Annotated in this window: 46 protein-coding genes (1 of these 46 running past the window's edge); 24 read left to right on the top strand and 22 right to left on the bottom strand. The window is 42.4% G+C overall.

Annotation, left to right across the window (positions count from 1 at the left end; all coding sequences use genetic code 11):
* Together ACYQ2C_RS04660 and ACYQ2C_RS04655 are read right to left on the bottom strand one after the other, a co-directional pair.
* A protein-coding gene (locus tag ACYQ2C_RS04660) for an ATP-dependent DNA helicase (protein WP_460100224.1) crosses the window boundary here: on the bottom strand, positions 1-1080 show its start. The gene continues 1614 nt to the left of window position 1, outside the view; 1080 of the gene's 2694 nt are visible here — the first part of the coding sequence; it begins with the start codon at positions 1078-1080; the stop codon falls past the left edge of the window.
* The gene (locus ACYQ2C_RS04655; protein WP_460100221.1) at positions 1067-3175 is read right to left on the bottom strand and encodes a VRR-NUC domain-containing protein; all 2109 of its coding nucleotides are present in this window, start codon (positions 3173-3175) and stop codon (positions 1067-1069) included. Before ACYQ2C_RS04655 ends, ACYQ2C_RS04660 begins: the two co-directional genes overlap by 14 nt.
* A gap of 254 nt (positions 3176-3429) precedes the next feature.
* On the opposite strand from ACYQ2C_RS04655, the gene ACYQ2C_RS04650 reads away from it, so the two are divergent.
* Entirely contained in the window at positions 3430-4650 is a 1221-nt protein-coding gene (locus tag ACYQ2C_RS04650) for an extracellular catalytic domain type 1 short-chain-length polyhydroxyalkanoate depolymerase (RefSeq protein ID WP_460049644.1), read from the top strand.
* 630 nt (positions 4651-5280) lie between these two features.
* Here the strand turns inward: ACYQ2C_RS04650 and ACYQ2C_RS04645 are convergent.
* Complete coding sequence (locus ACYQ2C_RS04645; protein ID WP_460100217.1) at positions 5281-6159, bottom strand: DUF2971 domain-containing protein; 879 nt, start codon at positions 6157-6159, stop codon at positions 5281-5283.
* A gap of 278 nt (positions 6160-6437) precedes the next feature.
* On the opposite strand from ACYQ2C_RS04645, the gene ACYQ2C_RS04640 reads away from it, so the two are divergent.
* The 4 genes from ACYQ2C_RS04640 to ACYQ2C_RS04625 all read left to right on the top strand — a co-directional run bounded on the left by ACYQ2C_RS04640 (position 6438) and on the right by ACYQ2C_RS04625 (position 12975).
* Positions 6438-8744, top strand: a complete 2307-nt coding sequence (locus ACYQ2C_RS04640; protein ID WP_460049642.1) for an NADP-dependent malic enzyme — start codon at positions 6438-6440, stop codon at positions 8742-8744.
* Between the two features lie 586 nt (positions 8745-9330).
* A complete protein-coding gene (locus tag ACYQ2C_RS04635) occupies positions 9331-10317 on the top strand; it encodes a GlxA family transcriptional regulator (RefSeq protein WP_460100213.1) in 987 nt (328 codons plus the stop codon).
* Between the two features lie 315 nt (positions 10318-10632).
* Positions 10633-12120: an MORN repeat-containing protein gene (locus ACYQ2C_RS04630; protein WP_460100211.1), complete on the top strand. Its 1488-nt coding sequence runs from the start codon at positions 10633-10635 to the stop codon at positions 12118-12120.
* 84 nt (positions 12121-12204) lie between these two features.
* Positions 12205-12975 carry a 4'-phosphopantetheinyl transferase family protein gene (locus ACYQ2C_RS04625; RefSeq protein ID WP_460049639.1) on the top strand — a complete coding sequence of 257 codons (771 nt, stop codon included), beginning with the start codon at positions 12205-12207 and terminating at the stop codon, positions 12973-12975.
* A gap of 57 nt (positions 12976-13032) precedes the next feature.
* Here ACYQ2C_RS04625 and ACYQ2C_RS04620 read toward each other — a convergent pair whose 3' ends face one another.
* A complete protein-coding gene (locus ACYQ2C_RS04620) occupies positions 13033-13413 on the bottom strand; it encodes a VOC family protein (protein ID WP_460049638.1) in 381 nt (126 codons plus the stop codon).
* A gap of 218 nt (positions 13414-13631) precedes the next feature.
* Complete coding sequence (locus ACYQ2C_RS04615) at positions 13632-14420, bottom strand: ParA family protein (protein WP_460049637.1); 789 nt, start codon at positions 14418-14420, stop codon at positions 13632-13634.
* A 185-nt stretch (positions 14421-14605) separates the two neighbouring features.
* Here ACYQ2C_RS04615 and ACYQ2C_RS04610 point away from each other — a divergent pair, with 185 nt between their 5' ends.
* Positions 14606-15271, top strand: coding sequence for a cytochrome b/b6 domain-containing protein (locus tag ACYQ2C_RS04610; protein ID WP_460049636.1), 666 nt, complete (start codon positions 14606-14608; stop codon positions 15269-15271).
* Between the two features lie 137 nt (positions 15272-15408).
* On the opposite strand, the gene ACYQ2C_RS04605 is transcribed toward ACYQ2C_RS04610, so the two are convergent.
* The gene (locus ACYQ2C_RS04605) at positions 15409-16110 is read right to left on the bottom strand and encodes an SDR family NAD(P)-dependent oxidoreductase (RefSeq protein ID WP_460049635.1); all 702 of its coding nucleotides are present in this window, start codon (positions 16108-16110) and stop codon (positions 15409-15411) included.
* A 440-nt stretch (positions 16111-16550) separates the two neighbouring features.
* Here ACYQ2C_RS04605 and ACYQ2C_RS04600 point away from each other — a divergent pair, with 440 nt between their 5' ends.
* The gene (locus ACYQ2C_RS04600; RefSeq protein ID WP_460100206.1) at positions 16551-17378 is read left to right on the top strand and encodes a DUF5694 domain-containing protein; all 828 of its coding nucleotides are present in this window, start codon (positions 16551-16553) and stop codon (positions 17376-17378) included.
* 131 nt (positions 17379-17509) lie between these two features.
* On the opposite strand, the gene ACYQ2C_RS04595 is transcribed toward ACYQ2C_RS04600, so the two are convergent.
* The 3 genes from ACYQ2C_RS04595 to msrP form a co-directional block, all read right to left on the bottom strand.
* Positions 17510-17956: a c-type cytochrome gene (locus tag ACYQ2C_RS04595; RefSeq protein WP_460100203.1), complete on the bottom strand. Its 447-nt coding sequence runs from the start codon at positions 17954-17956 to the stop codon at positions 17510-17512.
* A 98-nt stretch (positions 17957-18054) separates the two neighbouring features.
* Positions 18055-18711, bottom strand: a complete 657-nt coding sequence (gene msrQ, locus ACYQ2C_RS04590) for a protein-methionine-sulfoxide reductase heme-binding subunit MsrQ (protein ID WP_460100200.1) — start codon at positions 18709-18711, stop codon at positions 18055-18057.
* Between the two features lie 410 nt (positions 18712-19121).
* Positions 19122-20132, bottom strand: a complete 1011-nt coding sequence (gene msrP / locus ACYQ2C_RS04585) for a protein-methionine-sulfoxide reductase catalytic subunit MsrP (protein ID WP_460049631.1) — start codon at positions 20130-20132, stop codon at positions 19122-19124.
* A gap of 284 nt (positions 20133-20416) precedes the next feature.
* Between msrP and ACYQ2C_RS04580 the strand changes: the two genes are divergently transcribed.
* Positions 20417-21838 (top strand): ATP-binding protein, encoded by a 1422-nt coding sequence (locus ACYQ2C_RS04580; protein WP_460100197.1) that lies wholly within the window; start codon positions 20417-20419, stop codon positions 21836-21838.
* Positions 21825-22979, top strand: coding sequence for a response regulator (locus ACYQ2C_RS04575; protein ID WP_460049629.1), 1155 nt, complete (start codon positions 21825-21827; stop codon positions 22977-22979). Before ACYQ2C_RS04580 ends, ACYQ2C_RS04575 begins: the two co-directional genes overlap by 14 nt.
* A 49-nt stretch (positions 22980-23028) precedes the next feature.
* On the opposite strand, the gene trxA is transcribed toward ACYQ2C_RS04575, so the two are convergent.
* Both trxA and ACYQ2C_RS04565 read right to left on the bottom strand, forming a co-directional pair.
* The gene (trxA, locus tag ACYQ2C_RS04570) at positions 23029-23349 is read right to left on the bottom strand and encodes a thioredoxin (protein ID WP_460049628.1); all 321 of its coding nucleotides are present in this window, start codon (positions 23347-23349) and stop codon (positions 23029-23031) included.
* 177 nt (positions 23350-23526) lie between these two features.
* Positions 23527-24141, bottom strand: a complete 615-nt coding sequence (locus ACYQ2C_RS04565; protein WP_460100194.1) for a carbonic anhydrase — start codon at positions 24139-24141, stop codon at positions 23527-23529.
* An 808-nt stretch (positions 24142-24949) separates the two neighbouring features.
* On the opposite strand from ACYQ2C_RS04565, the gene ACYQ2C_RS04560 reads away from it, so the two are divergent.
* The 3 genes from ACYQ2C_RS04560 (at position 24950) to ACYQ2C_RS04550 (ending at position 29881) form a co-directional block, all read left to right on the top strand.
* A complete protein-coding gene (locus tag ACYQ2C_RS04560) occupies positions 24950-26503 on the top strand; it encodes a Re/Si-specific NAD(P)(+) transhydrogenase subunit alpha (protein ID WP_460049626.1) in 1554 nt (517 codons plus the stop codon).
* 12 nt (positions 26504-26515) lie between these two features.
* On the top strand, positions 26516-27925 hold the full coding sequence (pntB, locus tag ACYQ2C_RS04555; protein ID WP_460049625.1) for a Re/Si-specific NAD(P)(+) transhydrogenase subunit beta: 1410 nt from the start codon (positions 26516-26518) through the stop codon (positions 27923-27925).
* Between the two features lie 636 nt (positions 27926-28561).
* A complete protein-coding gene (locus ACYQ2C_RS04550; RefSeq protein ID WP_460049624.1) occupies positions 28562-29881 on the top strand; it encodes a polyhydroxyalkanoate depolymerase in 1320 nt (439 codons plus the stop codon).
* 118 nt (positions 29882-29999) lie between these two features.
* Here ACYQ2C_RS04550 and ACYQ2C_RS04545 read toward each other — a convergent pair whose 3' ends face one another.
* Both ACYQ2C_RS04545 and dinB read right to left on the bottom strand, forming a co-directional pair.
* Positions 30000-30428: an ExbD/TolR family protein gene (locus ACYQ2C_RS04545; RefSeq protein WP_460049623.1), complete on the bottom strand. Its 429-nt coding sequence runs from the start codon at positions 30426-30428 to the stop codon at positions 30000-30002.
* A gap of 853 nt (positions 30429-31281) precedes the next feature.
* Positions 31282-32388 carry a DNA polymerase IV gene (dinB, locus tag ACYQ2C_RS04540; RefSeq protein ID WP_460100189.1) on the bottom strand — a complete coding sequence of 369 codons (1107 nt, stop codon included), beginning with the start codon at positions 32386-32388 and terminating at the stop codon, positions 31282-31284.
* A 1106-nt stretch (positions 32389-33494) separates the two neighbouring features.
* On the opposite strand from dinB, the gene ACYQ2C_RS04535 reads away from it, so the two are divergent.
* Complete coding sequence (locus tag ACYQ2C_RS04535; RefSeq protein WP_460100187.1) at positions 33495-34199, top strand: hypothetical protein; 705 nt, start codon at positions 33495-33497, stop codon at positions 34197-34199.
* A gap of 313 nt (positions 34200-34512) precedes the next feature.
* On the opposite strand, the gene ACYQ2C_RS04530 is transcribed toward ACYQ2C_RS04535, so the two are convergent.
* From ACYQ2C_RS04530 to ACYQ2C_RS04505, 6 genes are all read right to left on the bottom strand, one after another.
* Positions 34513-35175, bottom strand: coding sequence for a hypothetical protein (locus tag ACYQ2C_RS04530; protein ID WP_460100185.1), 663 nt, complete (start codon positions 35173-35175; stop codon positions 34513-34515).
* A 556-nt stretch (positions 35176-35731) separates the two neighbouring features.
* A complete protein-coding gene (locus ACYQ2C_RS04525) occupies positions 35732-36403 on the bottom strand; it encodes a cyclic nucleotide-binding domain-containing protein (protein WP_460049619.1) in 672 nt (223 codons plus the stop codon).
* Positions 36404-37832: 1429 nt separating this feature from the next.
* Entirely contained in the window at positions 37833-38615 is a 783-nt protein-coding gene (locus tag ACYQ2C_RS04520; protein WP_460049618.1) for a DUF748 domain-containing protein, read from the bottom strand.
* A gap of 413 nt (positions 38616-39028) precedes the next feature.
* Positions 39029-39775 carry a 2,3-diphosphoglycerate-dependent phosphoglycerate mutase gene (gene gpmA / locus ACYQ2C_RS04515; protein WP_460100181.1) on the bottom strand — a complete coding sequence of 249 codons (747 nt, stop codon included), beginning with the start codon at positions 39773-39775 and terminating at the stop codon, positions 39029-39031.
* A gap of 249 nt (positions 39776-40024) precedes the next feature.
* Positions 40025-41125 carry an AI-2E family transporter gene (locus ACYQ2C_RS04510; protein WP_460049616.1) on the bottom strand — a complete coding sequence of 367 codons (1101 nt, stop codon included), beginning with the start codon at positions 41123-41125 and terminating at the stop codon, positions 40025-40027.
* Positions 41126-41558: 433 nt separating this feature from the next.
* Positions 41559-41846 carry a hypothetical protein gene (locus tag ACYQ2C_RS04505; protein ID WP_460049615.1) on the bottom strand — a complete coding sequence of 96 codons (288 nt, stop codon included), beginning with the start codon at positions 41844-41846 and terminating at the stop codon, positions 41559-41561.
* A gap of 884 nt (positions 41847-42730) precedes the next feature.
* On the opposite strand from ACYQ2C_RS04505, the gene ACYQ2C_RS04500 reads away from it, so the two are divergent.
* The 3 genes from ACYQ2C_RS04500 (at position 42731) to ACYQ2C_RS04490 (ending at position 45790) form a co-directional block, all read left to right on the top strand.
* A complete protein-coding gene (locus ACYQ2C_RS04500) occupies positions 42731-44608 on the top strand; it encodes a DEAD/DEAH box helicase (RefSeq protein ID WP_460100177.1) in 1878 nt (625 codons plus the stop codon).
* A gap of 25 nt (positions 44609-44633) precedes the next feature.
* A complete protein-coding gene (locus tag ACYQ2C_RS04495; protein ID WP_460049613.1) occupies positions 44634-45116 on the top strand; it encodes a YaiI/YqxD family protein in 483 nt (160 codons plus the stop codon).
* Positions 45117-45307: 191 nt separating this feature from the next.
* Positions 45308-45790, top strand: a complete 483-nt coding sequence (locus tag ACYQ2C_RS04490; protein ID WP_460049612.1) for a flavin reductase family protein — start codon at positions 45308-45310, stop codon at positions 45788-45790.
* 38 nt (positions 45791-45828) lie between these two features.
* Here the strand turns inward: ACYQ2C_RS04490 and ACYQ2C_RS04485 are convergent, their stop codons facing one another.
* Positions 45829-46473: a LysE family translocator gene (locus ACYQ2C_RS04485; protein ID WP_460100173.1), complete on the bottom strand. Its 645-nt coding sequence runs from the start codon at positions 46471-46473 to the stop codon at positions 45829-45831.
* Between the two features lie 754 nt (positions 46474-47227).
* Between ACYQ2C_RS04485 and ACYQ2C_RS04480 the strand changes: the two genes are divergently transcribed.
* The 7 genes from ACYQ2C_RS04480 (at position 47228) to rimI (ending at position 54803) form a co-directional block, all read left to right on the top strand.
* Positions 47228-48793 carry a peptide ABC transporter substrate-binding protein gene (locus tag ACYQ2C_RS04480; RefSeq protein ID WP_460049610.1) on the top strand — a complete coding sequence of 522 codons (1566 nt, stop codon included), beginning with the start codon at positions 47228-47230 and terminating at the stop codon, positions 48791-48793.
* Positions 48794-48798: 5 nt separating this feature from the next.
* Positions 48799-49734: an ABC transporter permease gene (locus tag ACYQ2C_RS04475; protein WP_460100169.1), complete on the top strand. Its 936-nt coding sequence runs from the start codon at positions 48799-48801 to the stop codon at positions 49732-49734.
* Positions 49734-50627, top strand: coding sequence for an ABC transporter permease (locus tag ACYQ2C_RS04470; protein ID WP_460049608.1), 894 nt, complete (start codon positions 49734-49736; stop codon positions 50625-50627). The genes ACYQ2C_RS04475 and ACYQ2C_RS04470 overlap by 1 nt, the downstream gene beginning before the upstream one ends.
* A 10-nt stretch (positions 50628-50637) precedes the next feature.
* On the top strand, positions 50638-52215 hold the full coding sequence (locus ACYQ2C_RS04465) for an ABC transporter ATP-binding protein (RefSeq protein WP_460100165.1): 1578 nt from the start codon (positions 50638-50640) through the stop codon (positions 52213-52215).
* Positions 52216-53038: 823 nt separating this feature from the next.
* Positions 53039-53365 (top strand): heat shock protein HspQ, encoded by a 327-nt coding sequence (hspQ, locus tag ACYQ2C_RS04460; protein WP_460049606.1) that lies wholly within the window; start codon positions 53039-53041, stop codon positions 53363-53365.
* 60 nt (positions 53366-53425) lie between these two features.
* The gene (locus ACYQ2C_RS04455; RefSeq protein WP_460100161.1) at positions 53426-54322 is read left to right on the top strand and encodes a hypothetical protein; all 897 of its coding nucleotides are present in this window, start codon (positions 53426-53428) and stop codon (positions 54320-54322) included.
* Positions 54323-54335: 13 nt separating this feature from the next.
* Positions 54336-54803, top strand: a complete 468-nt coding sequence (gene rimI / locus ACYQ2C_RS04450; protein WP_460100158.1) for a ribosomal protein S18-alanine N-acetyltransferase — start codon at positions 54336-54338, stop codon at positions 54801-54803.
* Between the two features lie 79 nt (positions 54804-54882).
* On the opposite strand, the gene ACYQ2C_RS04445 is transcribed toward rimI, so the two are convergent.
* Together ACYQ2C_RS04445 and ACYQ2C_RS04440 are read right to left on the bottom strand one after the other, a co-directional pair.
* On the bottom strand, positions 54883-55029 hold the full coding sequence (locus ACYQ2C_RS04445; protein ID WP_460049603.1) for a hypothetical protein: 147 nt from the start codon (positions 55027-55029) through the stop codon (positions 54883-54885).
* A gap of 242 nt (positions 55030-55271) precedes the next feature.
* Complete coding sequence (locus ACYQ2C_RS04440; protein WP_460100154.1) at positions 55272-56957, bottom strand: NAD-dependent malic enzyme; 1686 nt, start codon at positions 56955-56957, stop codon at positions 55272-55274.
* Positions 56958-57238: 281 nt separating this feature from the next.
* Here ACYQ2C_RS04440 and hpf point away from each other — a divergent pair, with 281 nt between their 5' ends.
* Positions 57239-57547: a ribosome hibernation-promoting factor, HPF/YfiA family gene (gene hpf / locus ACYQ2C_RS04435; RefSeq protein WP_460049601.1), complete on the top strand. Its 309-nt coding sequence runs from the start codon at positions 57239-57241 to the stop codon at positions 57545-57547.
* Positions 57548-57671: the final 124 nt, after the last annotated feature.

Here is a 57671-nt window from a genome sequence, read left to right as displayed (position 1 = left end):
AATATAATTGATATCACCTACCACTATATCGACCCAGGGTTTTAACTCCAACGCCAATTCATGTGGGCACAAAGTAAACTGCTCCGCCAAAGCGCAAAGTGTGTTTGCGTCCAAGCATTCCAAACCTAAAGCTGCGTGCATGGCTGGGTATAACCGATCGTAAAAACCTTCTAATCGACAACAGCTTTCTTCATCACTATCGCCATTTAAACACGAGCACAGTTTTTCTCTGGCTTGAAGTTGCAATAAAGATGCTTTTAAACCCGAGTTAAGCCGTAGTGTGTTATAGGCATCGATCGCGGATTTTTGGCAGGAATTTCGAAAGGTTAAATAATAGATCTGGCAGACCTTTTCCACCGATGCATCGGTTAAAAATTTAATCGCAGGAAAGAGTACACTTTGGGTCTTGCCAATACCGGTTGGTGCTTCAACCAAGCATGATTGTTTGTTCCGGAAATTTTGATACACAAATCGAGAAAAATAACGCTGGTTATCTCGAAACTGTTCAAATGGAAATTTAAGATCCAGTATGGTTTTACGGGAATCTTCTCGATGCTCTTCAACCAGAGCAGACCATTTTAGATAGCGATCTAAAACGGTTTCAAAAAAAGTGCCAGCCTCGGACAGAGAGATTTCTTTCTCTATAATGGTACTACGTTGATCCGACATACTGTACAAATTCAACCGCAATATATAGCTGTCGCTTTGCCACTGTGAATCTTGACTAAGCAGATACGCGTAGATTTTTGCCTGCGCCCAAAACAGTGATAATTTAGCGTCGGATACGCTGTCGCTTTTCAGTTGCAGGGTTTTTATTTCTTCGATAATAATCGGACTGACCATGTCCGCTGGTTTCACTAAATCAATTCGTCCCTGAACAATAATTTTTCGGCAATTTTTGATAACTTGAGTCGTTACGGAAACTTCCGTATACCAAGATGGGTCGCGTTGTTTTTGTATAAATTGATGTATACGAATGCCGTCTTTGGCCTGTACACGCGGTTGAATTTGACCGCGAACAAGATTGCCGCTGCGAGCAAAGTCCAGCAGTTGCGAAACACTTAACCTAATCGTTTGCAACCCATTGCACCTGTATCAACTTATGAGGAATATTTTTTTGCGAAAAATATTTTAACCACCGTCGCTGATGATCTTGTAGCTTATCATTAGGTGCTTTAACTTCAATAAAACAATAGGTATTCTCAGGCGACTCTAACGTGGGAAAACAAATTAAGTCTGGCATACCGCGACGATGCTCGTTGAGATTCCCCCAAAGACGATTAAACAAACTTAACCAATCTTCAGTTTTGATTCTGGTTAACGCAAGCTCTAAACATCTATTATCTACAAACCGCAAATCAATCAACGGTTGCTTGAGTACTTGTACCGCAGAGTATTTTTCGAAGAAAGATGAGTAGTCAATAAACTCTGCTGTTAATAATTCATTTTCAATTGCCTGTTTAACAGCCCGTCTTCGACTGGTAAATTCAGCATCAAAAATATCGTGGGGTCGATGCTGAAATGGCTGTGTGAATGCACCGGGAATATTGGCGTATATTAAATCCCAATAAACGACCGAGAATACCGTTAACACTAAATAATTTTCGACAAAAAAGCAGCTACCAGCGCCGGAAAAATATTCAATAACACAGTCTTCGGCACCGGAATTAAAACGCGGCTGCTCGGGTTTTACGCAACTAATAATCTCCACGGGAGGCTCATAACGCTTGGGTTTTGGCCAATACAGATAACGTATTTTTTTCGTCAGCTTGTGCCCAAAACTCTCGGCAAATTCCAATTCAGATTCGTCGCTGCGAATATTATTAGCCACTGACACAGTAGCATCAAATTCACTGGCGTTGTTTTTAATCGATTGACAAATTGCCAACGCAAGTTGTGTTTGCTTTAAACGCTCGTGAATTCTTGCCCTTCGTTCTCTGGCATAGGCGGTATCAATTCCGGTGTATAGATCTAACGCTATTTGGAGAAAGTCTGCGCGTTCAAATTGATAAGCCAGTTTTTCGGTAATGGAAATTAATTGCCGATGAATTTTTGCCGCCGCCAAAGACTGCTCTATCGATAAGTCTTCGCGTATTTTGCGCTGCATAATTGAAACAATAATCGACAAGGTCAACCACAATAGGTGCGACAATGATTTTGATGGTCGTTGATCGCGTCCCGCCCGAGCAAGCAGTTCTAGTTGTTGGATAATCTCGGCACCGGCAAGCTCACGCCAACGCTTGAAAAACAGAAATATTTTCCAACAATTAAGATGAAGACTTAAATAATGCAAAAGACTGTCGAAGACAAATACTTCGTTATGCTCGAAATGCACCGAGAAAATTTCAAGATCTACATTTATTGCATTGATTATTGTTTTTATGTTGTGCAACTCAATGAATAGGTTGATGCTATTACTGTGTAAAAACAGACGATTTTCACGGTCAATAATGTAGGACTGAAATTCTTGCAGTTGTAAATCGCGCAATACGAACTGCGATAAATCTTGGCGTAAATTACCAAAATACATCACTCGTAAACGTGTAATCCAGTCGCCACAAATAAGCGTAATCGTTTCAAAAGGGAGTGGTGTTAAAAGTTCATCCGTTAAATGTGCTCGGGCGTATTCAAAAAATAATTGCCCTAACTGCGCTCGCTTGAGTTTTTTCAAAGAAAACTGCTCTGGTTGTGGATGCGCGGCAACCATTCCTAATTGACCTTGTGTCTCGGTCGCGAGCTCTTCACGCTGACGTGATTTTGAAATGACCGGAATCAACCCTTGAACCGAGACCAAGTCTGAAATTTTTTGAGCCTCAAGCCATGTTGCTAATTCTTCTTGTGAGAACAAAGGTTCAAGTTCTGTTGCTGCTCGTTCAGATTGATTGGCGACAAAACCATGGCAATGCAGATCAGCAAGAGCAGCATTTATGTCTGCGATTTCTGGGTATTGCAGTTTATCGATACGAAAAACTGTCGGCGCTCGCGACACCAAACGCACCAATAAACATTGTGCATCGAAACTGAGCTTACGAAAATGTTGATTAAAGGTTCTTTCTTGCGGTGTGAATAGATCGTCGTACTGACGCTCAACCAAATCCAGCAGTTCAAGAAAGTTTCGCCTGTAATAATCCGATGCCAAAGGCTGCGTTAATAAATTAGCTTGGGACGGACTCACTGAAACCCTTCTGAACAATATTTGAACGTTTTTGTGGCATTCGATGTTTATGGATATAATTTAAACACGTATGGTCTGATTAGTTTACCGCAAGAATAGAATATCTGGCATCTCTATGAATCACCCCGAAGCCTAGCGACCTTAGTTCTTCCGGTGATGGCCTCTTAACTTGAGGTTATGCTCGTTATCGCGAAAGTTCGATGAATCACTCAAAAGGTGCTTTCATTAGATACAACCACCGCAAGGAGCTCGGCTTGAAAATCAAAGACAAACTAGCAAACCTTTACACCATCCGCAGTGATGTGGATCTGAAAAAATCTCGCAGAAAACAATCAACACCATCGGATTCCAACACTATTCCCGGTTTTGACTTCTTTAAAAACTCTCTCAGCAAAAGCTTCAACTCAACCAGCACGTTTCTTAAAGACTGCTGCACATCGGCCAGCGAAAAAGCCAAAAGCTTGCAACGCGGCATAAGCCTTTCGAAAGTAAAGCGTAAAACAGAAGTACTGAAAGCCAACATTCAAGCATTCACCACCAGCGAACCGCAGATCTACGATCGACAATTTGAATCGCGCGCCTATCGAGGCTCACGCACGCGCGACTACCGCTTAGTTATTCCAAGTAAAGTATCGTCCAACCCAACCAAACCCGTACCTTTGGTGTTAGTGCTGCACGGCTGCAAACAAGATCATCTCGATATTGAACACATTTCTGAATTTTCAAAACTTGCTGAAAAAGAAGGTTTTATCGTTGTTTATCCATTTATTACTAGCTACGCCGGGTTGCGATTTCGCAATTGCTGGGGCTGGTGGATGCGCAGTCAACGTGAAGCAGGTTCTGGCGAAGTTGAAGATTTGCACCAGCTCATTCTGGAGCTTTGTGAAGAATTTCCCGTTGATCAAAACCGAATTCACGTAACGGGCTTATCGTCGGGCGCGGGCATGACCGTGGCATTGATGGTGACACGCAATTCATTGATCGCCTCCGGTGCTCCGGTCGCAGGTGTTTGTTACGGAGAAACCGCTCGGGCGATTAATTTGATGGGCAACTTTGTGCAGCCGGGTTTTCAATCGGTGGAGGAAAGTCGTTCGTCCATGACGGAAGCTCTAGAAGATCCACAACGCCCTATTCCAATTTTAATAACCCATTCCAAACAAGACGGCACGGTGCACTTTCAATCCGGTGAAAATCTGCGAGATACCTGGGCACAAGCTTATGGTATTGATACTCAACATCCTGCTGCGTCTAAATTTGGGCAAACCAAGGGCTGCCAATGGCACTTTGAGAGTTTCAATTACCCTAAATCCTATGGCAGTGAATCGGGTAAGTCGCGAACGTTAATCGAAACTCTTTGGTTAGATGGGCCCGATCACGGCTGGTATGGTGGCGAAAAAGGTGATTTTAGTTATCCAGATGCGCCAAATATCAGTGAACAAATTTGGTCTTTCTTTAAATCTCATCCCAAACAATAAACTTTTTTTGCCTGTGTGATTTAAGAGCACAGGCGCCTCGCAGCGCTCAACTCGTTCTTAAAAAAAAGCCGTCAATCAATATGCTGCAATGCAATATTACGTCTTCTAAAATTCCAATTTAAGTGATTAAAAAAGATTATAAAAAAAACGGTTTTTCATAAATTCACGAACACAAAAATTTTAATTCACAATATCATCAAATTCTTGATGGGTGGATTCATACACAAAATAATAGGGGCACAGGATAAAAGCATGCAGAAATTGTAACATTTTCACGTTCAGATCAAATGTATGGACACAATTACAATGCTATTTAACGCAGGAAATTTGATACATCTTTTAGAGAAATACACTTAAATGCGTAGGTGTGAGCAAATGATCAACCGTTGAAGTAAATACGGATTAAAACGCAAGAGCGTCAACAAGCTAAGCAATTTCTGTCAACAAAAAATCCAGCGCCTAAATATTTTTTGGCTTTGCGTAAATTTAAATTCGGTAAATGTTGTTTAAAACATCACTAAAATTGCCTTTTTTTGCAATAAAAGCCGATAAATTATTAAAGCTGCTATTTTAAATAACTAGAATAGAAGGTCACACAGAAAAACTGTCGACAATAATGAAAATTCACCCTTATTTTTGTCGATAAGGAATTCGACAATAGCTGATTTTCTCGGTTGGACTGCAACCTTGCCTTTGTAAGTACAGCGCCACGGACTTCATTGACAATTCGCTGTTACTGGTTGGGCCGACAAAAACATGTTGCAATTGCAGCGTATGCTCTGGGTTATTACGTGTAAAATCAAAGGCATAGTAAGGCACTAGCATCGATAAACTTTCGCGAAAATAAATGGGTGCTTGATTGCTCTGAGTAAATATTGGCGAAACCACACGCCATTCTTGCTCTTCCTCGAATGAGGGATGCTTTAAGATGGCTGCGATTTTTAACAGATCACCTTCAATAAATTCAAAGATTGGAGTGAAATCGGGTATTGCAGCTTGGACGTAGTCTGCGTGGTTACTTTTTGCCGTATTTTCCACGGAATTTACGATTTGGCGAGCGATTTGCTTTTGCTCTTCGGGATTGTAGATGCACTTACCAACCGAAAAATCGTGGTAGGCAGCGCAATCGAGTACGTATGTTGGATTAAACCCTAAACTAACGCCTTTGCCGTGCGTACTGTAACCACGCCATTGGCTTAACAAATTACCATTAGCGCGAAAGGAGGCACCAAATAACATAGGGCCATCAACAATTCGATGAGAAAGCCACTGCGAAAACTGGTTAAGTAATTGGGCAAAAGCGGAACCAGCGTTTAGACGAATATTTATTTCGTCCGATAATAAAACTAACAAATGTTTCAGCTCAGTTGAATCATTCATATAGCGAATATCGCTAGCGCGGAGCATTTTCGATTCGACGATACCCATTAGACCGGTCAAAGAGGTGTAGTGATACAGAGTATCTTCGGGAGTTTGTGCGTATAATTGCTGAGATATTTTCGTAATCATGAATTTTGCAGAACTGATTCTTGTCATGTGAATCAAGATAAACTAACTAAACAAAAAAAATAACACTGTTTTTGCTGCACCTGCAAAAAGAGTGTAGCCCGTGTTAATTTTTTGGCACAGTAAAAATCCTTATAATGTCGTGGACATACAATAATTTTCTTCTGCTAAATTAAAACTAGCTTCTCTAAGTTAATGTATATCTGTCTATCGTTTTACTGTATTTCCCATTAATATCACGACCCCCGGATCGACTCCAAAAAAAATCAAGGAGAGGGTGAATGTCCGACAAGACTCCAGAAGAAATTTTTAAAGAAGCATCGCTTGCGTATCACCGCTTACCAAGACCCGGTAAATTGGAAATTACGCCTACAACAACTCTAGAAACACAATCCGATCTTGCAAGAGCATACTCTCCCGGTGTGGCTTACGCATGTCAGCTTATCGAAGAAAATCCTGCGGCGGCGGCAGAAGTAACTGCGCGCGGTAATCTCGTGGGTGTTATTTCAAACGGTACCGCGGTACTTGGCCTTGGTAATATTGGTCCATTGGCCTCTAAGCCAGTAATGGAAGGCAAGGCCGTTCTATTTAAGAAATTCGCCAACATCGATGTATTTGATATTGAAGTCAACGAGCCGGATGTAGACCGTTTCGTTGATCTTGTATGCGCGCTTGAACCAACCTTCGGCGGCATTAACCTAGAAGATATTAAGGCACCTGAGTGTTTTGAGATTGAACGTCGATGCCGTGAGCGCATGGATATTCCAGTCTTCCACGATGACCAACACGGTACTGCAATTGTTGCCGCAGCAGCGGTTTACAACGGCTTAAAAATCATCGGTAAAAAAATTGAAGATGTCATCTTGGTTGCCTCTGGCGCCGGTGCGGCCAGTCTTGCCTGTGTAAACCTAATGGTGAGCATGGGTCTTCGCAAAGAAAATGTTTATATTTGTGACAGCCGCGGCTTGATCTACAGTGGTCGCCCAGACGGTATGAACAAGTATAAAGAAGAATATGCTCAGGTTACTGACAAGCGTACTCTTGAAGAATCACTTGATGGCGCTGATATTTTCTTGGGTCTTTCTGGTCCCGGTACATTAACGCCGGAAATGCTTAAGAGCATGGCACCAAACCCGTTAATCTTGGCAATGGCTAACCCAATTCCAGAAATTCTTCCTGAAATTGCTAAGGCAGCTCGTCCAGATTGCATCATGGCGACCGGTCGTTCGGATTATCCGAACCAAGTAAACAACGTATTGTGCTTCCCGTTCATTTTCCGTGGCGCGTTGGATTGCGGTGCAACCACCATTAACGAAGAAATGAAAATTGCTTGTGTGAAAGCCATTGCAGAATTGGCAATGCAAGAATCCACACACGAAGTGGCAAAAGCCTATGCCGGTGAAAAGCTGCGTTTTGGCCCTGATTACATCATTCCAAAACCGTTCGATTCTCGTTTGATTGCGACCATTCCACCGGCTGTTGTTAAAGCGGCTATGGAATCCGGCGTTGCAACTCGCCCCATCGAAGATCTGGACGCTTACCAAAAACAACTTAACGGTTACGTTGTTCGCTCAAGCATGTTTATGCAACCCATCGTTGCAGCGGCACAGCGCGGTGAAGAACAACTTGCTTACGCCGAAGGTGAAAACGAAATCGTTCTGCACGCAGTGCAAAAAGTCGTTGATGAGCGCGTTGCCACTCCTGTTCTGATCGGTCGCCCTCAAGTGATCGAAGAGCGAGTCAAACAACTCGGTTTACGCTTAAAAATTGGTGAAAACATCCAAGTTGTTAACCCAGAAGACGAGCAGTTGATCAACTCTTTGAGCGAGCGCTACCACGCAATTGTTGGTCGCAAGGGTAACTCTTTTGATGCTTGCGTAACCATGTTGCGTACCCACGCCACCGTTATGGCGGCGATGTTGGTTCGCGAAGGTACCGTCGATGGTATGTTGGCTGGTAAGGTGGGTCGTTACGATTACCACTTACGTCACGTCAGTGAGATCATCGGCCGCAATCCGCAACATCCTCAGTTGAGCACACTTTCTACCTTAATTATGAAAGACGGCCCACTGTTCTTGGCGGACTGTTTTGCGAACGTTGATCCAACGGCAGAAGAAATTGTTAGCATCACCGAATCTGCTATTAACCAAGTTAAACGCTTTGGTTTAGAGCCACGCGTATCGCTAATGTCGCACTCAAACTTCGGCACGTCTAACGCGCCGTCGGCGATTAAAATGCGTAAGGCCGCAGAGATTCTTCGCGTGAAATTTCCAGATGTTGAATTGGATGGCGAAATGCACTCCATGGCGGCACTGGATATCCCTTACCGCGAAAGTATCTTTAAGCACAGTCAACTTAAAGGCGTTGCTAACTTATTGATCTTCCCAAATATCGATGCAGCGCACATCACGCTTGGCTTGTTACGTCGCAAAGCCAATGGCTTGATGGTTGGGCCTTTCCTATCCGGCCTTGCCAGACCTGCTCATGTGATTGTGAACTCTGCGTCGCCACGCGCGATCTTCAACATGAGTGCTCTCGCCTCAGCGGATATTTTGTTGTACAAAGAGCAATTCGCAGAGAAATTCTAAGCGAAGCTACACTCGTACTAAACGGCACCTCGGTGCCGTTTTTTGTGGGTATCCGATGGCCAGAACAACGCCTTAGTAATGGCGAATCTCCCGCATGTCATAACCATTAGCCGAAAATCGTTTGCAACCTATTTAAGCACTGCCTGCACGTGTTGAGTGCAAAAATAGCGTCTTTATTTTGAATCTTTAATCACCTTAAGAACGGCTGAAAGTTTTTTTTGCGATTTATGGCGAAAACTTTAATGGCTATTCCAAAAAACTTTTCCAATATCTGACCGTCGTCGCAAATTTTCGATACAAAGGCACTAACTCGCAAAACCCTGAAATTACAGTGCTTTTACATAGAACCTTTATAAAACCTAACACGAAAGTTTGAAATTATTTGGTTTTCGAAACATTATCGATATATAACTTCGCTAAACTCTACGACCAAACCGAATAAGTAGCGATAAAATTTTTGAACCATGGCAAATATCTTGCTGCTTAACCGTTTAACTTTTCTTTGAATAAAAACAGTGCAGAGTTGGGCGAAGTATCTGACTCAAAATTTCGATACCGGGAACCAAACAAAAAGGTTGAGTGAAATATGATTCATTGGGACAAACAATCCAGTTGCAAACTTGGGATCTTATTAACACCGGGATTCTGCTCACTTCATTTAACATTAGTGATAGAAGCGCTAAAGCTGGCTAACGAAGCCATGGCCTGCGAAGAGTTCGAATGGCAAACCTATGCACTGAATGATCGGATGGTTCGCTCCGACTTGGGCGTCAATGTCATGGCCGATCAAACCTACAGTTCGAATAATCTGCCCGACGCCCATCTCAAACTGATTGTTCTGACCAGCACAATCGAAACCGATCTATCTGCCAACTCTTCTCAAATCCTCAACCAATTACGTCAGCAGCGTATTGATCACACCATTTTAAACACTCGCACACTCATTCCAAATGATACTCAAGCGGCAACCGACAGCTCGCAAGTACTAACCGCAAGCCGCAAACACAATGGTGTGTGCGATACTGTTAAGGTGATTTTGAATTTGGTCGGCCAGCAAGGTGGTCAAAAGGTCGCACTGTGTGTGCTTAACAAACTCAGCCATCATTTTGATTTGGGTTCGCTGCTACAAAGTTCTCGTGAAATCCAAAACCAAGTAGAAGGTGCCAGCGCCGAGTACGCTAAGCAACCTAAGCTAGCCGAAGCCATTGCCCTGATGGAAAACAATCTAGAAGAACCTTTACCACTGGATGACTTGGCGAACTACATTCATTTATCGCGCCGCCAATTAGAGCGGCTGTTTCAGCGACACCTGCAATGCTCACCGTCGCGTTATTATCTGAGGCTGCGCGTCGCTCGTGCGCAATCGATGTTGCGCGAAACTCAACAATCGATCGTATCTATTGCCAACAAATGTGGATTCGTATCAATGCCGCATTTCAGTAAGGTTTATCGCGAGCAAGTCGGTATGGCGCCAAGAGATGAACGCCGTTCAATTAATGTTAAACGTACCGACAAGCAACCCAAAAGCCCCGTCGTATTTCATGAACAATTGCGATACAGCTCGGCCAGCTAAAGAATACGGACTCACCTGATGATCTTTGTCGCCTCTGGCTACACGGATCAACTCTCTCGGCAAGGGATTGCCATCTTCTCCCACAGATATTGTCTTTTAAATTGCTTCTCACTGATCAACACGCTATTAATAAAGCAGTTTGTGTCATAGAGTCATTCGTGACTTCCCTATCCAGAAGAAAAGTTGCCAAAAATCCGTTAGTATTCCATCGAACCTTGTTACCGTCTTTGCAATCAGAGATTACATTGGCCATGTCATGACACGCGCTTAAGTGCGCTAAACTTAATACACACCAACATAAGTTATTTGGGAATTATGCAATCAAGCTCTAATAATGATTTATCGAGCGTAAATAACGGTTTCAAAATCACCCGCGCGGTGGCTTCAGCAGCTTTACTAAAGCTCGAAACCAATCAATTATTAGACATCGACATGGCGCCACTGGCTGAAGATTTCTCCTTAGCGATCTCGGCACCAGGCTCACAACACGAAAAAATCATCGCTCCGGCGTTGGTAGAAATAAAATCTTCGGGTGAACATCAGCCATCTTCTTTGTTATTGGTTTTAGACGAAGAATTACCAATTGTTAAAAATATCGAACTTCGCTACCACCCTAAGCAGGTTTTGATGTGGTCACAGACCACCGACGAGAGCATTGAACCTTTCAGCGCTCAAATTACGGTTAAATATTCCGATAAAGCTGCTGCAAAGTCGGCGAAGCTGCTTGAAGCCATTCGCAGTAAAACGCAAAAAAGTGATCAAGCATTGGCAATGACAAGCAGTCCACCAGAAATACTGAGCGTCAGCGAAGGCAATACGGTAACCATCGCGTTAAATAAAATCATTGCTACGCATCAAGGTGTATCTGTTGCGGATTTTAAAGCCGATACCGAAGGCAAATGGCTGGAAATAATCAACGCCGTAGTTAATCAGCCCGAAAACGGCGGCGCTCACCAGATTCAATTGCAACTCAAACAAAACCTTAAAATCGGCTCTGAAATTAACGTTGTATTTAAAGCCAAACGTCATCCCATTGTTGGTATGGACGGCACACAAATTTCAGGCTTTAAATGCACCGCAAAATATATCGACGAACAACGTGTAGAATCTCTCGAAAATACCAGTCAAACCACCGTCGTTAATAATGCTCGAAACCCGCAAGCGCAAAGTTTTTATTTAAAAGATTTAGAACATTCCGTACACGATACAGACAACACCACCGGCGCCATTAAAGGTTTTTTTAGCGCAGCATTTCTTGGCCTTTTACCAAAATCCGTTCGGCAAAAATTCTCAACCAATAATGAATTCGGCGAAAAAGACCAAACAGCATTCCGCTTAAACCTGTGGATGTTAATTCTTGGTGTAATGATTATCTTTGTGTTTGTAGGTTTCTCAGTTTCGAATCTAACAACCACTCCAGATACCCCCAACCAAATTACTGCCAACACCCACAATACAACATCTGATAACAAATGCTCGCTCACTTTTCAAAACGGTGGTTACTACAGTGGCGAATGCAAAAATAATTTACCGCACGGATTTGGCGTATTTGAGTGGTCGTCGGGCAGTCGTTACGAAGGTGAATTTAAAAACGGTATGCGCTGGGGTTTTGGCAAAATTGTATACGCGAACGGCTCAAAATACGACGGTGCTTGGAAAAACGATAAGAAAAACGGTATTGGCACCTACTGGAATGCCGGTGGTGATCGCTTTGAGGGTGAGCTCTCTGACGGGCTTATGACCGGGAACGGCACCTGTCATAAACGCGATGGCACTCAGGTACGCGGCGTTTGCCCACCTTAATTTAAAGCGAGATTTTTCTCTGGCAAAGTGAATAAACCAATAACTCAGTTTTAATACCTATTTAGGCTGCACTTTAAGAATTTTATGTTCAATCAACCATTCTGCCATCTTTATATTTGCCGTTATAGCGACTGGGATATAAACGCAATTACCCAACAATGGATGTATTTGTTAAACGATCAAGAACAAGATCGTTATCACCGCATTCGCCACCAAGACACTCAAACACAACATCTTATTGCACGAGTGTTATTACGAAAAAAACTCGCCGAAATAACCCAAATTGCACCCGAGAACGTATGCTTTAACCGCAACGAGTTTGGCCGCCCGTCACTGGTTAATTCTGATCGTAAAATTGATTTTAACGTTTCACACACACAAGGCATTGTAATTGCCGCGATAACCAACTGCGGTAAAGTTGGTGTTGATATTGAGATTAAAAAGCGTAAAAACCATTTTATCGACATTGCCGAACACTACTTTCACGCTAAAGAAGTGCTTGCATTGAAAGAAGCAGGCGCCGAGCAAATAGAATTATTTTTTAAGATTTGGACATTAAAAGAAGCTTACGTAAAAGCTTTAGGCGTAGGTTTACAAAAATCATTATCGAGTTTTTATTTTGAAATCAACAGGCAAAACAAGATACATTTAATCGATGAGCAAGAAACACCAGCATCAAAAAAACACAATATTACCGGGTTTAACGCCCCACTGTTTGAAGACTTCTATTTAAGCGTTCTGCAACAACTGCCACCAGAACAATCTTCTGTCGAGCCGAAAATGTATTTCTGTACCGAGAGTTTCGATACACATTTAACCGAAATTAACGACATTATTTCGGTATCCAAGCAATAACTGCAAAACCTTTAGAAAGCTCTGATCAACGCTACCGTGATTTAATCAGAGTTTCGTTTATACAAACTCTCTTAGGTGAAACACATTACCTTCAGAGTCAAACGCGTTTTTCACTGTAAATAACGGTGTTTGCCAAGTTTCCGATAATACGCCGCCGCCCATTTCGATAATTTTCTGTTCTGCTTCGATCATATTGTTGGTACTGAGAAAAAACTTCAACGTCGATACTTTTGGCTCGACGGATAAATTAACCTTATCGTTTGGCTGCAAATATTCGGGAACGTCATGAATAATTATCTGAATATCGTTTGATGACAACACGTGTAAATCATCGCTTTGATGCAAAACATGCATGGTGAAAACGGTGCAATAAAAATCAACCAAAAGCTTGCGATTTAACGCGTAAATTATTAACCCGGCTCTAGCTGGTCCTGACATGAAGTGTTCCCACATAAAAATAGAGACAATTGCCGATTAATTTAGCGTTACATTTAACTAAAGGAAACTCTGATTAACCTAGAGTTTCTCGCGACACAAGGATGTGTCGCCAATTTCAAGAACTGTAAGTGATTGAAATTGTGAAGAAATTGGAAATCACATTTTCAATTTCTGCCCTCTGATTAAATCAAGGATGAGTTAATCAGAGGTTCCTAAAATTAATCCGTCTGGTTTGTGCCTGAGCCCAATAGCTCGTCGGTGCCCTTTTCCAGCTTTTGTTTTGCTTGCTGCCGCGCCAGCATCGCCGCAGGCGTAGCATCCGACTGTCGTACCCATGCGATGGTATCACGCCAAGATTTTTCATCTTCTGGCGTAATTTTGGGTAGTTCGTTAATTCCCATACCAGCTTCAACCGCTTTTAAGTAATTTTGCGTATCGCGAATAGTTGCTACAACGGGAATATTTAAACTGGCTAAGAATTTTTCTAACTTCTGAAAACTCAGCGTGTTGCGTTTAACGCGATTCATAACCACGCCCAAACGCACGGGTCGCGCGCGAAATTGTGGATTCAGTAAAAGCGATTTTACGAACGCCGCCGTGGCGTGAATGTCTATTTGAGACGGGGCCACCGGAATGAGCAGAACATCGGTTTCTTTTAATAACTGATCAAGTTTTGGAGAACCAAGACCGGCGGGAGTATCACAGACAACGTAACGAACCTGCTGGCTCACTTTATGGGCCATCCATGTGCGCGTTACCTGGCCGCGATCGTACTCTTTAGAGTTTAAACAGATGATTTTAGGTTCACGCTCACCACGCAGTTGCAACCAAAAACGCGAACTGCCCTGAGGATCGAGATCGAGAATGCCAACCGGGCCGATAACACTCAAATGTGCGGCCAAATTGGTAGCCAAAGTTGTTTTACCAACACCGCCTTTTCCGTTGGCAATCATAATATTGGTGGCTTTTTCTCGGCTAATGACTCGTACTGATGATTTTTCAGGCATCCCCGTTTACTCATTCCTCTTCTGCTCGTCTAACAATAGACCTAGGCGCTACATTAACACAGGTTATCACTAAATAAATTGTGTAAATAAATTCATTGATCGAACACAAACAGGCATTATAAACAACAGTGCTATATTTCAGAGCCTTTGTTTTATTCAGCAGTTTTAAGGAGAGTTTTAATTTCATGAAGGTTGCGCAATCGAATCAAGTCCAAGTATGGGATGGCGCCACGCGCCTTTGGCACTGGTCTATCGTTCTGTTGATGATATTTTTATGGTACAGCGCTGAAATCTCCGATGATCTTATGGATTGGCATATGAGAGCCGGGCGTTTGTTACTGGGATTAATTGTCTTCAGAATTGTTTGGGGATTTATCGGCAGTGATACATCGCGATTCGCTAACTTCATCAAATCCCCGGCCGAGATTATTCACTATCTAAAAAATAAATCTCAACACAGTCATGCAGAGCAAATCGGCCATAATCCGGCGGGTGGCATTATGGTGTTGGTTTTAATAGCCGGATTGATTGTTCAAGCAACAACGGGTTTGTTTACGTCTGACGGGTATTTTTACGGTGGTCCATTTGCTGATTCGATCGACGCCGATCTCGGAGAGCTATTCACCAACATTCACCACATTGGCTTCAAACTTTTATTAGCTTTGGTTGCGATACATATTTTGGCGATAATCGCTTATCTGGTAAAACGCGATAACCTTGTTCGTCCAATGGTGACCGGCAAGAAAACGCTATCGATTCCAGCAGAAGTTGTGCCTAGGTTAAAATCACCCGTATTGGCTTTTGTTAGCGCCGTAATATGCGTTGGCGCCATTTGGTTTATAACGACTTAGCGTGTGATTTGGTCAGTGACGTGATTTTTATGAGCGAGTAACGATAAATCTGAATTTATACAAAAAATAACTTGTTAAATCAGATGCTTTTGATTCACAACGCTTTTCTAAAAAGAGGCCAAACGGCCTCTTTTTTATTACCAGCTTTCTGTATTTGCTCGAATATCAACTTCAAATGTCCAAGCGCTTTTGTTTTGTTGGCTCAAGGCATAATAGGTATCGGCAATATCATCCGGCTGCATAAAGAAATCGTCGGGTTTATCTGGGAACATCGCTCTGGTGCGCGGGATATCGATAATGCCATCAATAATCACCAAAGCCACGTGAATGCCACTGGGAGCAAGCGAGCGAGCCATGGATTGCGCAAGATTACGTTGTGCAGCCTTTGCCGAGCTAAATGCTGCAAACTTAGCACCACCTCGCAATGATGCGGTGGCGCCGGTTACCAAAAGCGTTCCTTTACCGCGCTCCAACATAGAAGGTACTACGGCTTGGGAAACCGACAACAAGCCTAGGGCGCTGAGTCGCCACGTAGATTCGAAATCTTCGATAGAGGTTTCAAGTGCAGTGCCAAAAACCCCAGAGCCAGCGTTATAAATCGTGACTTCAGGAGTACCCAGCGACTCGATAATTTGGTGAAATGTATTAGCCACCGCAACCGGGTCTGAAAGATCGCAAGCGAATGGAAAAACCTGTTCATCCATTTGCGCGTATTCGGTCATTCGCTCTAAGCTGCGCGCCACAATGGCGACCCTAAAACCTTCTTTGAGAAAGCGTTTACAAAATGCTAAACCGTTACCGGGTCCAACACCCGCCACAATACATAAGGGTTTGGTCATTAGAATTTGCCTTATTATCTATTTGCATGAATAAAATAAATGACTGTATTTTTGAGTAACTTATTTGAGCAACTTAATAGCGGTATAAAGAAATTTATCGAAGGGATTCTCGATAAAAGCTCTTAACAAACATCCAATTAGATCGCCTTAACGCTACAAAACAGCCATTGTTGATTGATTCAAACGATACCGAGGCAAACTCACAAAATCTATGAAAAATAAATTTGAAAAACGGTTCTCCAGATTCGTCAGCTGAAAAACTCAATGTCATCGACCTTGAGGTAAAAGTGCAAATTCTTACTAAAAGACCTAATCCTGAGCGGTAAACCCATTGGTCAAGTTACGCGTCTATAACCCGGTCGTTTTATCTCCCATAATCAGCCACTTTGTCTCGTTTTTTTCTCCGCGATTGTGTTAACGATCGTGTTAATTGGAGCGCCATGAACACACTTACACACCAACTTATCAGTAAGACTGCCCTAGTATTCGCTACACTATTCGGTGCCGTATCGGTGCAAGCAGAACCAATTGCCGATTTTTTATTTGTCGGCAGCTTCCACATGAATAATCCGGGGTTAGATCTGGTAAATGTAAAGGCAGACGATGTTTTATCCGATAAAAGACAAGCTGAAATACGAGATATTTCTCGTGCTTTAGAAAAGTTTCACCCCACCAAAATCATGGTTGAGATCGACGTAACCAAACAATCGGAAGTCGATAAAAATTATCAACAAACCTGCTTAGAGAACACAATCTCAAGGCGAAGCGAAAGCTATCAATTGGGTGCTCGAACTGCCTGTGCTCTTTCACTTAAGAACCTGTACGCGGTTGACACTGACGATTCCACGCCAGTGAAAGACATCGATTATCAATCTGCGGTGAAACGATATCACCAAGAAGATCGATTTAAAAAGCACATAGAATTCATCGAGTCCTACGCGTTTAAAAGCGATTTATTACTGAAACAAGGTACCGTTTTGGATGCAATCCGCCATTTAAACTCAGAAGAATATTTAAGCCAAGATGCCATCGCTTATTTTCATTTAACACAACTGGGTACCTTGGAAGATCCTGTGGGTACAAATTGGGTTCAATACTGGTTTGGACGAAATTTAAGAATTTTTAATAACATCGTCAGCCACACCGAAAAAGGCGACAGAGTATTGGTTGTGTACGGTGCAGGACACGGAAATTATCTGCGTCAACTTGCTAAAGAATCTGGCTTATATCGCGTGCAAAACACCAACGACTGGTTAATAACCGAGTGATTTTCGCTAAGTTCTCAAGCAGACGAAGCTCTGATTCAATAGAACCTAGGGTAGAATTAAAAGAAGAATTAGGTCGGGAAATTGATGTGTAAATGTGAGGCCCTTGGCGGGCCTCTGTACGACAATACAAATTAGTCTTTGTATTTGTTGTGACAGCTTTTACAGGTTTTAGTAACTGCTATAAAGTTACTTTTAAAGCCTGACTCAGTGCCGGCGTTTTCCGCTAATTTAGCACTGGTATCAATAAGCGCTTGAAGCTCATTATTAAAGTCGTCTTTATTTTTCCAAATGTCTGGTAGCGCATCAGAACCTTCAACGGCGCTTTCTAATACAAAACCTTCACCGGCTATTTTTGCTAAAGCGGCAACAACTTCGGCACTGGTAAGAATTGAATCTTTATCGTAATCGGCTTCGCCTTTCATTACCGCACCCATTTTACCAACGTGGTGGTTGATCAAACTAAAGGTAGAATGGCGATACTGAACTTGATTTTTGATGGGGTCTTTTGAACTGTGCGCGAATGTCGGCAGAGAAAATCCCAATATTAAACCTGCCGTAACGGCGACTAATTTTTTCATAGAAACGACTCCTAATGATTCTATTTATTTGGCTAAATCCGATCTGTAAGAAATTCTGGCTCGAGAAAACCTGTGTTATTCGAAGCGTCTAAAAAAACTTACGATGATACTGAACCTGTGGACGAAGCAGTTATTTTTCGCCAGTAACGCATTAATTTTTCCCATCTGAAAAACAACATTACGGCAAGTATTCCCATATACAACAGTGGTTCTGTAATGTCGGCTTTTACCGACCACAAAAAATGCACGCAAATCAAAATGGCTGCTAGATAAATAAGGTTGTGCAACGTTTTCCAACGCTTACCCATTTTTTTCATAATGCTCGGAATAGATGTAATCGCCAGAGCGGTTAAAATAATAAAGGCCACAAATCCCACGGTGATGTACGGTCTTTTAATAATTTCTTCAACCAATAAAGACCAATTAAAAATTAGGTCGTAAGCTAAATAAACGTATATGTGACAACAGGCATAAGCAAACGCATAAAGCCCCAAAAGCCTGCGCATTCGCATCAGTTGACCTTGACGGAGATAGCGCGTTAGCGGCGTTACGGCCAGGGTTATAAGCATTAAGATCAACCCGCCTAATCCCGTAAAATGCGTCAACGATTGCACGGGATCGCCACCAATCTGATCGGTGAACGCTAAATAAAATGCCTCAATTAACAAATACAAACACACAACATGGGTGGTTATTTTTAAACCAATAATATGAGGCGTTTTAAATGAATTAGGCCTCAACCAGCTTAACAACATAATTTTTATCCAATATTAGTAACTTATTAGGCAATTTCGGCACCAATAATCGTGCCCTGAGAATATAAATCCCTATTCATCAGGATAAAAGCTCGCAAATAGCGTTGGTCGAATTTAATTTGTAATTCATTCTCATTTCGAGCCAATTGCAACGCCTCAAATCACTTTCCTTTAGTCTCTATAATTTATTGCTAAATTCGCCAATAAATGTGGATAAAGTATGGATTTGTATTTCTTTGCGTGAACCTTAAAAATGGGCCTTTATTGTTTCTGAGACTGAATGCTTTGAGGCTAAAACCCAAACCGTCTTAGCTAGCCACTAATCTGAGAACAATAAATCATTATTCTGAAGAAAATCTGAAGAGAGCGGCAGAAAAACTGCCGCCTTAAGAAAATGAGCGAAAATACTCTTAATAGAATTTTTTAAGATCAAGGTTTGCGTAAAGGTGTGCAACCTCTTCGGCGTAACCATTAAACATTTCCGTTGGAATACGTTCGTCGGCGCCTAAACCACCCGTAGTAATTCTGCGCTCACTGGCCTGACTCCAACGAGGGTGATCAACCTGAGGATTCACGTTTGCGTAAAACCCATATTCGTGAGGCGCAGAAATATTCCAAGTTGTTGGTGGTTGTTGATCGGTTAAACGAATTCGCGTAATGGATTTAATACTTTTAAAGCCGTATTTCCAAGGCACCAGTAATCGCAAAGGTGCGCCATTCTGCGGAGGAAGGGCTTTTCCATACACACCAACAGCAATAAATGCCAAAGGATTCATGGCCTCATCTAGGCGTAAACCTTCAACATAAGGATATTTAATACCGCCGCCGAAGAAACGACTGCGTTGACCGGGCATCTGGTCTGGATTGTAGACGGTTTCGAATGCGACGTATTTCGCTTTGCTGGTTGGTGCCGCCTTCTCAAGGATTTTTGATAGCGAATAACCCACCCAAGGAATGACCATCGACCAAGCTTCTACACAACGGAGTCGATAAATGCGCTCTTCAAGACCAAATTTATAAAGATCGTCTAAATCTAAGGTGATAGGTTTTTCAACCTCACCAACAATTTCTACTTTCCACGGATCACTAACAAACTTCGCTGAATTTGCTTTCGGATCGGATTTGCTCAATCCAAATTCATAAAAATTATTGTAACTGGTAACTTTGTCTTCACTGGTCAGCTTTTGGTTAGATGCACTCGCTTTTTTAAAATCTAACGCTTTTAAGCCGGAGGTATCCTCTGCATTGCTTTGATCATCTGAGAGAAAATCAAAAACACCTGCATTACTGGAGCTGGCAAGCAAACTACCTGCACCTATAAAACCTAAATTACGTAACAACTGACGACGATTTTTAAAGACGGATTCATCGGTAACTTTTGCTTCAGATAAATCACTTTTACGGAAACTTTTTATCAACATAACTGAAATTCAACTTCAATGTTTTGATTAACTTTTATCACTGCGCGGGTGATCGTTGCGTCTGTTCATTGCGACTGAAGACTAACCTATTGGTTCCAACTTTGAACCTGCCTGAAAAGTCACTTTTTTGTGACGCAATGTTTCAGAATTAATTTGTTTAACAATTCCAAATATTCACTACCAGCGTGCTTTAGAGGTTTAACCTTCAGCAGCTTTTTCTTGTGCTAGAGTTGAATTAACCACCTAATTTACTTATTCAAATTTTCAGTTGGATTAGTTCAACAATGTATGTAACCGAAGATGAGCTTGCTAGGTTATTTCCTTTCTACTTCTGCTTGGCACCACAGGGACATATTGTCTCTACTGGGCCAAGCTTAAACCGCTATCTTGGCGAAAGTAACGGCGAAGAATCACTATTTCATCACTTTGATTTCGATACACCCGAAGTCAGCAATATTGAGCAGATGCATGACCATCTAGAAGAGGTGTTCATTTTACGACCTAAAAATCACCAAAAACTCATATTGCGGGGTCAGTTCATTGCGCTCAAAGAAGAAGGTATTCTTTTCTTTGCCGGTTGTCCGTGGGTTTCAGACTTTAAAACCTTAGAAGAAACTGGCCTAACCATGGAAGATTACGCACTTTATGAGCCCATCACCTACTTCTTGTTGCTTATGGAGGCGCAGCAAAACTCCCTCGAACAAAGTGAATCCAGCACCGAAGAATTGACTAAACTGAATGTTTTATTAGAAAAACGTGTAGAACGCCGAACGGAGCGCCTCACTGAAATCAACCAAGAATTAATTCTTTCGCGACAAAAATTACAAGAAGAAATGCAACAGCGCGAAGCTGTTGAAAAAGAACTAAGGTTCGCGCAAAAAATGGAAGCTCTGGGGCAAATTTCTGCGGGTATTGCTCACGAAATTAATACACCGATTCAGTTCGTGGGCGATAGCATTTTTTTCTTAAAAGAATCTATTTACGATCTACAACGTGGATTATCTGAGTACGAAAGCCTTATCGATAAAACCAATCCAGAAAATCAACGACGTATTGAAGAAATAAATCAAATATTAGACTTGGATTATTTAAACGAACGCGTTCCCGAAAGCTTAGAGCGAGCATCCCAAGGCATCCAGCGGGTAAGCGACATCATCAAGGCAATGAAGTCCTTTAGCCGCCAAGAAAACAAACAAAAAACCCTCGCCAGTATTAACGAAGCCATCGACAACACACTGCTCGTAGCTAGCAGCGAATATAAGTACAACGCTCAAGTTGATAAAGATTTGGGCGATATACGAAAAATATACTGCCATATTAGCGATATCAACCAGGTGCTTCTCAATATGATCGTTAATTCGGCCCACGCCATTGAAGAGCGTTTCGGCGACAAACCGGCCAAGATCATGGGCAAGATTGCGATAACAACGCGAGATATCGACGACTATATTGTGATTACTATTTGGGATAACGGCGCCGGAATCCCTAGAGAAATTATCGAAAGAGTATTTGATCCGTTCTTTACTACCAAACCGGTTGGTAAAGGCACCGGACAAGGACTATCGCTCTGTCATCGCATCATTCACGAAGGCCACAACGGCAGTATCAAAGTTTCAAGCGCACCTAACGAGGGGACACAATTTGAAATATTTATTCCAGTTGTCGAAACATTAGAAGTCGCGGAGAAGGGGAATGAATCGACATAAAGTCTTACTGGTTGACGACGAACCGAATGTCTTAAGCGGTTTAAAAGATATTCTACGTAAATATTTTAATATTTACACCGCCACAGGCGCCGCCGATGGTCTCAAAATTCTGAGCGCCGCCGGCCCGTTTGCTGTGGTGGTTAGCGACATGAGAATGCCCGAAATCGATGGCGCTCAATTCTTATCAGAGGTTAAAGAAAGATACAGCGATTCTGTGCGTATACTCCTGACTGGCCAAGCTGATACCGAATCTGCCAGCCGAGCCGTCAACGAAGGGGGTGTGTACCGATTTTTGACCAAACCCTGCCCGCCGGAAGAGCTGATCGATATCGTCAGCAAAGCAGCTGAAGAGTACCAGACACGCTCCATCGAGTCCGATCTACTCAAAACCACGCTGTTTAAATGTGTTGAAGTGATGAGTGAAGTGTTGAGCTTAGTGAATCCCGTGGCATTTAGCCGCGCGGGGCGCTTAAGCCGCACCATTTCAAAAATGTCGAAGAAGCTGGGTTTGAACAACGCATGGCAGTATGAAATTGCCGCGCTAATGTCACAGCTTGGCTGTGTAACTCTATCGCACGATCTGCTCGAAAAAGTGTATACCAGAACCAAGTTGACCGATGACGAGCTGGATTTGGTTAGAAATCACCCCGAAGTCACCTACCATCTGTTACACAAAATTCCACGTTTAGAAACTGTTGCCGAAATCGTGCGCTACCAAAATACCGCCGATAACCCTAACAACGAACTTAAGCAAGGTGAATCCAAACTCAGCGATGAAGTCGTGGTCGGTTCAAGGCTGCTATACCTCGCAGGCCTCTACGAAGATGTCATTATGGCGGGCGGCAGCCACAAACAAGCCATTGATAAACTTCGTAAACACTTTAAAGGTAAATACGGCATACAGATTGATGCCCTAGAAGCCACCGCCGACAAAGGCCGCGAAATGATGATTCCTAAGAACATCAGTCTTGCGGAGTTGGCGCCGGGTATGGTGTTTTCGGAAGATATCTACTCAAATACGGGCACCTTACTCATGGCCAAAGGCCAACGTGTATCGCAAACCGTAGTAGGTAGATTAATGGGATTTGACGAAAGAATTGGCGTGAAGCAACCCTTTAGAGTGCTGGTTGCCAAAAAATAAAGGCCCACAACTGTGAGCCTTTATTGCGATGTTTAAATCAAGCATAAACTTAGATATTTTGATCTAACCATTGCTTGATTTGGCTTTGCATCATAGCACCGGATTTCTTAGCGACTAATTCACCACCTTTGAAGATCATTAAGGTTGGTGTTGCGCGAATTTCTAGCTGCTCAGCGGTTTTTTCAAACTCTTCCATGTTGGCCATAACCAACTTGAAGCGATCGGTGTTCTCTGCATGAATGCGCTCAAGTGCTGGACCAACCATTTTACAAGGTCCACACCATGGCGCCCAAACGTCTACTAATACTGGACGATCAGCAGAAATCACTTCGTCTTGCCAGTTGGCATCTGTAGCATTTACATCAGCCATAAAAATCTCCTCGACAGTGTCAAAAATATACAAATAAGATCGATCAAAAGTTGGTTGTTCGACACGTAAAAAAGAAAAAGCTCTACTGATTTTTTCTATTCTAACGATAAGCTAAAGCAATAAAAGACAACCAAACTATAGCCTTAATACTATCAGCTTTAATACTATCGCAGAAAACTACTTGATCAAAGGCTCAAACTCTCCCGTTTGATCATTAAGTACCAATACGCCACCAGTTTCAATCTGATACAACCATCCGTGTAATTTTAACTGATTAGTTGCTAGCTTTGCAGCGACCTCAGGATGGGTGCGCAGATGCTGTAATTGCAGCTTGATATTCTCCCGCGTTAACTCTTCGGTGTGCTCCAAGCCAAGGCAACCACGCTTCTCTTTAACAACCGCAGCCGCCGCCCGACAATGACCCAGCCACTCTTTTACGTGCGGTAAGTCGGCGATGGTATCGGGCAACACGGCGCCCTTTATGGCACCACAGTCGGTATGCCCGCACACTATAATGTGACCGACCTTCAAAACCGCAACGGCGTACTCAATGGAAGCAGTCATGCCGCCTGTTTGGTTGGTATGAGGCGGAACCACATTACCAGCATTACGACAGATAAAAAGCTGCCCTGGTACGGTTTGGGTTAGCAAACAAGGGTCGATACGTGAGTCCGAGCAGGTGATAAACAGCACTTCTGGCGCCTGGCCAGACGCCAGTTCAACGAACTCATTTTTACGCGCAGGGAAAATCTCACGCTGAAACTTTTCAACACCCTTGATAATGTCTTGCATGAATATTCCTCAAAAATATCGATACGCCTATAACACTCAGAACGTTAGGCGCAATACACCGCCAATATACCACTCAACACCTGAGTCAGTCCGTTGAAAAAAGACCCAATATTGAAAGAAGTGTTTCCACTTAGCACTCAATCTCCAAAATCACCAACCAGAAAGTACGACTGAAATAACAATCGGGTTCGAATTCAATAGATTTTTTTCAACTGAACCGATTGACAAAAAAGTATTTTCTATTAAATTTGGCTTTTTACGACAAATACATCTACAAAAAAGATAGGAGTTAAGCAGTTAGAGTGTAAACCGAAAGGGGTTTTTCCACCCAAAGAACGAAAATTCATAATTTTGTTTATTTCTTTACTTCATTAGCAAAACAATTTTTACGACAAATACAACAAACAACGATTCAAAATAAAAATTAATTTGATTTAACACATTAAAACAGCGGTTTCTTAAATTAGTTTTTCCATAAAATATTGCCAATAAAATAATTAAGGCTATTTTCGGCACTGTATTTGATAACGAATAGCCAATTTAGACCTTAAGCATGATTTACATGATCACGAAAAACACATCAAATAGCCCGTTTGGAGACATTCCTTTTTATTAACGCAATTTAAATTCTCTAGTTCTTCTTATTTTTTTCATCACTATTATATTTATTTCAAATTTTATTCAGCGTTCTAATTTTTTATTAGCAACGCAAATAAAGTGCAAGCTACGTTTTGTGCGCAGAGAATTACTTAAATTAAAAACAAAAACCGGTGCAACTGGTTAGGTGATCACAGTTGGGGAAATACAAATGAAGATCGCAATACCTAAAGAAATAAAAGCGGGAGAGAAACGCGTAGCGACTACGCCTGAAGCCGCACAGCATCTCATTAAACTGGGCTATACAGTGCAAATTGAAAGCTCAGCTGGCAATCACGCCAAATATCGAGATGAAGATTATCAAGCCGTTGGTGTAGAAGTTATTACCGACACTCGTGAGCTTTGGAGCAATGCCGACATTATTTTGAAGGTTCGCGCGCCGGAATTTAATGAATCTCTTGGCATCAACGAAGTTGATCTTTTAAAAGAGGGTCAAACGCTAATTTGCTTTATTTGGCCTGCACAAAATGCGGAATTACTAGAAACACTTGCGGCAAAAAAAGTAAACACACTTGCCATGGACATGGTGCCCCGAATTTCACGCGCTCAAAAAATGGATGCGTTAAGTTCGATGTCGAACATTGCTGGCTATCGCGCAGTGGTCGAAGCATCCCAACATTTTGGTCGATTTTTTACCGGTCAAATCACCGCGGCAGGAAAAATTAATCCCGCTAAAGTATTAGTAATTGGGGCGGGTGTTGCCGGTTTATCGGCAATTGGATCGGCAAAAGCTATGGGCGCAATTGTGCGCGCATTCGATACTCGACCTGAAGTAAAAGAACAAGTTGAGTCGATGGATGCCGAATTTTTAATGCTCGACTTTAAAGAAGACGGCAGCGGCACTGGCGGTTATGCCAAAACCATGTCGAAAGAATTTATCGAAGCCGAAATGGCATTGTTCGCCGAGCAAGCGAAAGACGTTGATATTATTATCACTACCGCACTAATTCCTGGCCGGCCAGCGCCCGAATTAATTACCGAAGACATGGTTAAATCCATGAAAGAAGGTAGCGTAATTGTCGATTTGGCGGCGGAACAAGGTGGTAACTGTAAATTAATCGAACGCAATGAAGTGGTTGTTAAACATGGCGTTACCTTAATTGGTTACACCGATATGCCAAGTCGATTGGCCAGTCAGGCGAGTCAATTATACGCAACCAACCTACGTCATTTATTAACCGACATGACGCCTGAAAAAAATGGCGAACTTGTTATTAATTTCGACGATGAGGTCGTGCGTGGCGCAACCGCTGTGCTTGGCAGCGAAATCACCTTCCCACCACCACCGCCAAAATTGTCAGCCAAACCTGCTGAGAAAAAAGAAGAGCCAAAACCTGCTGTAGAAGCAACCGAAGCAAAGCCCGCCAAGAATTACACCTGGATTTGGGTGCTGCTTGGTGCACTTGCCTTGCTGGGTATCGGTGCCGGCGCGCCTGCATCGTTTATGTCCCATTTTACAGTGTTTGTTTTATCGTGCTTTGTTGGTTATATGGTTATCTGGAACGTATCCCCTGCCCTGCACACGCCATTAATGAGCGTTACCAACGCCATTAGTAGCATCATTGTAATTGGTGCATTAATTCAAATTTCGTCACCCAGCACTTGGGTAATTGTTCTTGCAGCAGTCGCAATTTTGATCACCAGTATTAATATTTTTGGTGGTTTCGCGGTTACACAGCGCATGCTGGCTATGTTTAGAAAGTAAGGGGCACTGAATATGACTCAAGGTATGATTAATGTTGCTTACATCGGTGCCACTATTCTTTTTATTCTGGCATTAGGTGGATTAAGTAAACAAGAAACAGCTCAACGCGGTAATTATTTTGGCATCGTCGGTATGGCGATCGCGTTAATCGTCACTTTTATTGGCTCTGTTACCGATAATTACGCGCTGTTATTGGCTGCTTTAGCTGGCGGTGCAATTATTGGCTTCGTCTTGGCCAAAAAAGTCGCTATGACTCAAATGCCAGAATTAGTGGCCATTCTTCACTCGGGCGTTGGTTTGGCGGCTGTTTTAGTCGGCTACGCAAACTTCCTAGAACACGATCCTAATTTAATCGGTGTCGAAAAAAGCATTCATGATGTCGAGACTTATATTGGCATTTTAATTGGTGCAATGACTTTCTCAGGATCAATCATCGCGTTCTTAAAACTCAGCGGCAAAATCGGCGGCAGACCACTGCTGCTTCCGGGACGCCATTACTTAAATCTCATTTTGCTGTTGGCGGCAATTTGGTTAGGTTTCAGTTTTGTCGACCAATCAGCCCAAGGTTTAGGCTTAACTCCGCTCGTTATCATGACGATCATCGCACTGATATTTGGTGTACACATGGTAATGGCCATCGGTGGTGCCGATATGCCCGTCGTTGTTTCGATGCTCAACAGCTACTCCGGCTGGGCCGCGGCCGCCACCGGCTTTATGCTCGCCAACGATTTGTTAATCGTTACTGGTGCGCTTGTTGGCTCTTCGGGAGCAATCTTAAGTTACATTATGTGTAAAGCTATGAACCGTAAATTTATCAATGTTATTGCTGGCGGATTTGGTACCCCTAAAAAATCATCGAGCGGCGCTCAAGCCGGACCTGCAGGTAACGCTGAAGATATTAAATCTGTAGACGCCGAGGAAGCAGCAAACATGCTGACTTCTGCAAAAGAAGTAATGATTATCCCCGGCTACGGAATGGCGGTTGCTCAAGCACAGCACACGGTTTATCAAATCACCAAGAGCTTGCGCGAAAAAGGTGTCAATGTTCGCTTCGGGATTCATCCGGTTGCTGGTCGTATGCCGGGGCACATGAACGTACTTCTCGCTGAAGCAAAAGTCCCTTACGACATTGTGTTTGAGATGGAAGAAATTAACGAAGACTTCCCCAAGGTCGATGTTTCAATCGTCATTGGAGCTAACGACATTGTTAACCCGGCAGCTCAAGAAGTACCGGATAGCCCAATTGCCGGCATGCCTGTATTGGAGCCTTGGAATGGCAAAACAACCATCGTTCTCAAGCGCGGTATGAGTACCGGTTACGCAGGTGTTGATAATCCTTTGTTCTATAAAGAGAACACTCGAATGCTATTTGGTGATGCTAACGACTCTTTAGAATCTGTCTATAAACACATCAACGCTTAACAGCTCCTCAAAGCCCGCACCCGCGGGCTTTTTTATACTCAGTCAATTTGGCATCGAGAGTCAAAGTCAGTTCAGGCTCTACAAATGCTTCCAAAACTTGAACTAACAGTCAAAAAATACTGTCATCTTTGGCGCGAAAGTTTCTTTAAGTAACAAGAAAAGAGTGTTTAAAGGCAACATCTCTCATTTTTTTGTGTTTTTTATAAGAAAATATTTTTATTCAATTGCGCGTTTGAAACTTTTTTTTGAATATGAGGACTTTGTGAAGTTAGGACGCAAATCCGCAGCCTTGCGCCAACCTATTCAAAATAGATGACGTATTTCAACCATAACAAAGGTCATCGCTGCTCTGTTTAGCACCATTAGCTATTTACTTTTCAGCACTAGATACAAATTCACATATCGAGCGCAAAAATTTGCCAACTGAACGGTGTAGAGTATAAACTTTGCTGCATTGCAGCATGCTGCAATTAGACTACTTGATTACCGCTGTTTATAGAGAGCTAATTAATAAAGTAAGAATCTTTGCGCCATAATTGTAGAAATGTTAATCACAATCTATAAATCTTACCTGTGACGGATGAATAGAATGACGCTACCAATTAGGCATTATGGGCGCGTCCGTTGGAGATACCGATGTTATATTACTTATACGAACTCAATCATGCGGCCTTAAAACCCTTCCGTGACGCCGCAGGCCTTGGCAAAAAAGTCTTTGATTCTAAGCTCAACCCTTTGGCCTATACCTATCCCGGTAAAATCATTGGGGCAACCTGCGATCTGTTCGAATCGATGACTCGACGCTACGGCAAACCCGAATTTGGTCTAAACCAAACCAAAATTAACGGCCAGCCTGTCGCAATCGAAGAAGAAGTCGTCTGGTCTAAGCCCTTTGCCAACCTTGTTCACTTCAAACGTAAAGAAGAAGACATGCTCAAAGCTTATGGAAAAGAGCATGTAGATCCACGATTAGTAATTGTTGCGCCACTTTCTGGGCACTACGCGACCCTTTTACGCGGCACCGTAGAAGCATTTTTACCAGAACACGAGGTTTACATTACCGACTGGACTGACGCCCGTGACGTACCACTTTACAAGGGTGATTTTAACCTTAATGACTACGTCGATTATGTTATTGAGATTTTAGAACACGTAGGACCCGACGCTCACATCTTAGCCATTTGCCAACCAGGACCTCCAGTATTGGCCGCGGTCTCATTGATGTCGCAAAACAACAACCCCTGCTTGCCGTCTTCAATGACTATTATGGGTTCACCCATTGATACCCGTCGCTCGCCAACGGTACCGAATGATCTGGCCAAAAAACGCCCCTTATCTTGGTTTGAGAACAACGTGATCTACTCGGTGCCAATGCCTCATTCGGGCGCCTTTAGACGTGTTTACCCAGGCTTTTTGCAACTCAGTGGTTTTATCTCCATGAACAGTGAATTGCATTTGGATGCCCACCAGAAATACTTCAATCACCTCGTCGAAGGCGATTGCGATAGCGTTGCAAAACATCGCCAGTTTTATGATGAGTACTTGTCGGTGCTCGATCTCACTCAAGAGTTTTATTTACAAACCATCGATGAAGTATTCCAAAAACACAGCCTAGCGGTGGGTAAATTTTACCATCATGGGCAGCGAGTCGATCCGGCAGCAATTACGAAAGTTGCTCTCATGACGGTCGAAGGTGAAAACGACGATATATCGGGTATTGGTCAAACTCAGGCGGCTCACGACTTGTGTATCAACATTCCACAAGATAAGCAGTTTGACTACATCCAACCCGGCGTAGGCCACTATGGCGTGTTCAACGGTAAGCGCTTTAGAACTGAAATCCAGCCGAGACTTCGTGATTTTATTCGCTCAAACTTCGATGTTAAAAAGGAGTTGGATTTTCAAAAAATGCAAAAGGAAGAACTTGAGAAGAGTCGATCTAAATCCGCCGCTTGAAACCATAGAACGGTGGAGTGAAAGCTCTACCTTCTTAGCGACACTTCTCTAAGATAAACTCAAGACGTAAAAAAGCCCGCTTATGCGGGCTTTTTTACGATAGCGAGAACGCCAGAAATTATCTCTTTGGCTTCTCGGGAATCAGAGAAACTTGCGCATTTGGATTAGCAGAAATAGCCGCATCAGCGATCGCCACATAAGTACCCGCTTCTGATTTTGGATCAGCACGAATAATCACCAAAGCTTTAGGGTTCTCAGCAAACTGACGCTCAATAACAGAACGCACCGCGCGTACGTCGACACGACGGTTATCCATTATCACTTCGTTCGCAGCATTCACCTGAACCAAAATGTTTTTCGGTTCATCCGGATCTGGTGGTGGTGGATTCTCAGGCACCTCTGGAATGTTAACGTTCAAGCCCGCTTCTTTAATGAAGGATGCTGTAACGATAAAAAAGATTAACATGATAAATACAACGTCCAACATCGGTGTTAAGTCGATGTCTGCTTTATCTTCGGCCTCGCCGCGCCGTCTTCTTCGGCTCACTACTGCCCCCTTCTTAACTTGGCAAAATAATTTCTTACATTCAAAGGCCGGATTTTAGCCCCAAAAGCTTACAAACATATTATCAGCTTCTGCCCAAATGTCCCTAAATTTTTCTAAGTGATCAGAAGACGGATTAGACACTAAGTACCACCAACTTTAAACACCGAAAAAGTTCTGAAATGATTTCAACCAATCGGTGAAATCCGCTCGCACAACCCCAACAGTAAATCAAAACCCATTGCAAATTTGACCAGAAATTCCAAAATAGCCGGGCCAATAACTGACGCCATCAACAATCATCGAGATCGGAATTCTGCTTACATCAAAAAGAGTTTTCCCCCGAGCTTGCAGCGACTGTAATTCTCGACCGCTACTTAAGACACCCACAATCCGGGCTCACCGACATTTTTGTACTGATTTTTTACAATAAAGAAGTATTGATCAAAAATACAACCAGCAAATTACACTCTCACTATGCCCTATTGGTTCTTGATTGCGCAATTGCAGGATACCAAGCACAAAATTACCGAATGCATTAATTCTGAAAAATTAACCTACCGATTTTCGATCTATAAAAACGCAAGAAAACAAAGCCTTTGACCGAACTTTATAGAGGTTTAGCTTAAATATCCAAACACTCGGTGGTAGAAAATTCAGAAATTTACTACAAATATGCAGTAAATTAGAAGTCAGCTTGAGCATTGAATCTTAATAGAGCCCCAAGGCAGCAATTTAGACATAGAAAAGGCCCCATCAAACAACCACTCTCATCGCAGTAATCAGCCAACAGGACTGAACACATCGGTTAATCACCAAGATTATTTGGGATTTATGAGCGGACATTTTTAATAGATTACATAAATAAATCCGTCTGATTCATTTGTTTTTGATCACCTTGATGTACTGAAAAACCCAGACCCAGTAAACGTATGGAGGCTTTTTTTACGGAAAGAGCCGAGGTCAATAAAGTTTTTGCCGTGCTGGTCAATTGCAGCTGTTGTTGAGGCGAAAAATGCTCGCCGGAATGAATGTAACCAGAAAAAGCTGATTCTCGGGTCGTAAGAGAAAAATCGGAATATTTAATTTTAACAAAAAGCGATTTTGCCAAATATCCTGACTTCAGGCGCAACCAACGTTCATCTAATAAACCAACTAACGAATTCAATGCGGCACTGATCTCGTCGTCACGAACCAAGTCGTTCGAAAACGTTCGCTCGACACTGATGGATTTCCGAATCCAAGTATTTTTTACTGTTCGCAAATCACGACCGCGGCATCGATCAAAAAGTAATTGACCATGCACACCGAAATGTTGCGTTAAGAAATCTAGACTTTGTTGTTGTAAATCCCGACAGGTCACAATTCCAAGTTTCGCTAGCTTCTCTTTTGTTTTACCACCAACACTTGGAATTTTACCGACCGCCAACTGCGACATCACCTGAGCGACATCTTCGTCACGAATAATTTTAAACCCAGCGGGTTTATTCCACTCGCTGGCTAACTTTGCCAAAAATTTATTGCGCGATAATCCGGCTGAAACCGTGATGGCAAGAATGCTTTCGATTTGTCGCTGAATATCTTTGGCAATCTCTGCACAGATATTCCAATCATCGGAATCTAACTCTAAATAGGCTTCATCCAGCGCAATAGGTTCGATACAACGACTGTAGTTGGAAAAAATTCCGTGCATTTCTTCAGAAACTTGCCGATACAAAGAAAAACGTGGCGCCAAAACAATAAGATTTGGACAAAGTTTTTCTGCCATTGCTGTAGACATTGCAGATCGAACACCAAACTTGCGCGCAATATAGTTGCACGTCGCAATAACGCCTCTATCTGTAGCTCGACCACCAACCGCAACCGGTAAATTTTTTAGCTGTGGGCGATCACGTAATTCAATTGCGGCAAAAAAACTGTCCGCGTCGCAATGTAAAACCAATCGTTGATTATTGAATGACAATTTTCTACTTCCAACTCATTTAATACCGAGCGATTTCTCTAATATCAAGGTGTCCTACTAAACAACAACGGCAATTATATTACTCAAGGCGATAAATCCAGAGATCTAATTGCAGATTTCAACGTTTCACCGTTGTGTTAATCAATATAACGATCAATCGAGAATTTTTTTAGAACCGAATACCGAGTAAATAGAGCCAACGCGCCCTATAAGAACATAAGATTCTGACCGATAATGGATTTCAAGACAGATCGTTATCTATTTTTTTAAACAGTATGATCTCTAAATTGATTCACACAGACACAGTTGACGATGGGATAAACAAAAAGATTTTCAATTAAGATCGGCAAATTTGCCTTAATATCGAAAAGTCAATTCAGATATTCCTTAGTTTTCCCCTACTTTCGACCAAGCTAAGCCAAATTTTTTAACGTCTGCGCATTATCATTGTCAAAAGGCCAAGACAAGGACGCTCAATAATCCTATTTAGTACTATGAGACAACTTAGTACCAAGAGACAACTTAGTACCAAGAGACAACAAAAAGATCGGAACTCACTCGCGAATAAGTTAGCAAAGAATCTCAAGTGGAATGTTTCTGGACAAAAATGCCCATCAGAAAGCTGAGAGCACATCATTAAAAAGGGCGATAACGGATTCAATCTCAAAATTCAGGTCGTTATGGCATATTGTTGAATCGTTTTACCTAAGGTTTGTAAAAAATAATCAAACCTTATCGAATACCCATACTGATTATTTGTTTCGAAATGCTCTGATCGGGAGATTTTGACTATCAACTAAAAACGCCTTAAAGATTTTCTTTCAAGGCAGTCAAAAAGTGAGAATCAAGAAAATTTTTTAAGTTCAGGAAAAATTTTCAGCCCTTCAGAAAATAAAACTGAGCCGATATTTTTTCTCAAATGAGGTTTTTTTTACTCATGAATCAAAAAAAATTCCAAAAAAGATGAAAATTTATTCCCATTTTTAAAAAAATGGACTATTTTTTTACCAAAGAGCTTGAAATTTTTTTTCAAATGCTTATTTTATGTCGCATATTTATATCTAATATTTTCGCCCGCATTATTAATACATTAAAGGAAAGCAAATATGGCTGCACGCAAAGCGAAGGCAAAGGCTGTTGATCCTGTCCAGCAGCTAGAACAGGAACTTGCGGCTCTGAAAGCAAAACTTGCAGAAGCTAGAGCAAAACAAGAAGCTGATCTCGCCAAAGAAGTTGCAAAACTTGCCGTGGCAACTAAAAAAGCAACCGACAACAAAACTAAAGCTCAAGCTAAACTAAAAGCATCTGCTGGTAAGAAAACTCCAGCTGCTGCCAAGGCCGTTGCTAAAGCTAAAGCTGATCTTGCTGCTGCTGCTGAAGCAATCGCTGCAGCGAAAGCCGCAGAAGTTACTGCTAAAAACGAATTGAAAGATTTGAAAGCAGCTAACAAAGCAGCTAACGCTTTAGAAAAAGCCGAGAGCCGTGAATTGGCTAAAATTGCTAAAGCAAAAGCCGCTGAAGCAAAAGCCGCCGCTAAAAAAGAAGCTGTTAAAGCCAAAAAAGCTGCAACTGCGACCAAGAAAAAAACCAAAGCCAAAAAAGCTCCAGCTAAAGCAGTTAAAACTGTAGCGAAGAAAAAGGTAGCTACCGCTAAACCTGCAGCAGCAGCGACTCCTGCAGCTACCGGTGCCGCTCCAAAGCGTCGCGGTCGTCCTAAGAAAGCCGCAGTAGCTGCACCTAAAGCAGCGCCAGCAGCAGAAGGCACTCCAGCTAAAAAACGTCGTGGACGTCCACCAAAAGCAACTGCTTAAGTAGACTCCCAAAAAGGCCGACTCTGTCGGCCTTTTTTATTTTCGCTCTACAACTACAAATTTAGCTCTCAAGCACGGCAAAAATTGATAAATATTGTCGTTAGGCTCAATGCGTATTCTTAAGATGTTTCTGATCAGGCGTTAAGTTCTTAGCGATATTTTAAACAAAAATTCCAAATCAAAGGACACGAAGGTAAAACAAGGGCGCCAACTTGTCGAAAGAATGGATCTCGTAGCTCGTCATCACCGCAGGCAGAATAAATGACGAATCGTCTTATTAACGCGGATAGACGTTTCTTTTAGTGTATTTTGATTAAGAATCTGCTTTAGGACGTCCTTTCAGCTCAACCGAGAAATTTTTCAGGCTTTGAAATTCGCAATAACCCCGATACAGCAAGGGTTGCCCACCAAAACCTTTCGCATCAATATCGATTTCAAAATTTACGTGATCGTCAGAAATTGAAACCGGATCGACGAATCCACCTTCAGGCCATCGTACACCCGTCATTTTATCGGTCTTTTTTTCAATCTCTTTCCGACAAATTTGCCAGTATTGGTGCAAATGCCGTTGATGTTGCTGCGCTCTGGTTTCGCCCTTAACGTTGATAAATTCAAAATTATCGCCATCGATTAATAACGCAAAGGTTTGTTGAGAAGTATTTTTGCAGATAATTCTAAATATTGGTTTAGATTTATCCGGTTTGATGCTTTTTAATTCACCTTTCACAAAAGACACGCATTCTGTTGATGCAGACGCTATCTCTGCCGCCTGAACAAGTCGAGGCTTTAAAAAATCTAAACTGCTGGGTAACAACAGCTTGTTGGGATCAATATTGGAATCGGTGTGCATCATATGCTGTTCGATTTCTTGCGTATGGATCGACTCAGCCTGATCCGATGACGCAAAAGCCGAGCTGCATGCACATAAAACAAATAACGTTTTCTGACAGAGTAATCGATGTTTATTTAGGTCCATAACATCACCCGCACTTGTGATGTATTCAGTGTAGCAGCTTGGGTCAGACGAGAACCAAGACGAATCTTGTCGGTTGATTGAACGTAGAAACAGCGTCAGGAATTAACGTTCTTAAACAATTCCCAGACTCTTACAGAGTGATAGAGCCTGTATAAATGACGCCGTTTTTAACAAATTAAGCTTCATTGGAATAGACCAATCACGCGTAATTATAGAAACAGTTGATTTACGAGATTCAAGTAATAGTAAAAAGGTTGTGACGGTAGAGGAAACTCTGAATAACCTAGAGTTTCCAGCGACACAAGGAGGTGTCGTCAATTTCAAAAACGGTGCGTGATTGAAATTGAGAAATTGGAAATCGCATTTTCAATTTTTGTCCTCTGATTAAATCAGGAGATGGGCTAATCAGAGGCTCCTAAAATTAAAGGAGAAATAAACGCTCTAGAGGAATCTTCAAATCGCTCACCTCTAAATCATTGAGAACTCTGAATTAATCAGAGTTCCGAACGTCAATTTAGGAGAGTCTATTCCTTAAGTTGAGCCAATAAAGGATTCTCTATTGGGGCTTCTTCAGTAAGGCACTGTTGCCAAACTGACAGAACGACTGATTCCAAGTTACGAGCAGTGTAGCCAATGCAACAGCCTGCTCATGCAACGACTGTAGCTCCTCTAAAGTACCGTCTTGAGGATGGTGTATTTTCAGTTTTCGGTGTTCGCCTGCCAAGGAATGATCGGGATGTTGATTGCGATACATTTCTAGCTTCCATCGCAAGCTGTGCACGGCATTACGGTAGAAGACCAACTTGGTGTGCAAAGTCACCAATGAGAAATCGTTCAGGTAACCAAAAATATTGCAATCTAGACCAAACACCAGTGCTTGCTTGCAATTGGGTGCAACCGTAATTGATGCGCTTCTGGGGCGTCCAAGCAACATGGCTAAATCACCAAACACTTCGCCAGAATGAATGCTATTGAGGTTTAGAAGTCGATCATTGGTATCTCGCAGCTGCACGTTGAGTTCACCGCGTACCAAGAAAAATAACCAACGATCGTCAGATCCCATAGAGAATATCTCTTCTCCCGTGGAAAGCTGAGCAACTTTCGAAAACGCCATTAAAACATGAAATTGCTGCGGTTCTTTGTTTTTCACCTGCCTGAAAAAAGGAATAAACTCCAAGAGTCGTTCGACTTCATTCTGGTTGGCGTCTCTGGCTAATGAATTTTGCATATTTTCTCACACGAACAGGTACTGAAAATTTTCGCAGCGAGCTTATAACAAGCTATAGCTTAAGGACAATTTGAAAAGAAATTCAGTTTTAAAAATCAGTAACTGTCCAAAGTTTTTAACAAATTGTCCAATTTTAAAAAAATAACAGCTGATTTTAATATTTCGATTCAGAAAAATCTGGTAACCGCTGCGTCTTTGGAGCCAAATCATTCCATCAACTGTTATACCCAGTCTAGCGCTTTTCAACGGATGTATTTTCTCACAGAGGGTGCAGTAGAGGACAAGATGAACATAATGATTATTTATTCACATTTCACCGACAATAATCACAGGTTTACTTGTTAGCGAATCGAATTCGCCATCTTTTGATGTACCACAAGCATTTTCAAACGATAAACCGATTAATTTTGCAGCATAACTCACGACCACAGCGGTGTAGCTTGCCGGATTCGTAAATCATTCTTATCACTTTAGAAAGAATAAAGAACACATCAAATAACCCTGAGTTTCTAGCGATATAAGACAGCATTGTTAATCGTAATAACGATAAGCAATCGAAACACGCAAAATTTTACTAATTCTACGGTCAGAGACTGTCATTGAAATACCTCTAAGATGGGTCACAATCAGAGCTTCTCAAAATAGGTATTCAAAAAGCACTCCAAAGCCGTTAAGAGCGATTTATGCAGATATTCTCAGAAGGTAGATCACTCCTAAAAAATATAACTGCGCAAGCCGATCACAATTTGACTTTTTGCGTCACTATCTAACGAGATTTAACAACAACCGATTTTTAGCTAATTGAAATCTGGTTATTATTATTTTTTCATAAAATTAAGATTGAATTCTGCCGATCTGAAATTCGGCCGGATCCATTCGCGTTACCTATAAAAAAGAATAAATTTCACAGAAAGCGTCGCTGATAAGGCATTTAGGGATGAATTTTTTAAACGCTTAACCAGACGTGTCACTTAGTGACATTGATACAACAAACGGTCGAGTTAATTCGTAAAATCCCGAAACATCGTATTTTTAAACGCCATTAGATATTCAGTACTCAGGTGAGCTCAATTTTCACATACGGTTTATCTACTATCGTATTGTTCGAGTTACTAATGATAGGATCGGTGGTTCTGACGAACGTATCTAGGGTTTATTCAGCGAAAAAATTTGACAAGGTGGCTTTCAATTTCTCTACGACTTCAATCACCTACAGTTCTTGAAATTGGCGGATACACGGTTGTGCTATTAGAAACACTAGCTTAAGCAGAGTTTCCGAATGTAATTTTCGGTTGTGAAAAATATTTGTACTGCCGAGATAAGATGAAAGAGAATTTATGGAGATTGACTGGGAATTAGCCTAACAGAGGATAGAATTAGCAGCGGATGTTTAGCAGGCCCACCATAGCAGTGCGCCTGCTCAAGAGCATTAGCCCTTATCGAAGAGTGATTTTAATCCTTTCAATTTATCAAGATCTTCTTGATCAACTTTTTCTTTTAATTTGTCTTCGATTTTAGATTTTAATTCGTCTTCGGCTTTATCTTTAATGGTCTTCTCAACCTGATCTTGCGCTTTCTTTAACAACGGTTTTAAGGCCGCCTCAGCAAGCTGTTTGGGCGTTAATCCATTGCTGGCTGAACCTAGGTTATTCACTTCAAAGCTAGGCACCGTTAGGTCAAAACTTCCCAATTGATCCGATGAAAGACTGAGCTTGGAATTGCTGAAAACCAGTTTTTTCACGGCTAATAAAACTTCTTTACCAGGCTCACCCGAACTACCAGAACTCTCCGAGGAAGAACCACCAGCCCCTTGAGTTAGGTTTTTAAGCATGGCTTCGATGTTAGTTTCGGTAAGATTTTTATGTTCAGCACGAACATTAACGCCATCGATAGTAACTTCGTCAATAACAATGACATCTTTAGTAATCGATGTTGGCTCTATATCTACAACAATCTTGTTAAAGCTAAAAAGCTTTTCCGAACTAAAACCTTGAGGATTGGCAATACTTAAACCGCCCAATTCACCGCGTCCGGCGCGAATATCGATATCAGCCGAAGACAAAAGTACTTCGGTACGCGTCGCCTCGGTGCCACCTTCTTCAACGGCGTATTTAACAATGTCGTTTAAGTTTTTAAAAACAAAATAAACCCCAATACCAACAACAATAAGTACCACCAAAATAATGGCCGCGAGTATTTTTACAATCTTCATAATAAACCTATGTGTTTTTGATGAACTAAAGGAATCTCTAATTAACCTCAAAATTACTCAACGTGATCTGAAGCTCGCAATTGCAAGGCGACATTTACACTTAATAATCGTGACCCTAAACAAAAACTGTAATGCAGCAAATATGCTGAGTAAAGCGCCGCCCCATTGAACCCTACTCGTTTTTTCTTGCTGTAGTGTTTGCTTTTTCGATTTAAGTCGTTAGGGCCTGAAAGCACGCCTTAATAGAAAATAAAAAAACTTGCTGACCTGAATGACCTTGAGGTTAATCAGAATTCCCTAAAGACATACTACTGAGATAAAGACCAAGGCAGTGTAAAAAGTTCTTAAAATTTAAAAGACGAGAAAACAAAAGCCCCGGAGACCGGGGCTTCTTTAGGCGATGTACCTGCTAATTATTGCTTTTTACCTTGGTTAGCAACCGCGTGCATGGCAGCTTGAAGGGCTTCTTCATCGGCAAGGTAATAGTTTTTAATTGGTTTTAGATTTTCATCCAACTCATACACTAAAGGCGTTGCTGTTGGAATGTTGATTTTCATGATCTCATCTTCGCTCATGTTATCAAGATATTTAACCAGAGCACGAATGGAGTTGCCGTGCGCAGCAACCAACAAACGCTTACCGGCTTTAATTTCAGGAACGATCACTTGTTCATAATAAGGGACAACACGAGCAACGGTATCGGCTAGGCACTCGGTCAGCGGAATATCGGATTCATCCAAGTCTTTATAACGTGGATCATTACCAGGGTAGCGCTCGTCGGATTTTTCCAGTGCTGGCGGCGGCGTATTGTAGCTGCGACGCCAAACCAACACTTGTTCTTCACCATGTGCTTCGGCGGTTTCTGCTTTGTTCAACCCCTGTAAACCACCGTAGTGACGCTCGTTCAATTTCCAGCTGTTAATGACGGGTAAATAGCAAGCATCTAGTTCAGCCATGATCGACCAAGCGGTTTTGATCGCGCGAGTTAAAACAGAGGTATAAACTTTGTCGAACTCATAGCCTTCTGCCTTCAAGCGCTTACCGGCATCGATTGCTTCCTGCTTACCTTTTTCAGAAAGATCGACGTCTTTCCAACCAGTAAAGCGGTTTTCCTTATTCCACAAACTTTCGCCATGTCGCACGAGCACCAGCTTATACATTGTTGTTCCTCAATTTCTCGGTTGAATACAGTGCACCGATTATAACAGCTCTGTTGTTCTGAGAAACCTATCGGAATCTTCGCCTAAGTCATCTGCGCCTGAATTGCTGTATTGAAATTGGAAATACGATTTCCAGGTTTTTACTCGATTTTGGCAATTTATCATTATCGAAAAATCGACTGTAGATCGCAGACTCATGGACGCAGCAAGTTAATCGGTGCACCGAGCATCATTATTGAGCTTAATGGACTACTTGTCTTTATCTTGAGAGATACGATGGTTAATATCGGCCGCTGGCTCCATTTTTATCTCTGAAAGATTTACGGGCATCTTTCCTGACCCCAAAATTACCCCAAGCCAGCGCGTATCATCAAAACTTTCCAAGGCTATTTTTATGGTCATCGTCAGCGGAACTGACAGAAGCATTCCCACAGAGCCTAATACCCAACCCCAAAAAACCAATGATAGAAAGACCACCAATGTAGATAAATCAAGGCCTTTCCCCATAGTTTTGGGCTCAATACCATTGCCAATAATACCGTTGACCAGAATAAAACCTAACGCGGTAATAGCAGCATCGGTAACACCCAATTGCACCAGCGATAAAAGCGTTGCCGGTATCGCCGCCAAAATGGAACCCAACGTAGGCACAAAATTCAGTAAAAAGGCTAAGAGTCCCCAAAGCACCGCGTAATCAACACCTTGCACCAACAACCAAATGGTAATAATCACGCCGGTCATAACACTCATTAAAGTCTTAATGGCCATGTAGCGATTTATGCTTGAAGTAAATCGGCCTAAAGCCTCTAGAGCGTTTTTGTTTTTCGATGTTGCCATCATGTATTTATCACTAAAACGCACTTCTTCCGCCAAAATAAACACAACGGTCAGCAAAATTAAAAAAGCGTTGGTCATGACATTGCCGAGCGAGGCAAGAGTATTTCCGACAAAACCTAAAGCAGCACTCGGATCAAAACTCTCTCGAATTTGCGCAGCATCGAGCTCAATGCCGTAACTGTTCAAGAATTTTATACCGCCGGAGGTGAGCGCTCTTAAGCGCTCTTGATATTCAGGTAAATCGGATCGAAAACTGTTGATCGACGAACCAACCACGGCGCCAACAACAATCCCCAAAATCATGATGACAACAATAATAATTAAAATCGCCAAACCACTGGGTAGGCCCAACCGTTTTAAAGCCGCTAATGGCGGCGAGCACAATACCGCAATAAATAGCGATAAAAAAAACGGGACTAATATAGCTTCTGCTGATTTCATCCCGGCAACCACTACTACGATTGCCGCAGAAATCACCAAAAAACGTGTTACGGGAGAAACTTCAAAATTCATAGCATTCCTTAGCATTTTTTAATGCTGCGTTGCTGAGTCTTAGAAAGTAGCAATGTACAAGCTTTGTAACGCAACGCCAATCATTGGTTAATGGCGACGTTAATTGCAGCACTGTGGTTATAGTTTAGGTTGTAAGTTCTGGTGGTAGTTGTGGTAGCAGTTCTTGTAGTAACAGAGCACAGGTGGCTTAACAGCAAACTTCAAATTAGAAAGCGAGAAGCATCTCAGCTGAAATTCCAACCGAACAATGACCTAAAACGACACAGTCACGGCGAAAAGTACTCGTTCGGAGATTAATAATATGGATGGGTCGCACTGGCTCAAACAAAAAGAGCAAAGTAATAATGATCGTAGATGGATGTTGCGATTATTAAGATAAAATGAAAGTTATGTATCTTACCGCTCGACACAGATATTTTTAGCAAATTAAGAATCAGCTATCGCGAGACTCTTCATTAAGTGTTGCATTCAACTCCGAAAGTAGCTCGCGAATTTCACCAAGACCCTTCGATGTAAACAAATATTGATTAGTACCATTGTCTCGGAATTCAGATAAGTCGATTTCAATGCAGCGTTGGCGAATGCTGTCGAGATAGTCATTGTCTCGAATCTCAAATGCTAGAAACAAATTCCAATCATTACTGGATGCTTGCCCACATAAAATCATCTCTAACAAGTTTTTTATTTGATACGCCTGAACACGATATCGCGGAGTTTTCACTTTTAACAGTACCCACAGTACTAAAGCAAATACACAAAACGACATAATTAGTGAGACAAAAATTACCATAAAAGCTATCTATTCATATACTTTACAAAACTTAGTGCGACTCTTTTATCATGCATGAAGTTATCTTTTATTACAAAAATCGATGTCGTATCGAAAGATGTCGTACCTAAAATTGAGGCGATACCTGAAAATCGAAGCCATAACATGAAAAAAGCATGAATAATGATGAAAAATCATGAATAGCAGCGAATGATCTCTTAAGAATCAGCAACCAAGCTCTCTTCAATCAACGGGTAATCTTTAATCATTACCGATCAAGTTGTGTTTCACAGTGTTATTCCATGTGTTGTCTCAACTGACATTTTCTAGTCAATTCAAAACACTGACTATGTCGATACGCTATTCGTGTACACACTAAAAATGCTTTTAATTACAGAAGCTTGACGTTAAAAAGAAAGACTTGAATTGTTACGGTATTTTTCACCAACGTCTCTCAATGCAAACACTTACCCGCCGCCAGATAAGGAATTACTGATACATCTAACAGCCCGCGCGACAATTTCATAGCGGTTTCTAACAAATGGGCATTCAAAACGACATAAAAAGGCGATTTTTCTGAATAACACCCAAACACCTTTAACGGTTTATTCGATGGTTATTGCAGCAATTTTTAAAGTGTTTTATCAGCTTTATAAAAAAAGCGTTTTGTTTATACGCGAGCTGGCCTATAATTAGCTTTCTTCACTGGCCCTGCCAAGCAATATGTCCAAGAGTTTCTCTCTTGTGTGTTGGTAATGTTGAGACAACACTCGTGTGTAGTAACACCCATTATTGGTAAGGGTCCGCAATCGTTTCGTTTTAACAGGCACCCTTACATGTCGAATGATTTTTCCGGCGATTTTGCATCGCTTGGCCTTCCTGAAAATTTATGTGAATCTCTTAAAGCCATTGGCTACGAACTTCCATCTCCTATTCAAGCGCAAAGTATCCCAGTTCTTTTAACTGGCCGAGACTTATTAGGTTTAGCGCAAACAGGTACTGGAAAAACCGCAGCCTTTGCTTTACCGATTCTTGCCAATATTGATCTGAACATTAACAAACCTCAGGCGTTAATTTTGGCACCTACGCGCGAACTGGCGATTCAAGTCGCAGAAGCTTTCCAAAGCTACGCGAAAAATACTCCCGGATTCCACATTGCGCCAATTTATGGCGGACAAGACATGCGTGCGCAGTTGCGTCAATTGCAGCGCGGCGTGCATGTTGTGGTAGGTACACCCGGTCGAGTTATGGATCATTTACGCCGCAACAGCTTGGATTTATCGCGTTTAAAAACCGTTGTTCTTGATGAAGCAGACGAAATGCTTCGCATGGGTTTCATTGACGATGTCGAGTGGATTTTGGAGCACACGCCTGCAAATCGTCAGGTCGCTTTGTTCAGTGCCACCATGCCTGCTGCCATCAAAAAAATTACGACGAACTATTTGAATGACCCTGAGCGAATTCAAATTGAATCTAAGACTAAAACCGTTGATCGTATCGAACAAAACTACGTTATGGTCAGCCCGAGTCGCAAAATCGATGCGCTTACGCGTATTTTAGAAGTTGAAGATTTCGATGGCTTAATTATGTTCGTGCGTACCAAAACCGCGACCGTAGATTTAGCACAAAGATTAGAAGCCCGTGGTTATGCAAGCGCTGCGTTGAATGGTGACATTAATCAGAAACAGCGTGAAATTACCATTGAGCAATTAAAGAAAGGCAAAATCGACATTGTGATTGCAACCGATGTTGCCGCTCGTGGTATTGACGTACCGCGCATTACTCACGTAGTAAACTACGATATTCCTTACGATAACGAAGCTTACGTACACCGCATCGGCCGTACCGGTCGCGCGGGTCGCTCTGGTAAAGCCATTCTACTGGTTACGCCACGCGAGAAGCATTTACTGCGCTCAATCGAACGCAGTACCGGTCAAGCTATCACAGAAACACGTTTACCAACTTCTGAAGAATTAACCACTCGCCGAGTTTCGCAGTTCCGCGAAAGCATTTTGGAAACCCTTGATGCGCAAGATTTAGGTGAATTTAAAGATCTAGTTGCAGAAGTACAAAGCGAAGCAAACGTGAGTGCTGACGAGGTTGCCGCTGCATTAGCGTATTTAGCTCAGTCGGATAAACCGTTATTCGTTGCAAAAGACAAAATGCTCGACGAACCACTAGTAGCAGAACGTCGCGAAGGTCGAGACAGTCGTCGTGACGAGCGTGGCGATAGAGGTTCACGTGGTGACAGAGGTGATCGCGGCGACCGAGGAGATCGCGGTGAGCGTCGCGGTTCCAACAGTTTCAATAGCATCCCAATGGATTGTTATCGAGTAGAAGTAGGTCGCAACGATGGCTTACGCCCAGGTGACTTGGTTGGCGCTATTGCTAACGAAGCCAACATGCGCAGCAACAACATCGGTCAAATTGCGATTAACGATACTCACAGCTTTGTACAGTTGCCACAGAATTTATCGAGTGAGGTTAACCAAATCCTCAAGCGTATTTATGTTCGCAACAAGCCATTGAATCTTCATAAGGTAGATTCTTCTGACTTCCCGGCCAAGCAACGACGTGAGCGTAGCGGCGGTGGCGGCGGCAAAAGCGATCGTGGTAGTAACAGTGGCGGCAGAGGTGATCGCGGTAGTAACGGCGGTGGTAGAAGTGAACGCAACTTTAAACCACGTGAACGCTTCCAAGCTCGCGAACATTAATAACTGCCATTAATTCTCGACAGCAATGACCGCAACATCCGATGAGCAAGTGCGTAAACCCCAAATTTGGGTAGACGCAGATGCCTGTCCTGTTGCCGTCAAAGAAGTCATCTACAAAGCCGCCGGTAGAGCCAAAATACTGGCGGTATTTGTTGCTAACCAGCCTCTCAGCTTACCAAACTCTCCTTATTTAAAATCACAACAAGTCTTTCAAGGCTTCGATAAAGCCGACGATTACATTTGCGAAGGTGTTGTATCGGGGGACTTAGTCATTACCCAAGATATTCCTTTAGCCGCAGATATTTTAGAAAAGAACGCTTTTGCACTTCATCCAAGAGGCGATCAGTACTCGAAGGAAACTATTAGAGCAAAGCTAAAAATGCGCGATTTCAACGAAACGTTAAGAGCCAGTGGCATTCATTCACGAGGCCCAAAAAGTTTTACGGCTCAAGATAAGCAACAATTCGCGAACAGTTTAGATCGCTGGCTAGCAAAATATTGTCGTTAACCTAACAATCCAAAACCGCATTAAATACTTCTAAATCAGCAATTCGTTAATTAACGCAAGTTTCCACACAAATACGCACAGCTGATTGCTAATGCCATTGAGAAATCAATCACTATTCACGTAAACTCCTGATCGAGTAGAGGACAATAAAACCGTACTGGTTCAGTGCGCAAAACTAACGGAGACATTTTGTGGGAAAACAAAGTAGCGGAATCGATACGGTAGAATTTCGAAATACACTTGGAAAATTTGCTACCGGAATTTGTGTTGTCACCACAGATACGGCCGATGGCCCAATTGGAATGACCATCAATTCATTTTCGTCGGTATCTCTCGAACCCGCACTTATATTATGGAACATCCAAAAAAGTTCTGAATGCTTTCAAGCTTTTGATACTGCCAACGGCTACGCCATTAGCATTTTAAGTGATCAACAAATGGATATTTCCAATCAGTTTGCACAACGCGGCTCGCATTTACTGAATAAAGACCAATACATTTTAGGTGAATCTGGCCAGGCAATTTTAAAAGACGCACTAGCTACCATGGAATGCTCAATTTGGGCAAAATACGAAGGCGGAGATCACATTATTTTGGTGGGCGAAGTTGAGAAATTTTCTGCTGCCGAAAGCGGCGAACCACTGATATTTTTCTCCGGCGCGTACCGTTTTTAAATACGTAGCCACAACTATTTTTGGTGATTTGCGTTTATTCAAAAAAGCGAAAAGAATAAACGCAACGCAATGGCTAAAAATATCACCGCACTGATTCGCTGTAGCCAAAAATCAAAGCCAGAACTTTTCACCGCAAAGCGTCGTAAAACACCGGCACCCACCGCAATACCACCAAACACTACCAATGTCACTGCGATAAATAGAATTCCCAACAAAGCCAATTGCAGTGTTGTAGACAAGTCACTTTCTACTTGAACAAACTGCGGTAAAAAAGCGATAAAAAATATTACCACCTTGGGATTAGAGATATTTAAAATAATACCGCGGCGATAAAACGCAAAATCAGACATCATCGACTCGGACGGATTAACATCAATACCCCTTTTGAGGTCTGACATTACTGAAGCAGATCGTGATTTTGGCCAACTGAGATAAGCCAGATACAACAAATAACAAGCACCTAATATCGCAATTATTTGCCACACCAATTTATTTTCGCCGACCAACTCCCCCAGTCCCAACACCACTAAACTGGTATGTACAATTAAGCCCGTACATAAGCCCAGCGTGATCAATAAACCTGCTTTCAGGCCATGACTCAATGCATGACTAAAAACAAACAGATTATCCGGCCCCGGTGCGAGCGCTAGCATTGTACTGGTGAAAATAAAAAGACTGAGCATAGATTAGTAATGTAATTTCGTGGCTGAAAGATCATTAATAGAATTCTTAGAAGAATAAAATCCTGTAAGAATGTCTAGAAAGCTTTGATATGTATTCTAGGAAACTCCGATTAACCGATAGTTTCCAGCGGCACAAGGATGTGTCGCCAATGTCAAGAACGATAAGTGATTGGCATTGTGAATCGCACTGTCAATTTCTGTCCTCTGATACATTCAATTCAAAGATATTTTCGATTAACTATTATCCAAATTAACCCAAATTTTCTACACCAATGTCCACCCATTTAAGTGTAATGATTGCTCATATTTTTTTGATTCGTAGCCAACATCAATAACCGTTGATCCATCTCCCATTGCTATATAAAAAATCCTATATAAAAAACTCTCAGAAGATATACGATCAAAAATGGAATGTTTGTGTAAAAGTGCTCTCTGAATATAGCTGTAACATTCCCAGTTAAACTTGCGAGAACTTAGCAATTATGATTGAGAAAATCGATAAAAAACCCAGCTACTCTTAAAACCTGTCTATGAAGACAATTGAAGATCATTCGTCGCTATGGGTTATCGGTAAAGATTTCACCGAGAGTCCATGCAAGCCCAATTGACTTGAGAGTAACGCCCGAGAGAATTTATGCATCCCCCACATTTGAGAGCTATTGAGTTGCTGCGAACCCTAATGCGGCAAACATCCCCGAAACGAACACTGCACAGATTGTTGATATCGACACTCGCCTTAACAAGCTTGACCCTGATGGCTTGCTCAAACGGAGAAACACGAGTTGAATCTGGCAATCGGGATGGAATTTTTCATGTTGAAAACTCTGCTGAACCACAAAGCATTGATCCTCACGTCAGTACCGGTGTACCCGAAAACAACATCATTTTGGCCCTATTTGAAGGCTTAGTCAGTAAAGATCCCGCCGACCTCACGCCTGTACCCGGTATTGCCGAACGTTGGGAAATCAGCGAAGACGGTAAAACCTATCTTTTTTATATTCGTGAAAATGCCCGCTGGTCAGACGGCGAACCTATTACCGCTCACGATTATGTTTGGTCATGGAGCCGTTCGTTAAATCCACAGATGGCCAACGAATACGCTTATATGTTATTTCCATTAAAAAATGCCGAGCCATATGCTACCGGAAAAATGGATAACTTTGATGAAGTGGGCGTACACGCAATCAGCGATCGAATCTTAAAAGTTGAACTCGAAAACCCCACCGATTATTTTTTACAATTACTCGACCACCACTCAACCTACGCTGTACCTAAACACACCATTTTAAAATACGGTTCAAAAACCGATCGTTTCTCTAACTGGACTCGGCCCGGCAATATGGTGTCTAGCGGGCCCTTTCGGTTAAAAGAATGGGATATTTACAAAGTATTAAAGGTAGAGAAAAACCCGTATTACTGGGATAAAGACACCGTGTCTTTAAATGAAATTCACTTCTATCCCATCGAGAATTTCTCAACAGCCGAGCGTATGTTTCGCGTTGGCCAAGTCCACAAAACCTTCGAAATTCCACTCAATAAAGTCGATGTCTATCGCAAAGAAAATCCCGAAACATTACGAAATGAGCCTTACATTGGCACCTATTACTATCAATTTAACGTAACTAAACCACCCTTTGACGACGTGAGAGTACGGCGCGCGCTGTCGCTAGCCATTGACCGCGAAGCCATTAATCATTCGGTAATGTTTGGCGTTGTAGAACCTGCATACACTCTCACGCCACCCGGTGCCAGTGGTTATGAGCCACCAAAGCTGATCAGCTTTGATCCTGAAGAAGCTCGACGATTGCTCGCCGAAGCCGGTTATCCCAATGGTGAGGGCTTTCCTGAAGTAGAACTGCTCTACAACACCAACGAATCACACCGTAAAATAGCCGTTGCCGTACAACAAATGTGGAACGAAAACCTGAATTTAAATATTCAGTTATTAAATCAAGAATGGAAAGTGTATCTCGCCAGCCGTAACAACCTCGATTACGACATTGCCCGCGCTGGCTGGATTGGCGATATTGTTAATCCAATTAACTTTTTAGATTTAGGACTTTCAAGCAACGGTAACAACCGCTCCGGCTATAACAATCCTGCCTATGATGAATTAATTCTAAAAACCATTCCCGAATCGGCTACCAAAGAAGAACGTTTGGCGAATTTTGCAAAAGCCGAAGAAATTATCTTAAACGAAATGCCTTTTGTGCCCATTTATACCTACAAAACTAAGTATTTGCTCGATCCTAGCGTGAAAGGTTTAACCCCGAACTTTATGGATTACTACAGCTATAAACACGTCACACTAGGAAATTAATCACCATGTTACGTTTTATTTTTACTCGATTACTGCAAGCAATACCGGTATTGCTGGTGGTAATCACCGTTACTTTTTTCTTGGTGCGATTTGCACCGGGCGGCCCATTCGACGGCGAACGCAAGGTCGATCCTTCGGTATTGAAAGCATTAGAAGCACAATACAATCTCGATCAACCGTTAATCACTCAATATTTCTCGTATTTAGGCGATTTGGTTCAAGGCGACCTTGGCCCTTCGTTTAAGTATCCGGGTCGTTCTGTTAACGAATTAATTGGTGCTGGTTTTCCTATCACCGCAGAATTAGGTATTTACGCGATTTTAGTGGCTCTTGCCATTGGTGGCTGTGCCGGTGTGCTGTCGGCGCTTAAACCTAACAGCACCCGCGATTATGTTTCTATGTCGGCAGCGATGATTGGTATTTGTATGCCAGCGTTTTTATTGGGGCCGCTGTTAATTTTAATCTTTGGTATCTGGCTTGAATGGTTACCGGTCTCGGGCTGGGGTGATTTACCCGGCGATAAAGTACTACCCAGTTTAACCTTGGGCGCAGTGTACGCGGCATACGTGGCCCGTTTAAGTCGCGGCGGCATGCTAGAAGTATTATCACAGGATTATATTCGCACTGCCCGCGCCAAAGGATTACCCGAGCACGTGGTTATTTTAAAACACGGTCTACGCGCGGGTATGTTGCCCGTGGTTGCCTATCTAGGTCCTGCTTTCGCCGGAATTTTATCGGGCTCATTTGTTATTGAGTCGGTCTTTCAAATTCACGGACTTGGCCGATTCTACGTATTGGCAGCATTCAACCGCGACTACACCTTAATTATGGGCTGTACCGTATTTTTGGCTGCTTTAATTATTCTCTTCAATTTATTTTCCGACGTGTTAGCCGCTTACTTAAACCCTCGCCTTCGCAGTCAGCTTGGAGGTAAATCCTAATGACTTCCCAAGCAGAAAACTTAACGAATATCGATCAATTCGAATCTGGACGCTCACTTTGGCAAGACGCTTGGAGCAGACTTAAGCGAAATAAACTCGCCATTATTGGCTTATCACTACTCATCTTCATTGGTCTGGTTTGTATTCTGACACCGTGGATAGCACCCTACAGTTACGAACATCAAAATCTCGCGCTAGGTGCAACACCACCTTCGGCACAGCATTGGTTCGGCACCGACAACCTAGGTCGCGATCTTATGACTCGTGTCATGTACGGCGGTCGTGTGTCTTTGGCGGTTGGCTTAATCGCCACAGCGGTGGCCTTGACTATTGGTGTGACTTGGGGAGCCATTGCCGGATACACCGGTGGTAAAGTCGATACCATCATGATGCGTTTGGTCGACATTATTTACGCTCTACCTTTCATGATTTTTATCGTGTTATTAATGGTGGTTTTTGGCCGATCTTTGCTGTTGTTGTTCTTAGCGATTGGCGCGGTCGAATGGTTAACCATGGCGCGTATTGTGCGCGGTCAGGTGCAAACGCTAAGACAGCTCGAATTCGTTGAGGCTGCTATTTCGATTGGTTTATCCAAAGCAACCATTATTCGTCGTCATATTATTCCCAATGCCTTGGGGCCAGTTATCGTTTACACCACCCTCACCATTCCAAACGTAATGCTGCTGGAAGCCTTTTTAAGCTTCTTAGGATTAGGTATTCAGCCACCGCAATCATCGTGGGGCGTGCTTATTTCTAACGGCGTAGAAGGCATGGAAGAATATCCGTGGCTATTAATTTTTCCGGGTTTAGCACTGTCGATTGTGCTGTTTTCTTTGAATTTCTTGGGTGACGGATTGCGTGACGCCCTTGATGTACGTGCGTCTAAAGATTAAGGGGTGATCCGTGGCATTACTTTCTATTGAAAACCTCGCGGTGAGCTTTTATACCCGCAACGGTATTACTCGCGCCGTGCAAGACATTAGCTTCTCGGTGGAGCTCGGCGAAACCCTAGCCATTGTTGGTGAGTCTGGCTCTGGTAAATCGGTGAGTTGTTATTCGATGTTGGGATTAATTCCCTGCCCGCCGGGAAAAATAGAATCCGGCAAAGCATTATTTGACGGTGTTGATTTGCTCAATTGCAGCGACACAAAATTACGAGAAATTCGCGGCAATAAAATCGCCATGATTTTCCAAGACCCAATGACCTGTTTAAACCCGTATTTAACCGTGGGTGAACAACTGGTCGAACCGTTGATTTATCATAAAAAACTCTCCCGTGCCGAAGCCAAAAAGAAAGCCATTGATTTAATGACTGAAGTAGGAATTCGCACCCCGGAAGAAAATTTTGATGCTTGGCCCCATGAATTTTCGGGCGGTATGCGTCAGCGCGTGATGATTGCCATGGCACTCATCGCCGAGCCGCAATTATTAATCGCCGACGAACCCACCACAGCACTTGACGTAACCATTCAAAAACAAATTCTCGATTTAATCGCCGATATTCAGAAAAAACGGAACATTGGTGTTATTTTTATCAGCCACGATTTAGGTGTTGTGAAAAACCTAGCCGATAAAGTTATCGTGATGAAAACCGGTCAAATTGTCGAGCAAGGCACCGCGCAAGAAGTGTTATCAAATCCCAAACACGAATACACACAAAAATTATTGGCGGCAATTCCGTCAGGTGCAAAAGATACCCCTCACCACAACAATGCAGATTCGCAGATTTTGGTGCAGGTTAAAAATTTGGTAACCGACTTTAAAGTCAAAGGTAATGTTTTCCGTGCGGTTAACGACGTTAGCTTTAACATTTACTCGAAAGAAATATTAGGCTTGGTTGGTGAATCCGGCTCGGGCAAATCGACCATTGGTCGCAGTATTTTACGTTTGGTGAATGCTAGCGGCGGCTCAGTAACCTATCACGGTGAAGAGCTGCTCAATAAAAATGCGCAACAAATGAAACCTTTGCGCCGCAAAATGCAGATGATTTTCCAAGATCCCTATGCATCGTTAAATCCACGCATGACCATTTACGATACATTGGCAGAACCGATGAAATTACACGGCATTGCCAAAGGCGCAGAATTAAATCAGGCGGTCTTAAAATTAATGGATGACGTTGGCCTTGCCCGTGCGTTTGTGCGCAAATATCCCCACGAATTTTCTGGTGGCCAACGACAACGCATTGCTATTGGCCGTGCCATTGCGACAAAACCAGAATTTATTGTCGCCGACGAACCCGTCTCGGCATTGGATGTAACAATCCAAAAACAAATTTTAGAATTGATTGGTTACTTAGTAGATAAACACGAATTAAGCATGTTGTTTATCTCCCACGACCTTGCCGTTGTTCGCAAGCTGTGCGACCGCGTTATTGTGTTAAAACACGGTGTTTTGGTGGAGTCTGGCGAAGTGGAAACACTTTGGCAAAATCCGCAGCACGATTACACTCGCGATTTGTTACAAGCGGTTATGCACTAAAAATAAATTAATATTTAAAGAAACCTCTGATTAACTCTTCCCTGATTTAAATCAGAGGACAGAAATTGAAACGGAAGTCGAAAATGCGATTTCCGTTTCAATACGAATTCAATCACCTATCGTTTATTAACGTTTATTCGATCGAAATCAACACTCCTGTAATAGCGACATTAACCAATTTTTTCGGTTAAAACTCACAACTATATTTGTGAGCTTTACTCGCGATATCGGTAATCTAATGCGATTATTCAACGGCTACTGGCGCTCATCATTACTGTTAAATACATCGTTTTGAAGGCTTTCTCTAGATGTAATTCATTCGATTTATATCACATCTAACATTCTTATAGCTTCAGTCGTAACAACGGTAAAAACACCGTAACAATCTTATGGAACACATCCTTGTGTCGCGAGAAACTCTAGGTTAATCAGAGTTTCCTTATTTTTATAAAAATTAAAATCTGATTTAGGCTTTTACAAGTAAATCTCTGTTGACTGCATATCTGCCTCAGCTCAAGAAAAAAACATAAAATTGTACAGGTTTATGCATTCCAAAATTCATATATTAATACCCCTATAAACCGCTGACTCGTTTAGACAGAACCGATTAAAATAGATTTTTTCAATTAATATGGGAGGTTATTAACGATTAAAACACTGAAGGGATAAGATCATAAAATCTGACCAAACGTTTCAGATTTATTGGAAACACCAGTTTTAACATGAAACATTAGTCTTTTATTTTTAACACTAAAGTATAAAATGATGTAACACTATCTGCCTAATCGATCCTGTTATTTCAATTTGAAATATTTATCAAAACATGAATTCTGATAATTTTTTAAGAAGTAAATTTGTTGTCGGACAATTGGTTTTTCATAAACTGATGAACGAAAAAGCCGTTATTTTCGATGTAGACCCCTATTTCTCGAAGGATGACGATTGGTACCAAGAGATGGCGACCAATCAACCGGCTAAGAAACAACCTTGGTATCACGTACTGGTCAACAACACGTTGAATTGCGCTTATGTGGCGGAAGAAAATCTTGCTATGCCACCGGACAAAGAGCCTATCTTGCATCCGCAAATTTTTGACTATTTCACCAGCTACTACGATGGCTATTACCGCCTGAAAATGTTGGCTAATTGAGCGAAAGCCTCTACCATTCGGGTTTACTCGTCTTTCATTCTAAAAGTGTCGTCTAAGCCTGTGTTCGAAAGCCATCGCCACGCCTATTTAAAAGCATTAGGCATTGAAAACTACATGCCTCGTTGGCAACTGCCGGGAGCGCCGATAAGCCCGCAATGCGAGTTTATTGTGCCTGAGCACAACGCTGACGATATTACCGATACAGCGCTACCAGTGCAGGCTTCGGCGCTTATTGAGTCTGCGATAGCCTCTACTGTTTCTGCATCTGCAACGATCAGCAAGCGTACAATTACCGAATCACCGATTCATACAACCTCGTTAGAATCGAAACCGGCTGTTAAGCAGCACGCTGAAATCGGCGATATACAATCTCCCAAATTAGACGTAAGACCTACTCTTAAGGAAAATTTCGAGCAATCAAAGCCTCGAATTCAGCAAGCCAACACCACCAATACATCGATTAAGCCTGCAACTAAAAGCGAATCAGCACGTCGGCAAAATGTACGTTTCGCGTTGAATTTTTGGCGAGTGTCTGATGATCTTATGGTTGTTGATTCTCGCCATGCAGAGCTGGCATTGCCCACCGAAAAACTCTTGGTAAACCTGCTTTTTGCCTTGGGTTTTCCTAAAGAGTTACCCAAAAGTGAAATCATTCGCTGGCCGGTTATTGAAGCACCGCATCAACCTCAAGATGCCAACGCGGCAAGAGACACGCTCAACGCGTTTATGGATGAAAAGTTTTTGTTAGATCCGGGCAAATATATTTTGCTGATGGGCGAAGACGCCGCGACCTACTTGCTGGACTCCGATACATCTTTTGCTGACAAACTCGGCAAACAATACCCAATGAGCGCGTTTTCGCTAACAGCCATTGTTACCCCTAGCCTCTGTGATCTGCTCCAAAATCCGAGTTTAAAGCGTGACACTTGGAACGCCGTGCAAGTACTGCGACGATAAAAAGACAACCACCATGACTGACTCGACGTTATCGCTGCGACCAATGCGCGAATCCGATATAGACGCTGTGTACGAAATTGAATGCGCTAGCCAATTTCATCCTTGGAGCAAGCAAGAATTTTTAAACTCGTTAAAACCGCATCGCCGCGCTTGGGTGATTGAGCAAGATAGCCAAGTCTGCGCCTTTGCTGTTTTTGGTTTACTTGCCGGTGAATGCGAGCTGCTGACCATTGCCTGTGCAGCCAATGCCCGAAGAAAAGGCTTTGCTAAGACACTCATCGAGCATGCCTTCAAGGAGATTAATCCGGAATCAATTTTTTTGGAGGTTCGAGCAAGCAATACCAGCGCACAAGCACTTTACGAACAACTCGACTTTCACGAAGTAGGACTGAGGAAAAATTATTATCCCGCAGAGAATAATAAATTCGAAGACGCGTTGATTATGGTTTGGCAAAATCCAGAAGCCGAATTGACGCTTTAAACTCAGAGTATTACTGGCGCCTTAACCCCAGAAAGTTGAAGCTTATGATGCTATGGCATCGAACGAAATATTTTGGAAATTAGCTTTGGTGGAAGCCCAGAAGACTTAGGCCTTCTAGACTCAACCCGGAAGTTAGACCAGTCGCTACAACACCCGAACAAACTGCACTCACACCATTTGTTACTGCTGCAATGCCGTGCTTTATATTTTGTCCTAGTATTCCCATAATACCACCTTCACTCTGAATTAATGCATTTGAAATAAACCAATTACTAACGTAATTTAAAACAAAGATTACGACAGTGAGCGCAGTTATTATGTTCATAGTGTCGAGATTGGGTATCGAACCCACTACTTCCACCAAAACTAACTGTTAAAGAATTATAAATATCCAGACAATGTATCAATATTCTCCAGTGGCTAACAAATAAATCCAGCAAATCTATCTACCCATTAAGCACAAGCCGCCTAGAAAGGCGCTCGCTTATAATTACGATATTCCGGCTTCCAGAAATTCTTTTCAACGCGCTCGTCGATCTCTGCATCGGTTACCTCTGTGCTTACGCCATCTAATATTGCTTGACGATAAACAGCCTTGGCAATGACCGGGCTGATACTGCGACTGTCGGCAATGGAGGGTAATAAGGCGCCAGAACCTCGATTTGCTAAGGGCGACAAAGACGCTAAAGCGCGAGCCGCAGCCTTGATCATGCCGTCGGTAATGCGACTGGCCATGCTGGAAATAACACCAAGCCCTAAACCCGGAAAGATAAAGCTACTGCTGCACTGGGCGATCTCAAACAGCTCGCCAGCGTGATTGACCGGTGGAAAGGCAACACCGGTTGCAACGATGGCCTGGCCACGTGTCCAGCGCAGAAGGTCGCGAGGCTCTGCTTCAAGCCCCGAGGTTGGATTCGATAAAGGCATGATTACCGGCTGATCGCAGTGTTCATGCATCTTGGAAACGACGGCCTCCGAAAATAATCCGGGCTGACTCGAAACACCAATCAAAACACTCGGCTTGGCATTAGTGACCACATCGATCAAGCCAATAGCATCGGTATTTTGGGTTTTCCAGCCTTTTAACGCCGCCTTAGATTGAGCAAAAGGCGACTGAAAATCTTGCAGATTCGCCATCTTATCTTGCAAGAGACCCCAGCGATCGACCATGTAGATTTTCGCGCGCGCCTGTGACTCTTTTAAGCCTTCAGACACCATCTCTTCAACCAATAGCTCGGCGATATTACATCCCAAAGGCCCGGCACCGAGAATACAGACGGTTTGCTCGCTAAGCTTTTGGTTTTTATAGCGGCTAGCGGCAATTACCGAGGCAAGTGTCGCAGCAGCAGTGCCTTGGATATCGTCATTGAAGCAGCAAAGCTTGTCTTTGTAGCGATTCAAAATATAGGTGGCGTTGGTTTGCGCAAAGTCTTCGAATTGCAGCAAGGCATTAGGCCAGCGGCGTTTTACCGCGGCTACAAACTCGTCGATAAATTCGTCGTATTCGTCGCCGGTAATGCGACGGTGACGCCATCCCATATACAACGGATCATTGATTAACTTTTCATTGTTACAACCTGCGTCTAGCACCACCGGCAGAGTATAGGCGGGGCTGATACCGCCACAGGCCACATAAAGCGATAGCTTACCAATGGGAATACCCATGCCGCCGATACCTTGATCACCCAAACCTAGAATTCGCTCGCCATCGGTGACCACAATGGTCTTTACATTGTGTTTAGTCGCGTTTTGCAAAACGTCGTCGAGATTATCGAGATCTGGATACGAAATGAACAAGCCGCGGTGGCGTCGATAAATATGGGAAAACTGCTGGCAAGCCTGCGCAACCGTGGGTATGTAGATGAGTGGAATGATTTCTTCGAGGTGATCAACCATCAAACGATAAAACAGAGTTTCATTGGTATCTTGAATATTGCGCAGATAAATATGTTTACTGATATCGGAAGTGAACGTATTGAGCTGTTCGTATGCGCGCTCTTTTTGCTCTTCAATGGTTTCGATGGTGTGCGGGATTAAACCGACCAAATTAAAGTGTTCACGCTCGGTTTGCGTAAAAGCACTGCCTTTATTCAGCAGCGGCGTATCTAATAATGCGGGACCGGCAAACGGCACGTAAAGTGGTCTCTGTTTCATTCTGAGCCTTGCTAAAGAAACCTGTGATAAAAGAATTACCTAAAAACAGTATGCCTAGAATTCTACCTGTTTTTTGCAGTGATGGATGCAATTGTTTACCCGTTTTGTGTATAAAACGAAACTAATTCGCCTCTAAATATACCAAGGTATATAACAGAAATTTTTTCGATCACGGTCAAATTTTCAGTAACAAAAAAAATAAATCTGTTTTGATCACTTGAAATTAACTTTGATCGGACTTAGTTTTAGTAATGCAAGTGAAAACAACAAGAGGAATCATTATGCAAATAGAAATTTCTGGTCACCACATCGAAGTTACCGAAGCTATGCGCAACAACGTTGAAGAAAGACTCCAGCGCCTTGTTAGCCACTACCCTTCCCTCGATAAAATTTCTGTTTTCCTCACCGTCGAACGCAAAGAACAAAGTGCCGAAATAACAGCCCAATATATGGGCGCACAAGTTGCAGTAAATGCAAAAGATCACGATCTTTACGCAGCAATTGCTGCAGCTGCTAAAAAAATGGATTCCGCATTAGGTCATCGTAAAGGCCAATTGCATGCCAACGATAAACACAAACCAGCCGCATAATTAATTACCATGTTTTACTAAATTACCCACGCGGTAATTTAGTAAAACGCGGTTTCAAGTAATAACTGCAATTTCATAACGCAGCGAGTAAATCAACTCGCTGTCCCATAAATAATTCATTAGG

The organism is Sessilibacter sp. MAH3, from assembly GCF_054658275.1.
The sequence above is the reverse complement of the archived record's forward strand: the minus strand, read 5'-3'. Positions and strand labels throughout refer to the sequence as shown.

Excerpts from the sequence above, each read along its gene's own strand:
- ACYQ2C_RS04645 (WP_460100217.1), bottom strand. The coding sequence starts at position 6,159 with ATGATTACGAAAATATCTCAGCAATTATACGCACAAACTCCCGAAGAT.
- ACYQ2C_RS04640 (WP_460049642.1), top strand. The coding sequence starts at position 6,438 with ATGTCCGACAAGACTCCAGAAGAAATTTTTAAAGAAGCATCGCTTGCG.
- ACYQ2C_RS04635 (WP_460100213.1), top strand. The coding sequence starts at position 9,331 with ATGATTCATTGGGACAAACAATCCAGTTGCAAACTTGGGATCTTATTA.
- ACYQ2C_RS04630 (WP_460100211.1), top strand. The coding sequence starts at position 10,633 with ATGCAATCAAGCTCTAATAATGATTTATCGAGCGTAAATAACGGTTTC.
- ACYQ2C_RS04625 (WP_460049639.1), top strand. The coding sequence starts at position 12,205 with ATGTTCAATCAACCATTCTGCCATCTTTATATTTGCCGTTATAGCGAC.
- ACYQ2C_RS04620 (WP_460049638.1), bottom strand. The coding sequence starts at position 13,413 with ATGTCAGGACCAGCTAGAGCCGGGTTAATAATTTACGCGTTAAATCGC.
- ACYQ2C_RS04615 (WP_460049637.1), bottom strand. The coding sequence starts at position 14,420 with ATGCCTGAAAAATCATCAGTACGAGTCATTAGCCGAGAAAAAGCCACC.
- ACYQ2C_RS04610 (WP_460049636.1), top strand. The coding sequence starts at position 14,606 with ATGAAGGTTGCGCAATCGAATCAAGTCCAAGTATGGGATGGCGCCACG.
- ACYQ2C_RS04605 (WP_460049635.1), bottom strand. The coding sequence starts at position 16,110 with ATGACCAAACCCTTATGTATTGTGGCGGGTGTTGGACCCGGTAACGGT.
- ACYQ2C_RS04600 (WP_460100206.1), top strand. The coding sequence starts at position 16,551 with ATGAACACACTTACACACCAACTTATCAGTAAGACTGCCCTAGTATTC.
- ACYQ2C_RS04595 (WP_460100203.1), bottom strand. The coding sequence starts at position 17,956 with ATGAAAAAATTAGTCGCCGTTACGGCAGGTTTAATATTGGGATTTTCT.
- msrQ (WP_460100200.1), bottom strand. The coding sequence starts at position 18,711 with ATGTTGTTAAGCTGGTTGAGGCCTAATTCATTTAAAACGCCTCATATT.
- msrP (WP_460049631.1), bottom strand. The coding sequence starts at position 20,132 with ATGTTGATAAAAAGTTTCCGTAAAAGTGATTTATCTGAAGCAAAAGTT.
- ACYQ2C_RS04580 (WP_460100197.1), top strand. The coding sequence starts at position 20,417 with ATGTATGTAACCGAAGATGAGCTTGCTAGGTTATTTCCTTTCTACTTC.
- ACYQ2C_RS04575 (WP_460049629.1), top strand. The coding sequence starts at position 21,825 with ATGAATCGACATAAAGTCTTACTGGTTGACGACGAACCGAATGTCTTA.
- trxA (WP_460049628.1), bottom strand. The coding sequence starts at position 23,349 with ATGGCTGATGTAAATGCTACAGATGCCAACTGGCAAGACGAAGTGATT.
- ACYQ2C_RS04565 (WP_460100194.1), bottom strand. The coding sequence starts at position 24,141 with ATGCAAGACATTATCAAGGGTGTTGAAAAGTTTCAGCGTGAGATTTTC.
- ACYQ2C_RS04560 (WP_460049626.1), top strand. The coding sequence starts at position 24,950 with ATGAAGATCGCAATACCTAAAGAAATAAAAGCGGGAGAGAAACGCGTA.
- pntB (WP_460049625.1), top strand. The coding sequence starts at position 26,516 with ATGACTCAAGGTATGATTAATGTTGCTTACATCGGTGCCACTATTCTT.
- ACYQ2C_RS04550 (WP_460049624.1), top strand. The coding sequence starts at position 28,562 with ATGTTATATTACTTATACGAACTCAATCATGCGGCCTTAAAACCCTTC.
- ACYQ2C_RS04535 (WP_460100187.1), top strand. The coding sequence starts at position 33,495 with ATGGCTGCACGCAAAGCGAAGGCAAAGGCTGTTGATCCTGTCCAGCAG.
- ACYQ2C_RS04530 (WP_460100185.1), bottom strand. The coding sequence starts at position 35,175 with ATGGACCTAAATAAACATCGATTACTCTGTCAGAAAACGTTATTTGTT.
- ACYQ2C_RS04525 (WP_460049619.1), bottom strand. The coding sequence starts at position 36,403 with ATGCAAAATTCATTAGCCAGAGACGCCAACCAGAATGAAGTCGAACGA.
- ACYQ2C_RS04520 (WP_460049618.1), bottom strand. The coding sequence starts at position 38,615 with ATGAAGATTGTAAAAATACTCGCGGCCATTATTTTGGTGGTACTTATT.
- gpmA (WP_460100181.1), bottom strand. The coding sequence starts at position 39,775 with ATGTATAAGCTGGTGCTCGTGCGACATGGCGAAAGTTTGTGGAATAAG.
- ACYQ2C_RS04510 (WP_460049616.1), bottom strand. The coding sequence starts at position 41,125 with ATGAATTTTGAAGTTTCTCCCGTAACACGTTTTTTGGTGATTTCTGCG.
- ACYQ2C_RS04500 (WP_460100177.1), top strand. The coding sequence starts at position 42,731 with ATGTCGAATGATTTTTCCGGCGATTTTGCATCGCTTGGCCTTCCTGAA.
- ACYQ2C_RS04495 (WP_460049613.1), top strand. The coding sequence starts at position 44,634 with ATGACCGCAACATCCGATGAGCAAGTGCGTAAACCCCAAATTTGGGTA.
- ACYQ2C_RS04485 (WP_460100173.1), bottom strand. The coding sequence starts at position 46,473 with ATGCTCAGTCTTTTTATTTTCACCAGTACAATGCTAGCGCTCGCACCG.
- ACYQ2C_RS04480 (WP_460049610.1), top strand. The coding sequence starts at position 47,228 with ATGGCTTGCTCAAACGGAGAAACACGAGTTGAATCTGGCAATCGGGAT.
- ACYQ2C_RS04475 (WP_460100169.1), top strand. The coding sequence starts at position 48,799 with ATGTTACGTTTTATTTTTACTCGATTACTGCAAGCAATACCGGTATTG.
- ACYQ2C_RS04470 (WP_460049608.1), top strand. The coding sequence starts at position 49,734 with ATGACTTCCCAAGCAGAAAACTTAACGAATATCGATCAATTCGAATCT.
- hspQ (WP_460049606.1), top strand. The coding sequence starts at position 53,039 with ATGAATTCTGATAATTTTTTAAGAAGTAAATTTGTTGTCGGACAATTG.
- rimI (WP_460100158.1), top strand. The coding sequence starts at position 54,336 with ATGACTGACTCGACGTTATCGCTGCGACCAATGCGCGAATCCGATATA.
- ACYQ2C_RS04445 (WP_460049603.1), bottom strand. The coding sequence starts at position 55,029 with ATGGGAATACTAGGACAAAATATAAAGCACGGCATTGCAGCAGTAACA.
- ACYQ2C_RS04440 (WP_460100154.1), bottom strand. The coding sequence starts at position 56,957 with ATGAAACAGAGACCACTTTACGTGCCGTTTGCCGGTCCCGCATTATTA.
- hpf (WP_460049601.1), top strand. The coding sequence starts at position 57,239 with ATGCAAATAGAAATTTCTGGTCACCACATCGAAGTTACCGAAGCTATG.